Source organism: Marinobacter caseinilyticus (assembly GCF_011074955.1).
In the GTDB taxonomy this organism is placed as follows: Bacteria; Pseudomonadota; Gammaproteobacteria; order Pseudomonadales; family Oleiphilaceae; genus Marinobacter; species Marinobacter caseinilyticus.
The window spans coordinates 1-56,371 of record NZ_WUQJ01000028.1 but is presented as its reverse complement, the minus strand read 5'-3'; the positions used below and the strand labels follow the sequence as shown (position 1 = coordinate 56,371).

At 53.7% G+C, this 56,371-nt stretch carries 57 protein-coding genes and 1 tRNA gene (1 of these 58 cut by a window edge); 20 read left to right on the top strand and 38 right to left on the bottom strand.

Going from position 1 to position 56,371, the window contains the following annotated elements; all coding sequences use genetic code 11:
• From GRX64_RS13970 to gloB, 6 genes are all read right to left on the bottom strand, one after another.
• A protein-coding gene (locus GRX64_RS13970; RefSeq protein ID WP_166268298.1) for an ABC transporter ATP-binding protein crosses the window boundary here: on the bottom strand, positions 1-1,081 show its 5' portion. It extends 512 nt beyond the left edge of the window; 1,081 of the gene's 1,593 nt are visible here — the first part of the coding sequence; the start codon lies at positions 1,079-1,081; its stop codon lies off the left edge, out of view.
• A gap of 1 nt (position 1,082) precedes the next feature.
• On the bottom strand, positions 1,083-2,102 hold the full coding sequence (locus GRX64_RS13965) for an ABC transporter permease (protein WP_207308813.1): 1,020 nt from the start codon (positions 2,100-2,102) through the stop codon (positions 1,083-1,085).
• A 10-nt stretch (positions 2,103-2,112) separates the two neighbouring features.
• Positions 2,113-3,189: a microcin C ABC transporter permease YejB gene (locus tag GRX64_RS13960; protein ID WP_166268294.1), complete on the bottom strand. Its 1,077-nt coding sequence runs from the start codon at positions 3,187-3,189 to the stop codon at positions 2,113-2,115.
• Between the two features lie 52 nt (positions 3,190-3,241).
• On the bottom strand, positions 3,242-5,059 hold the full coding sequence (locus tag GRX64_RS13955; protein WP_427901663.1) for an extracellular solute-binding protein: 1,818 nt from the start codon (positions 5,057-5,059) through the stop codon (positions 3,242-3,244).
• A 44-nt stretch (positions 5,060-5,103) separates the two neighbouring features.
• A complete protein-coding gene (locus GRX64_RS13950) occupies positions 5,104-6,855 on the bottom strand; it encodes a LysM peptidoglycan-binding domain-containing protein (protein WP_166268292.1) in 1,752 nt (583 codons plus the stop codon).
• A 169-nt stretch (positions 6,856-7,024) separates the two neighbouring features.
• On the bottom strand, positions 7,025-7,819 hold the full coding sequence (gloB, locus tag GRX64_RS13945) for a hydroxyacylglutathione hydrolase (protein ID WP_166268290.1): 795 nt from the start codon (positions 7,817-7,819) through the stop codon (positions 7,025-7,027).
• 112 nt (positions 7,820-7,931) lie between these two features.
• On the opposite strand from gloB, the gene GRX64_RS13940 reads away from it, so the two are divergent.
• The 5 genes from GRX64_RS13940 to GRX64_RS13920 all read left to right on the top strand — a co-directional run bounded on the left by GRX64_RS13940 (position 7,932) and on the right by GRX64_RS13920 (position 12,302).
• A complete protein-coding gene (locus GRX64_RS13940) occupies positions 7,932-8,702 on the top strand; it encodes a class I SAM-dependent methyltransferase (protein ID WP_166268288.1) in 771 nt (256 codons plus the stop codon).
• Positions 8,703-8,743: 41 nt separating this feature from the next.
• A complete protein-coding gene (gene rnhA / locus GRX64_RS13935) occupies positions 8,744-9,193 on the top strand; it encodes a ribonuclease HI (protein ID WP_166268286.1) in 450 nt (149 codons plus the stop codon).
• Positions 9,194-9,205: 12 nt separating this feature from the next.
• The gene (dnaQ, locus tag GRX64_RS13930) at positions 9,206-9,922 is read left to right on the top strand and encodes a DNA polymerase III subunit epsilon (RefSeq protein WP_166268284.1); all 717 of its coding nucleotides are present in this window, start codon (positions 9,206-9,208) and stop codon (positions 9,920-9,922) included.
• Positions 9,923-10,242: 320 nt separating this feature from the next.
• Complete coding sequence (locus tag GRX64_RS13925; protein ID WP_166268282.1) at positions 10,243-11,952, top strand: FimL-related protein; 1,710 nt, start codon at positions 10,243-10,245, stop codon at positions 11,950-11,952.
• Positions 11,953-12,008: 56 nt separating this feature from the next.
• Positions 12,009-12,302 (top strand): hypothetical protein, encoded by a 294-nt coding sequence (locus GRX64_RS13920; RefSeq protein ID WP_166268280.1) that lies wholly within the window; start codon positions 12,009-12,011, stop codon positions 12,300-12,302.
• Positions 12,303-12,356: 54 nt separating this feature from the next.
• Here the strand turns inward: GRX64_RS13920 and GRX64_RS13915 are convergent, their stop codons facing one another.
• A complete protein-coding gene (locus GRX64_RS13915) occupies positions 12,357-12,671 on the bottom strand; it encodes an SCP2 sterol-binding domain-containing protein (protein ID WP_166268278.1) in 315 nt (104 codons plus the stop codon).
• A 289-nt stretch (positions 12,672-12,960) separates the two neighbouring features.
• Between GRX64_RS13915 and sohB the strand changes: the two genes are divergently transcribed.
• Entirely contained in the window at positions 12,961-14,037 is a 1,077-nt protein-coding gene (sohB, locus tag GRX64_RS13910; RefSeq protein WP_166268276.1) for a protease SohB, read from the top strand.
• Positions 14,038-14,058: 21 nt separating this feature from the next.
• Complete coding sequence (locus tag GRX64_RS13905; RefSeq protein ID WP_166268274.1) at positions 14,059-15,057, top strand: YhdH/YhfP family quinone oxidoreductase; 999 nt, start codon at positions 14,059-14,061, stop codon at positions 15,055-15,057.
• Between the two features lie 81 nt (positions 15,058-15,138).
• On the opposite strand, the gene GRX64_RS13900 is transcribed toward GRX64_RS13905, so the two are convergent.
• The 4 genes from GRX64_RS13900 to metH all read right to left on the bottom strand — a co-directional run bounded on the left by GRX64_RS13900 (position 15,139) and on the right by metH (position 21,644).
• Positions 15,139-15,642, bottom strand: a complete 504-nt coding sequence (locus GRX64_RS13900) for a DUF934 domain-containing protein (protein ID WP_166268272.1) — start codon at positions 15,640-15,642, stop codon at positions 15,139-15,141.
• Entirely contained in the window at positions 15,635-17,287 is a 1,653-nt protein-coding gene (locus GRX64_RS13895; protein ID WP_166268270.1) for a nitrite/sulfite reductase, read from the bottom strand. The genes GRX64_RS13900 and GRX64_RS13895 overlap by 8 nt, the downstream gene beginning before the upstream one ends.
• A gap of 393 nt (positions 17,288-17,680) precedes the next feature.
• On the bottom strand, positions 17,681-17,899 hold the full coding sequence (locus tag GRX64_RS13890; protein WP_166268268.1) for a DUF2970 domain-containing protein: 219 nt from the start codon (positions 17,897-17,899) through the stop codon (positions 17,681-17,683).
• A gap of 46 nt (positions 17,900-17,945) precedes the next feature.
• Complete coding sequence (gene metH / locus GRX64_RS13885) at positions 17,946-21,644, bottom strand: methionine synthase (protein WP_166268266.1); 3,699 nt, start codon at positions 21,642-21,644, stop codon at positions 17,946-17,948.
• 218 nt (positions 21,645-21,862) lie between these two features.
• On the opposite strand from metH, the gene nfuA reads away from it, so the two are divergent.
• The 3 genes from nfuA (at position 21,863) to GRX64_RS13870 (ending at position 24,357) form a co-directional block, all read left to right on the top strand.
• Positions 21,863-22,450, top strand: coding sequence for a Fe-S biogenesis protein NfuA (nfuA, locus tag GRX64_RS13880; RefSeq protein WP_166268264.1), 588 nt, complete (start codon positions 21,863-21,865; stop codon positions 22,448-22,450).
• A 332-nt stretch (positions 22,451-22,782) separates the two neighbouring features.
• Positions 22,783-23,985 (top strand): DUF445 domain-containing protein, encoded by a 1,203-nt coding sequence (locus tag GRX64_RS13875; protein ID WP_207308811.1) that lies wholly within the window; start codon positions 22,783-22,785, stop codon positions 23,983-23,985.
• A gap of 9 nt (positions 23,986-23,994) precedes the next feature.
• Positions 23,995-24,357 (top strand): hypothetical protein, encoded by a 363-nt coding sequence (locus tag GRX64_RS13870; RefSeq protein WP_166268262.1) that lies wholly within the window; start codon positions 23,995-23,997, stop codon positions 24,355-24,357.
• On the opposite strand, the gene GRX64_RS13865 is transcribed toward GRX64_RS13870, so the two are convergent.
• The 6 genes from GRX64_RS13865 to GRX64_RS13840 form a co-directional block, all read right to left on the bottom strand.
• Positions 24,322-25,404: a glycosyl transferase family protein gene (locus tag GRX64_RS13865; protein WP_166268260.1), complete on the bottom strand. Its 1,083-nt coding sequence runs from the start codon at positions 25,402-25,404 to the stop codon at positions 24,322-24,324. The genes GRX64_RS13870 and GRX64_RS13865 overlap by 36 nt on opposite strands.
• A gap of 38 nt (positions 25,405-25,442) precedes the next feature.
• Positions 25,443-25,760 (bottom strand): TusE/DsrC/DsvC family sulfur relay protein, encoded by a 318-nt coding sequence (locus GRX64_RS13860; protein ID WP_166268258.1) that lies wholly within the window; start codon positions 25,758-25,760, stop codon positions 25,443-25,445.
• 5 nt (positions 25,761-25,765) lie between these two features.
• Entirely contained in the window at positions 25,766-26,044 is a 279-nt protein-coding gene (gene tusB, locus GRX64_RS13855; RefSeq protein ID WP_166268256.1) for a sulfurtransferase complex subunit TusB, read from the bottom strand.
• A 19-nt stretch (positions 26,045-26,063) separates the two neighbouring features.
• Positions 26,064-26,411, bottom strand: a complete 348-nt coding sequence (locus GRX64_RS13850) for a DsrE family protein (RefSeq protein ID WP_166268254.1) — start codon at positions 26,409-26,411, stop codon at positions 26,064-26,066.
• A 4-nt stretch (positions 26,412-26,415) separates the two neighbouring features.
• On the bottom strand, positions 26,416-26,832 hold the full coding sequence (gene tusD, locus GRX64_RS13845) for a sulfurtransferase complex subunit TusD (protein ID WP_166268252.1): 417 nt from the start codon (positions 26,830-26,832) through the stop codon (positions 26,416-26,418).
• Positions 26,833-26,928: 96 nt separating this feature from the next.
• Complete coding sequence (locus tag GRX64_RS13840; RefSeq protein WP_166268250.1) at positions 26,929-27,651, bottom strand: Bax inhibitor-1/YccA family protein; 723 nt, start codon at positions 27,649-27,651, stop codon at positions 26,929-26,931.
• A gap of 215 nt (positions 27,652-27,866) precedes the next feature.
• Between GRX64_RS13840 and GRX64_RS13835 the strand changes: the two genes are divergently transcribed.
• Positions 27,867-27,957: transfer RNA gene (locus tag GRX64_RS13835), tRNA-Ser, on the top strand.
• A gap of 695 nt (positions 27,958-28,652) precedes the next feature.
• Positions 28,653-29,039: a Rap1a/Tai family immunity protein gene (locus GRX64_RS19795; RefSeq protein ID WP_427901662.1), complete on the top strand. Its 387-nt coding sequence runs from the start codon at positions 28,653-28,655 to the stop codon at positions 29,037-29,039.
• A 341-nt stretch (positions 29,040-29,380) separates the two neighbouring features.
• Here GRX64_RS19795 and GRX64_RS13830 read toward each other — a convergent pair whose 3' ends face one another.
• From GRX64_RS13830 to GRX64_RS13790, 9 genes are all read right to left on the bottom strand, one after another.
• Positions 29,381-30,661: a tyrosine-type recombinase/integrase gene (locus GRX64_RS13830; RefSeq protein ID WP_166268248.1), complete on the bottom strand. Its 1,281-nt coding sequence runs from the start codon at positions 30,659-30,661 to the stop codon at positions 29,381-29,383.
• Positions 30,662-31,023: 362 nt separating this feature from the next.
• The gene (locus tag GRX64_RS13825; RefSeq protein WP_166268246.1) at positions 31,024-31,755 is read right to left on the bottom strand and encodes a 5-oxoprolinase subunit PxpA; all 732 of its coding nucleotides are present in this window, start codon (positions 31,753-31,755) and stop codon (positions 31,024-31,026) included.
• A gap of 82 nt (positions 31,756-31,837) precedes the next feature.
• Positions 31,838-32,929, bottom strand: a complete 1,092-nt coding sequence (gene hemH / locus GRX64_RS13820; protein WP_166268244.1) for a ferrochelatase — start codon at positions 32,927-32,929, stop codon at positions 31,838-31,840.
• An 88-nt stretch (positions 32,930-33,017) separates the two neighbouring features.
• On the bottom strand, positions 33,018-34,799 hold the full coding sequence (locus GRX64_RS13815; RefSeq protein WP_166268242.1) for a SulP family inorganic anion transporter: 1,782 nt from the start codon (positions 34,797-34,799) through the stop codon (positions 33,018-33,020).
• A gap of 3 nt (positions 34,800-34,802) precedes the next feature.
• A complete protein-coding gene (locus tag GRX64_RS13810; protein WP_166268240.1) occupies positions 34,803-35,234 on the bottom strand; it encodes a protein tyrosine phosphatase family protein in 432 nt (143 codons plus the stop codon).
• A 28-nt stretch (positions 35,235-35,262) separates the two neighbouring features.
• Positions 35,263-36,132 carry an MBL fold metallo-hydrolase gene (locus GRX64_RS13805; protein WP_166268238.1) on the bottom strand — a complete coding sequence of 290 codons (870 nt, stop codon included), beginning with the start codon at positions 36,130-36,132 and terminating at the stop codon, positions 35,263-35,265.
• A gap of 10 nt (positions 36,133-36,142) precedes the next feature.
• Positions 36,143-36,568 (bottom strand): YeeE/YedE family protein, encoded by a 426-nt coding sequence (locus tag GRX64_RS13800; protein ID WP_166268236.1) that lies wholly within the window; start codon positions 36,566-36,568, stop codon positions 36,143-36,145.
• A 2-nt stretch (positions 36,569-36,570) separates the two neighbouring features.
• Positions 36,571-37,011: a YeeE/YedE family protein gene (locus tag GRX64_RS13795; protein WP_166268235.1), complete on the bottom strand. Its 441-nt coding sequence runs from the start codon at positions 37,009-37,011 to the stop codon at positions 36,571-36,573.
• On the bottom strand, positions 37,008-37,331 hold the full coding sequence (locus GRX64_RS13790) for an ArsR/SmtB family transcription factor (protein WP_166268233.1): 324 nt from the start codon (positions 37,329-37,331) through the stop codon (positions 37,008-37,010). Before GRX64_RS13790 ends, GRX64_RS13795 begins: the two co-directional genes overlap by 4 nt.
• A 439-nt stretch (positions 37,332-37,770) precedes the next feature.
• On the opposite strand from GRX64_RS13790, the gene GRX64_RS13785 reads away from it, so the two are divergent.
• A complete protein-coding gene (locus GRX64_RS13785) occupies positions 37,771-38,217 on the top strand; it encodes a phasin family protein (RefSeq protein WP_166268231.1) in 447 nt (148 codons plus the stop codon).
• Between the two features lie 6 nt (positions 38,218-38,223).
• Here the strand turns inward: GRX64_RS13785 and GRX64_RS13780 are convergent, their stop codons facing one another.
• From GRX64_RS13780 to GRX64_RS13735, 10 genes are all read right to left on the bottom strand, one after another.
• Positions 38,224-38,850 (bottom strand): TetR/AcrR family transcriptional regulator, encoded by a 627-nt coding sequence (locus GRX64_RS13780; protein WP_166268229.1) that lies wholly within the window; start codon positions 38,848-38,850, stop codon positions 38,224-38,226.
• A 25-nt stretch (positions 38,851-38,875) separates the two neighbouring features.
• Complete coding sequence (xthA, locus tag GRX64_RS13775) at positions 38,876-39,688, bottom strand: exodeoxyribonuclease III (RefSeq protein ID WP_166268227.1); 813 nt, start codon at positions 39,686-39,688, stop codon at positions 38,876-38,878.
• Positions 39,689-39,825: 137 nt separating this feature from the next.
• Positions 39,826-40,596: a hypothetical protein gene (locus tag GRX64_RS13770; RefSeq protein ID WP_166268225.1), complete on the bottom strand. Its 771-nt coding sequence runs from the start codon at positions 40,594-40,596 to the stop codon at positions 39,826-39,828.
• Complete coding sequence (locus tag GRX64_RS13765) at positions 40,593-41,117, bottom strand: DUF2878 domain-containing protein (RefSeq protein WP_166268223.1); 525 nt, start codon at positions 41,115-41,117, stop codon at positions 40,593-40,595. Before GRX64_RS13765 ends, GRX64_RS13770 begins: the two co-directional genes overlap by 4 nt.
• Complete coding sequence (locus GRX64_RS13760; protein ID WP_166268221.1) at positions 41,114-42,385, bottom strand: SAM-dependent methyltransferase; 1,272 nt, start codon at positions 42,383-42,385, stop codon at positions 41,114-41,116. Before GRX64_RS13760 ends, GRX64_RS13765 begins: the two co-directional genes overlap by 4 nt.
• Positions 42,373-43,257 carry a DUF1365 domain-containing protein gene (locus GRX64_RS13755; RefSeq protein WP_166268442.1) on the bottom strand — a complete coding sequence of 295 codons (885 nt, stop codon included), beginning with the start codon at positions 43,255-43,257 and terminating at the stop codon, positions 42,373-42,375. The genes GRX64_RS13760 and GRX64_RS13755 overlap by 13 nt, the downstream gene beginning before the upstream one ends.
• Positions 43,258-43,283: 26 nt before the next feature.
• Positions 43,284-44,549: an NAD(P)/FAD-dependent oxidoreductase gene (locus GRX64_RS13750; protein WP_166268219.1), complete on the bottom strand. Its 1,266-nt coding sequence runs from the start codon at positions 44,547-44,549 to the stop codon at positions 43,284-43,286.
• Complete coding sequence (locus tag GRX64_RS13745; protein WP_166268217.1) at positions 44,546-45,346, bottom strand: SDR family NAD(P)-dependent oxidoreductase; 801 nt, start codon at positions 45,344-45,346, stop codon at positions 44,546-44,548. Before GRX64_RS13745 ends, GRX64_RS13750 begins: the two co-directional genes overlap by 4 nt.
• On the bottom strand, positions 45,343-45,813 hold the full coding sequence (locus GRX64_RS13740; RefSeq protein ID WP_235937683.1) for a nuclear transport factor 2 family protein: 471 nt from the start codon (positions 45,811-45,813) through the stop codon (positions 45,343-45,345). Before GRX64_RS13740 ends, GRX64_RS13745 begins: the two co-directional genes overlap by 4 nt.
• Positions 45,813-46,766 carry an acyl-CoA desaturase gene (locus GRX64_RS13735; RefSeq protein ID WP_166268215.1) on the bottom strand — a complete coding sequence of 318 codons (954 nt, stop codon included), beginning with the start codon at positions 46,764-46,766 and terminating at the stop codon, positions 45,813-45,815. The genes GRX64_RS13740 and GRX64_RS13735 overlap by 1 nt, the downstream gene beginning before the upstream one ends.
• Positions 46,767-46,869: 103 nt before the next feature.
• On the opposite strand from GRX64_RS13735, the gene GRX64_RS13730 reads away from it, so the two are divergent.
• Positions 46,870-47,916 (top strand): NAD(P)/FAD-dependent oxidoreductase, encoded by a 1,047-nt coding sequence (locus tag GRX64_RS13730; RefSeq protein ID WP_166268213.1) that lies wholly within the window; start codon positions 46,870-46,872, stop codon positions 47,914-47,916.
• A 6-nt stretch (positions 47,917-47,922) separates the two neighbouring features.
• Here the strand turns inward: GRX64_RS13730 and GRX64_RS13725 are convergent, their stop codons facing one another.
• Positions 47,923-49,392: an HD domain-containing protein gene (locus GRX64_RS13725; RefSeq protein ID WP_166268211.1), complete on the bottom strand. Its 1,470-nt coding sequence runs from the start codon at positions 49,390-49,392 to the stop codon at positions 47,923-47,925.
• 135 nt (positions 49,393-49,527) lie between these two features.
• Here GRX64_RS13725 and GRX64_RS13720 point away from each other — a divergent pair, with 135 nt between their 5' ends.
• From GRX64_RS13720 to GRX64_RS13695, 6 genes are all read left to right on the top strand, one after another.
• Complete coding sequence (locus GRX64_RS13720; RefSeq protein WP_166268209.1) at positions 49,528-50,712, top strand: PP2C family protein-serine/threonine phosphatase; 1,185 nt, start codon at positions 49,528-49,530, stop codon at positions 50,710-50,712.
• Between the two features lie 11 nt (positions 50,713-50,723).
• Positions 50,724-51,215: an STAS domain-containing protein gene (locus GRX64_RS13715; protein ID WP_166268207.1), complete on the top strand. Its 492-nt coding sequence runs from the start codon at positions 50,724-50,726 to the stop codon at positions 51,213-51,215.
• 75 nt (positions 51,216-51,290) lie between these two features.
• Positions 51,291-52,361, top strand: coding sequence for an NAD(P)H-dependent glycerol-3-phosphate dehydrogenase (locus GRX64_RS13710; RefSeq protein WP_166268205.1), 1,071 nt, complete (start codon positions 51,291-51,293; stop codon positions 52,359-52,361).
• Positions 52,362-52,378: 17 nt separating this feature from the next.
• On the top strand, positions 52,379-52,828 hold the full coding sequence (locus GRX64_RS13705; protein WP_166268203.1) for a SixA phosphatase family protein: 450 nt from the start codon (positions 52,379-52,381) through the stop codon (positions 52,826-52,828).
• 212 nt (positions 52,829-53,040) lie between these two features.
• Positions 53,041-53,601: a DUF1285 domain-containing protein gene (locus GRX64_RS13700; protein WP_166268201.1), complete on the top strand. Its 561-nt coding sequence runs from the start codon at positions 53,041-53,043 to the stop codon at positions 53,599-53,601.
• 241 nt (positions 53,602-53,842) lie between these two features.
• The gene (locus GRX64_RS13695; RefSeq protein WP_166268199.1) at positions 53,843-54,304 is read left to right on the top strand and encodes an FKBP-type peptidyl-prolyl cis-trans isomerase; all 462 of its coding nucleotides are present in this window, start codon (positions 53,843-53,845) and stop codon (positions 54,302-54,304) included.
• A 96-nt stretch (positions 54,305-54,400) separates the two neighbouring features.
• On the opposite strand, the gene GRX64_RS13690 is transcribed toward GRX64_RS13695, so the two are convergent.
• Positions 54,401-56,053 (bottom strand): electron transfer flavoprotein-ubiquinone oxidoreductase, encoded by a 1,653-nt coding sequence (locus GRX64_RS13690; protein ID WP_166268197.1) that lies wholly within the window; start codon positions 56,051-56,053, stop codon positions 54,401-54,403.
• Between the last annotated feature and the right edge of the window lie 318 nt (positions 56,054-56,371).

Sequence of the window (56,371 nt, the reverse complement as noted above, 5' to 3'; positions counted from 1 at the left end):
GAACCATCCGTCGGAAGGGGCGAAATTGTTTTTGATTCAGGTTGTCGAGGGCGTGACCTTTAAACAGGATGCCCCCATCACTGTTCGTCAGTTTCAGCAAGGCATGACCAATGGTGGTTTTACCGCTACCGCTTTCGCCTACAATGCCCAGCGTCTGACCATGGCGTAGGGAGAAGCTGACGTTCTTAACCGCATGAAAGGATTCCAGGGTTTTACCGAACAAGGATTTGCGGGTCGCAAATCGGACATTGAGCTCTCTGACGGACAACAACTCAGCGGTCTGTTCGCGTGCCGGCGTTGGCGTCGCCGGCGGCTCGGCATCCAATAGCTTTTGGGTATACGGGTGTTGAGGCGACTGAAACAGCGTGTTCGTGTCGGCCGTCTCCACCAATTGCCCGTTCTCCATCACAATCACCCGGTCGGCGTATCGCCTGACAATCGATAAATCGTGGGTGATGAGCAAGATGGCCATGCCCATGGATTGCTGGAGATCTCGCAGCAGCTCCAGCACCTGTTTCTGGACGGTGACGTCCAGCGCCGTAGTGGGCTCGTCGGCGATCAGCAGATCGGGTTCGTTGGCCAAGGCCATGGCGATCATTACTCGCTGCTTCTGGCCGCCAGAGAGCTGGTGAGGGTAGCTGTCCAATCGTTGTTCTGCGTCGTCAATCCCAACCAACTCAAGCAACTCGATACATCGAACCTTCGCTTGTTGGGCGCGGAGCCCCTTGTGAAGCGCGAGAGTTTCCGAGATTTGCTTTTCAACCGTGTGCAAAGGATTGAGCGAGGTCATCGGTTCCTGAAAGATCATGCTGATTTGCTGTCCGCGAATCTGGCGCAAACGTTTAATGGGGGCCGTCAGCAGATTCTCGCCCTGATACAGCACCTGACCTGTGGGAAAACGCGCGTGACGTTCGTCGAGCAGGCGTAGGATCGACAGTGCTGTCACCGATTTACCGGAACCGCTTTCACCGACCAGGGCAAGGGTTTCACCGTGACCCAGTGAAAACGACAAATCGTTGACGACCGGGGCTCCGGAATCGAAGGCGATGGAGAGTTCCGAGATACTCAGTAGTTCGTTCATATCAGCTCTTCTTCGGATCAAACGCGTCACGCACAGCTTCGCCTACAAAAACCAGTAACGTCAGCATGATGGCCAGGGTAATAAACGCCGACATGCCCAGCCAGGGGGCGTGCAGGTTGTCTTTGCCCTGGGCAATAAGCTCGCCGAGTGAGGGCGATCCCGGGGGCAGACCAAAACCCAAAAAATCCAATGAGGTCAGTCCGGTAATGGCACCGGTCAGGATAAAGGGAACAAACGTCAGTGTGGCAACCATGGCGTTTGGCAAAATGTGTTTGAACATGATGAGTCGGTTGCTTAACCCGAGCGCCCTGGCGGCCTTCACATACTCAAAATTACGGGCCCGAAGGAATTCCGCTCTGACAACATCGACCAACCCCATCCAGCTGAACAGCAGCATGATGCCCAGGAGCCACCAGAAGTTGGGTTTTACAATACTGGAAAGAATGATCAGCAGGTATAACGCGGGCAGTCCCGACCAGATCTCGATGAACCGCTGGCCGAGAAGGTCTGTTTTGCCCCCGTAATAGCCCTGAATTGCCCCGGCGACAACCCCAACCAGGCAACTGAAGAAGGTCAGTGTCAGACCGAACACCACGGATATGCGAAAGCCGTAGACCAGGCGTGCAACCACATCCCGGCCCTGGCCATCGGTCCCGAGCCAATTGTCGGTAGAGGGTGGGGCAGGTGACGGTGTCTCAAGATCGTAATTGATTGTGTTGTAATAGAACCGGATCGGTGGCCATAAAATCCAGCCATTGTCTTCAATCTCGTCCCGTACGAAGGCATCGCGGTAGTCTGCCTCGGTTGGCAGGAACCCCCCAAAGGTCTCCTCGGGAATCTCCTGAACCAGCGGAAAGTAAAGCTCTCCCTGATAGGAAACCACCAGCGGCTTTTCGTTAGCCCAGAGTTCACCCAGCAGCGACAGCCCGAATAAGGCGAGAAATATCCAAAGCGACCAGTAGCCACGACGGTTGTTGCGGAAATTGGCGAGTCTGCGTCGCTGGATCGGCGTTAACTTCATGACGCTCATGTCAGTGCTCCCGGCTTTCAAAATCGATGCGGGGGTCCACCAACACGTAAGTGATGTCGCTGATCAGTTTTAACACCAATCCCATCAGGGTAAAAATGTATAACGTGCCGAATATCACCGGATAGTCACGGGTCAGAGCGGCTTCAAACCCAAGCAGCCCCAGTCCGTCGAGCGAAAAAATCACTTCAATCAACAACGATCCGGTGAAGAACAGTGAAACCAATACGCCGGGTAAGCTGGCGATGACAATCAGCATGGCGTTGCGAAACACGTGACGGTAAAGCACCTCGCGCTCCTCCAGGCCTTTTGCCCGGGCCGTTACCACATACTGTTTGCCGATCTCGTCCAGAAACGAGTTCTTGGTCAGCAGCGTCAGGGTTGCAAAGCCCCCGATCACGTTTGCCGACACAGGCAACACCAAGTGCCAGAAGTAGTCGGTGACCTGATCATACCAGGCCATGTCGTCAAAATTGGGTGACGTGAGACCGCGTAAAGGGAAGACATCAAAATAGCTGCCACCGGCAAACAGCACGATCAGGAGAATGGCAAAAAGGAAGCCCGGGATGGCGTAGCCCACCACAATGACTGAGCTGCTCCAAACATCAAACCGAGAACCGTCAGAAATGGCTTTGCGAATGCCCAGAGGTATCGAGACCAGATAGATGATCAGGGTCGACCACAAGCCCAGTGAAATCGAAACCGGCATTTTATCAATAATCAACTCGATGACACTTCTGTCGCGATAAAACGAGTCGCCAAAGTCGAACGTTGCGTAGTCACCGAGCATTTTGAAAAAACGCTCATAAGGCGGTTTGTCGAAGCCGTACATCACTTCCAGCTCTTTAAGCATGTCGTCGGGAATACCCCGACTGCCACGGCTATCCCCCGATGAGGAAACCTCGCTGCCACCCCCACCAGAGGCCCGGCTCAAGGCGCCGCCGCCGTGGCCCTCCATTTCTGCAATCAACTGCTCGATAGGGCCGCCGGGGGCGGCCTGCACGATCACGAAGTTGAGTAACATGATGCCGATCAGGGTCGGAATGATCAGCATTAAGCGTCGTAATATGTAGCCGCCCATGGGTCAAGCTTGCTCCGGAAAGAAACTACTCATGCGTTGATGCCAACTCCGATCAACTTTCGGCCCACCAATTGATGAGATCGACACCGTTCTTGGGCGTCTTCTTGGGGCGATGAAGCTTTTTCCAATAAGCGATTCGGTCGACATCCAGATGCCATTGAGGGACCACGTAGTAGCTGTGCAGCAGCATACGATCAAGGGCTCTCACCCGTTGCACCAATGAGGCTCGGTCCGGGGCCTGAATGATGAGGTCAATGAGGTCATCCACGACCGGATCACGGACGCCCATGTAGTTACGCGAACCCTTCGCAGAGGCGGTGTCCGAGTGCCAATATTCGCGCTGCTCGTTGCCTGGAGAGTCTGATTGGGGCAATACCTGCGTAATTACGTCGAAGTCAAAGCTGCGTACCCGCTGAATGTACTGGTTGGTATCCACCAGGCGAACATCGACATCAATACCCAGTTTTTCGAGGTTGCCCTTGAACGGCAATACCACGCGTTCAAACGCCTTCTGATGCAACAGCATTTCAAACGCCAGGGTTTGACCGGTTTCAGTATGGGTCATTTTGCCATCTTTGATGGCGTAACCGGCATCCCTGAGCAGTCCGATAGCTATCCTTAGATTGTCCCGCAAACTGCTGTCGCCGGTCGTCGAAGGTGGGCTGTAGGGTTCGGTGAAGACCGCCTCGGGCAGCTGGTCTCGATAACGCTCGAGAATGGCCAGTTCTTCGCCGCTGGGCAGGCCGCTGGAAGCCAGGTCGCTGTTTTCAAAGTAGCTGTCCGTCCGGCGATATTGGTTATAAAACAGATTGCGGTTGGCCCAATCGAAATCAAAGGCGTAGCTAATCGCCTTGCGGACCTGAGGGTCGCTGAATTTGTCTCTCCGGGTGTTGAATACGAACGCTTGCATGCCCACCGGACGCTCGTGCTTCAAGGCTTCGACTTTAATCATGCCGGAGGAAAATTTGTCGCCCTGGTAAGCGGTGGCCCAGTTTTTTGCGGACGACTCGAGCCGGAAATCGTAATTACCCGCTTTGAACGCTTCGAGCGCCACCGTATCGTCCGAGTAGTAGTCATAGCGAACGGCGTCAAAATTGAACAACCCTTTGCGAACACCCAGATCCGCTGCCCAGTAGTCTTGCACGCGCTTAAACGTCACCGAACGGCCGGCATCGACACCACCAATGGTGTAAGGCCCGCTGCCGACAGGTATGTCCAGCCCGCTCTCGTCAAACGCCCGGTCTTGCCAGTAATGCTTGGGCAGCACGGGCATTTGGCCGAGGATAAGCGGTAACTCCCGGTTTTGAGTGGCACCGAAGTCAAACCGTATGCGGTGCTTATTTTCTACCGTAACGTTGGATACTTCTGCGTAGTAATTCCGATAAAGGGGATGGCCCTCGGTGGTCAGCAGCTTAAAAGAGTAGGCCACATCTTCGGCGGTGATGGGTTCGCCATCCTGAAACCGTGCCTCGGGACGCAGATTGTAAATCACATAACTGCGATCTTCCGGGGTTTCCAGGGTCTCAGCGATCAAACCGTAAGCGCTGAACGGCTCATCATTCGATGGTACTAACAGCGTGTCGTAGACATAGGTGTTGATACCCGCTGCGGCTACTCCGCGGATGACAAACGGGTTGAAGGAGTCAAAGCCATTGGCTACCACCGCCATGCGCAGGGTGCCGCCTTTTGGCGCGTCCGGGTTCACGTAATCGAAATGACTGAAGCCTGCCTTGTAGTCCGGCTCACCGTGCATGGCGATGCCGTGCTTTGGCTCAGGGGCTTGAGTTTCTGCCAAAACGCCACCGCTGAAGCAAAGGGTGACACTGAGGCAGGTTGCAGTAAGGGTCGAGGGAATCCAGGTAAATGCCATGGGGCTCGCTTTTCTCTGTTGTAATGCCCCCGACCGCGGTCCGGTCAGGGGCTGTTTCGAATATCGACGTAGAGTACCAGACTTTGCCCCGGCTGAAGATAACGCGCCGTGTTGAGATCGTTCCATCCCGCGATGTCGCTCACATTTACGGAAAAGCGATTGGCGATGGCAGCCAATGAATCACCCTTGCGAACTCGGTAGCCAACCTTGCGGACCATGCCTTTATCCCGGCCATTGTTGGTCACAGTCGTGACCCCTGGGTCGGTCGACCAGATCACAAGTTTTTTACCGGGAAACAATGGGTCGCCCGGAGCCATACCATTCCATGACGCAAGTTGACGCACGCTGACGCCATTGTCGCGGGCAATGTCCCAAAATGTGTCGCCTGACTGAACCTTATGCTCAATTCGGGTGCCCTTGCCCTTGGATTGTTTCTTGGCGAGACGCTGCGACTGGCTCAAAACATAATTGGCAGTGCCTTCCCGTGCGGTCGGGATCAGCAGGCGCTGCCCAATCCGAATCAGGCTTCCCCTCATGTTGTTGACTTGTTGAATCACCGCTGGCGTGGTGCCGAATTTGTTGGCGATGCGGATAAGACTGTCGCCCGAGACAACCTTATAATTCTGCCACGCAACCCGCTTTTGGGGGTCAATGGCTGCGAGCCCGGTTTTGAATTGTGCGGCATTTGCGACCGGAACCAGAAGCCGATGGGGACCATCCGGCGACGTTGCCCAACGATTGTAAGACGGGTTGAGCAAGTAAATTTCATCAATATCGACACCGGCCAGTTCGGCGGCTTGCGCCAGATCAATCTGAGATGAGGTCTCGACAATCGCGAAGTAGGGCTTGTCTTCCAGAGTTGGCAATTCAAGGCCATAGGCTTTTGGGTCATCGAAAATCTTTGCCAAGGCAATAAGCTTGGGAACGTAAGCTTCTGTTTCTCTTGGCAAATCCAGTGACCAAAAATCGGTAGAACGATTAAGCCTGGTATTTTTTCGAATCGCCTTTGAGACGGTGCCGCCCCCGCTGTTATAGGAAGCGAGGGCAAGGGTAAAGTCGCCATCGAAGCGAGCCGCCAGGCGCTCAAGATAGCGCAGGGCAGCGTCAGTGGAGGCGACGACATCCCGACGCTGGTCATGCCACCAGCTCTGTTTAAGCCCGAAGTATTTGCCCGTTGAGGGAATGAACTGCCACATGCCTGCCGCCCGGCCATGGGAATAGGCAAAAGGGTCAAAGGCGCTTTCCACAATTGGCAGCAACGCCAGTTCGCCGGGCAGTCCCCGTGCTTCGACTTCATTGATAATGTGGTGAAGGTAGCGGCCGCCGCGGTTGAGCACCCGGTCAATGTAGCTGGGGTGACTGACGTACCAATTCAGTTGCTGTTGAACACGCTTGTCGGTGACGGAGTGGTCGAGGGCAAAAAGTCCCCGTAGTCGCTGCAACAGGTCTTGCTGTTCAGCGATTGCCGCTTCCTTGGTTATCGAGTCGGATTTTGAATCCAGCGTTTCACGGGCTTTTTTGGCTTCTTCCTTCAATTCAGGCTGAATCGCTTCATCCAGCTGAGTTTGATGTTCACCGTTGCTTTCAAGTCCTGCGGTCTTGGCTTCGACAGCGCGCTGCAGTTCGTCATCCCCTGCCGGGACAATGACTTTTTCGGATGCCAGTATGGCTTCTTCGGTCAGGTTGGCGTCTGCATTGGAGCTGGCCACGTCCCCCTTGGAGGTGCCATATCCAAGGGCCGCGCAGCCGCTGATCAGGCTGGCAAGGGAAAGGGCGGTGATACTTCGTACCGTCATGTTTGGGTTCCGACTGTCGAGCTGGCACAAGGCCAGCCCTGAAGAGGCTTTAGGGAATGCTTGGGCTCGGTCATTGAGCTGAAACATTCGCCTGCGATTTTATGAGATCGAATTTCAGGGGGTCAAGAACCTTGACGTTACGTCGATGACAGGTTGTGTTACCCCTCTTTTAAAAATGATCCTTCCCGTGACGGACGGCTGCAAAAATCGCGTTGTCACTATCGGACGGCAAATCGTGTTCGTTGGCATAGCGTTTGGCCGCCGCCACCAGCGCGGGATCATCCCATCGCAAAAACGGATTTAGTGACTTTTCCAGTGCCAGAGATGAGGGCACCGTTGGCGTATTTGCGTGTCTTAACGACTGGCAGCGCGCTTCAAAGTCGGCCAGGCCCTGATCGTCAGGCAGCCAGGACCGGGCGAATTTCAGGTTGGCTAACGTATACTCGTGGGCACAATAGACCTGAGTGGCATCGGGTAAGGTCCGCAGTGACGCAAGAGATCGCCGCATCTGTTCCGGAGAGCCTTCGAACAACCGACCACAGCCACAAATGAACAAGGTGTCACCACAGAACAGGACAGGGCCACCCTGAACGTCGGTTGCGGAGTAAAATGCGATGTGGTCCAGTGTGTGACCGGGCACCGCCATCACTTTAAACTCCAGATCCTGCCAGGCCACGGTGTCACCAGGGTGCACACTGTCTGTTGTGGCTTTGAACGGAGAGCCGGTGGGACCGACAATGCGAGCAGGGTGATGCCGCTGATGCAGCGTAGCAATACCGCCGGTATGGTCTGGATGGTGGTGAGTAACCAATATGGTATCAAGGCTTAAGTTGTGAGCTGTAAGATAGTCTGTTACCGGGTCGGCTTGGCCAGGATCAACAATCAGCGCTTTCCCGGTTGCGTCATCCGCCAGGCACCAGATGTAGTTATCATTAAACGCTGGAATCGGTGTGATGGTCAGCATAATACTCCGCGTGTGCGTGCTTGAGTGTCCCTGTTATCATAAAGCAATTAATCGCCAGCTCCCACTGCTTGCACGCTTGAGCTGGTTGGGCAAACTCCCGAGATGAACCGTGATGAGCAAACTGGATGAGCAGGGTTACGCCGAACGCCACGAGCGATTCGAAAACTGGTTTCAAACACCGCTCGGGCGCTCACTGCTGTCTGACCAACGCCGCTGCGTTGACGCTCACGTTGAGGGGCTGAGCGGAGCAAGGCAGCTTCATGTCGGCATCAGCCATCGTCTACCGTTGGCTGGCAGCAGCGATTTTGGCCACCGCATCGTGACGACCCCAAGATGGCAACCAGATCTGCCCGAGGGTGTTGCAGTCTGTGATCCCGATGAACTGCCGTTTCCGGCTTCATCAATGGACCTGGTCATTCTGCACCATAGTGCGGATTTTTCCGCGTACCCGCATCAGGTCATTCGCGAGGCCTCCAGGGTCGTTCGTGGGGGTGGTCAGATGCTGGTTCTGGGTTTCAATCCGCTGAGCCTCTGGGGGCTTCGAAAGCTTATCTTTCGGCATCGCTATGGCCCGTGGGGTGGGCGCTTCATGTTTCGGTCGCGAATGGAGGATTGGCTGAGTTTGCTGGATTTCCAAGTCGAGTCTGCGAGAAGCCATTTTTTTCGGCTACCGATACAAAATTTGCAGTTGAGCGATAAGCGCTCGCTGGTGGAGCGCTTGGGCGTTGATCGGTTTGTTCCGATCGGGGCTTATTACTGTATCCTTGCCACCAAACGCGTCTGCGCCCCAATTGTCAGGCGGCCTGCATGGCGACAGAAAAATGTGATTTCGTTGCCGTCTACCGGATCGCTCGGAATATCCCGTACTTACCGCTCACGCTAGGCGGCGCGGATAACCCAGATTCAGCTTTTCCTGGAGTAACTATGGTTGATAGTGTCGTGTTGTATACGGATGGCGCCTGTAAGGGTAACCCCGGGCCTGGCGGCTGGGGTGTTGTCTTGCGCTTTGGAGAGGCCTTGAAAACCCTTCACGGGGGAGAGAGGGACACCACCAATAACCGCATGGAGCTGATGGCCGCGATTCAGGGCCTGAAAGCGCTCAAGAGAGCCTGTAGCGTCGACCTCTATACGGATTCCCAATACGTGCGTAAGGGCATCACCGAGTGGATGAGCAACTGGAAAAAGAACGGCTGGAAAACGGCGGCAAAAAAGCCGGTAAAGAATGACGATCTTTGGCGGGCCCTGGATCAGGAGGTCGCTCGGCACAAGGTTACCTGGCACTGGGTTAAGGGCCACGCCGGTGTGCCGGATAACGAATTGGCGGATGAACTTGCGAATCGTGGCGTCGAAGAATTAATGGCAACAGCTAAGTAGGCAGGATTGACAATGAGACAGATCGTTTTGGACACGGAAACCACCGGCATTGACCCGAACCAGGGTCACCGCATTATCGAGATCGGCTGTGTCGAAGTGATTGAACGCCAGCTTACTGGTCGTCATTACCACGTCTATGTGAACCCTGAGCGTGAAATTGAAGCGGAAGCCTTGGCAGTCCATGGCATCAGCAACGAATTCCTGGCTGATAAGCCGTTGTTTCGTGATGTAGCTGAGGAGTTTTTCAATTTTATAGAGGGTGGCGAACTGGTCATTCATAATGCAGCGTTTGACGTTGGGTTTATGGACGCCGAATTCGCCCGGCTTAATTCGAAACGAGTCACCGCAGACCATTGTGGCGTGGTGGACACACTCGCCATTGCTCGAGCCAAGCACCCAGGTCAGAAAAACAACCTGGATGCACTGTGCAAACGATACGGAATCGACAACAGCAGTCGGGAGTTACACGGCGCTCTGCTGGACGCTGAGATTCTGGCGGATGTGTATTTGTTGATGACCGGGGGGCAAACCGCACTGTCCCTGGACGCGGGTAATGACGGTGAAGGGGGTATCGCGTCGATTCGGCGGTTGTCCGCAGAACGTAGACCCCTTAGGGTGGTTAAAGCTGAACCGGATGAAGTCAGTGCCCATGAGGTCATGCTGGACGTTATCGAAAAAGCCGGCGGAGAAGTACTTTGGCGCCGACTGGAAACCGACCCGGCTCATTAGTACAAAAATACCGTCACGGCGAATGCGAGATAGCGAATTGTGGTTCAGTTCCCGGTGTACGATTTGTTACATACGCGGTTTCTTGAGCTACTTGAGTTTTGTGTTATAAGTAATGGTTAGTTCACCAATTTTTTACCAAGCGTTGGTCCTCGAATAACGAACGATAATGGACCAAACGAGAATCGCTTTTTGCTACGGCGGCTCCCTTACCGGCCTGAAATCGTCCCAGGTGGTGCCGGAATAATGCGGACAGGGTCGCCAACTGATGTTGGGGCAGAGGAAGCGGTAATCTCCGCATTGATAACGGGAAGTGTCAATTTATGGTGCAATCGTCTTTAGCGACGAAATCGCAGTCGTTTGATTTGGTCAAAACGGAAATTGAACAAACGATCAGACAGGCGGAAAGTAGTCTTGAACGCTTCCAGGAGAACAGGGAAAGCGGGGAGGACCTTCAGAACTGCGTTGATTTTCTGAATCAGCTACGGGGTATTTTTATCCTCGTTGAACTCCGGGGCGGCATATTGCTGTGCCAGGAGGCCGTCGCAATGGCCAATGATGTGCCGGTTGGCGCCAATGACGACAAGAACATTCTGCTCACTACACTCAATGGAGCACTGTTCATCCTCCGGCGATACGTTGAATATTACCACCAGCAACGTGCGGACCATCCTGAACTGCTGTTGCCCATCATCAACGACCTCCGTGAAGCCCGGAAAGAAAAACCTTACCCTGAATCCTGTTTTTTCGATGTCAATGTCAAACATCGTGCAAATTTTTGTGCAAGCCTCACGCTCACGCCCATTGAAAGTGACGAGGCCAGTTATGAGGTTCATGCCCGGCGTATGCGTTTGATGTTTCAGGTTGGTTTGCTGGGTGTATTGCGGGAACGAAACGATACGGTAAACAAAAAACTGATCGGGCGCGCTGCCCGGGGTTTTGCCCGGCTGTGTAATGGCGCCTCCATGGGGCAAATGTGGTGTTTGCTGGCGATTGTCAGCGAAACCATGCTCGATCGGCAGATGACCTTTGGCAAGGCTCGAAAGCGGCTGTTGATGCGTATCGAAAAATACACCCGCGAAATTGTATACGTGGGTAAAGTGGCCACCGCCAAAGACGCACCCGATTCTCTGTTCAAAGACCTGATCTATATTCTTTACCGCAGCGGGTGCTCTAACCCCGAAGTCGTCGATATTCTGAATGCCTACAAACTGTCACCGGCGGAATACTCCGAATCCTTGCTGGAGGCCCATCGAAAGCGACTTTATGGTCCCGGTTCGGATGTGCTCAAGTCCCTCTCCGATGCCCTGCAGGAAGAGCTCAACCAGTTGAAGGATAAGCTCGATATCGTTGAGCGTGGTATTGAGCCTGATCTGGCAGAGCTGTCCACCATTGCAGATTCGCTGGAGCGTCTTGCCAATACGTTGTTGATGCTTGATCTCCAGCAACTGGCGCGACTGGCACGAGGTGAGGCGGATAAATTGCGGTTCTGGGAGTCAGAGAAACGATTGCCGGTCGACGATGAGCTTTATGCGCTGGCCGATGCGGTTCTGAGTATCGAAGAAGCAGCCATGCAGATGGTGACACGGGGCATCACCATAGAGACCGATTCACTTGCACAACCACGAGTAGCCAACCGCGAGCAATCCCTGTACCTGCGTGAGGCGATGATTGTGGTTGCAGATGAGGCTCGCAGTGCGCTGACCTTGGCCAAGCGCGCCATTACCGCCTTTATTGAATCCGATTACGACAAACTTCATCTCGCCAATCTGCCCGCTACGTTGCACAGCATTTGGGGTGGTTTCACGTTGCTGGACGACCCGAGTGCGGCGAACGTGCTGGCGCGCGTCGCAACGTCTATTCAGAACAAACTCCTGGATCAAAAGGAACCACCCTCTAACGCTGTGCTGGAGGCCTTGGCGGACGCACTGACATCGCTTGAGTATTACATCGAGAGTGTCGGCACGAGAGACGATCGCAATATGGATCTGCTTAGATTAGCCGAGTCCTCAATGAGTGACGTCGGCCTTTAACCGCAGGTTTGCCCGACTCTGATGGTGTGGTTGCCCTTCCGGCAGGAAGGTTGCATGTGACCACTGAGTTGGCATTTTTCCCGCAACCTTGCCGGCTGTCGGGCTGGAATAACTGGCAGAAAGCTATCACGGATTGGCCCGAAAGTACTGGCCGTATCGGTAGGCATGGCATGTTGCTGCTTGCAATTGGAGCAGATGGGCTCAACTTCAAAACAGGGCACGGGCCTGCCAGTTCGACCGTGAGGACCTGGCTCGCCCTCCGTACCAAAACCACCGCCGACAGGAACTATGCGACGGCGAAGGTTGCCACCACCACTGAATTTGCTCGTGTTTCCTGGCAAATACGATGAGCCAAAAAAAACCTCCGGGCCATAAGCGCGAAGGTTTTTGTACTGACTGGAGGATCAGCTGAGGGTGAACAGCTCGCCCAGCTTGGTTGCCAGCATCATATCGCCTTCGGCGCGAAGTTGGCCGGCCATAAATGCCTGCATGCCATCAGTTTCGCCAGAAACGATACCATGAAGTGTTTCAGCATTCATGATCAAAGTGACAGATGGGTCTGCGTGATCGCCTTCGCCCAGCTGGCACGCACCGTCGTTGATGACCAGATGGTAGTTGCTATCGTCTTCGATGTTGAACTGGAACACCAGGTCGAGACCAGAGGCCGCGTCAGCGTTGAAGTTCTGTTCTAGTTTTCCAAATACCTGAGCTACGGACATTGTTTTACCCTTTATAGATTTTATCGTGCACTGTGGCTGAGCCTGTCACGACGACCACACACCCCGTGAAATCGCGGATAGCGCCCTTATTCAGCGTCCAGGCTTGCCTGCTAAGCCACTCGACTTTAGGGGTAGGGCCAATCCGTGTCAAGCTTGATCGAACGCTTGTTTTAATTTCTTGCCGGCTGATTTCCGCTTCTCGGCAATTTTCCATGGGCCACCCCTTGTACGATGGCTTCCCTCGGTTACAATCAGTCGACTTTATGGATCTTCATGCTGGAGAAGCGAATTGGAATTTTTAACGGAATATGGGTTGTTTTTGGCCAAAACGGTCACCCTGGTGGTTGCTCTATTGATTGCAATAACGGCCATTATTTCGGCAGCACACAAAGATAAAGGCGGCGATGACAGTGACGGCGAGCTTCGTATCCGTCGCTTGAACGAGACTTACCGCAAGCTTAAGGACGCCATCCAGGCAAGAATGATGGATGAGCACGAGCGCAAGGCTTGGCAGAAACGGAAAAATAAGCAAGAGAAGGCAGAGCTTAAGGCCGAGAAAAAGAAACTCAAAAGCAAAAAGAGCGAGTCCGAAGTCGCCACTGAGACCCCATCTCGGGTGTTTGTCCTGGACTTCGATGGCGATATCAAAGCCAGCGACACCGACTCACTCAGAAAATCCATCACCGCCGTTCTGAGTGTTGCGGATGTTGACAAAGACGAGGTGGTGATTCGGCTTGAAAGTGGTGGCGGTCTGGTTCACAGCTATGGGCTTGCAGCCGCGCAGCTTGACCGGATTCGTACCAAGGGCATTAAGTTGACGGCGTGCGTGGACAAGGTTGCAGCCAGTGGTGGGTACATGATGGCCTGTGTGGCTGATCGCATTGTTGCGTCGCCGTTCGCCATTCTTGGTTCGATTGGTGTTGTTGCTCAATTGCCCAATTTCCACCGCCTGCTGAAGGATAATAAGGTGGACTTTGAGGTACTAACGGCCGGTGAACACAAGCGGACGTTGACGGTATTCGGAGAGAATACTGACAAGGGCCGGCAGAAATTTCTCGAAGACCTTGAGGATACCCATGGCCTGTTCAAAGACTACGTCAGCGAACGCAGGCCGAGCCTGGACATTGCCGCCGTAGCCAATGGGGATATCTGGTTTGGCCGCCGTGCGTTGGACGTAAAACTGATTGATGAGATTCGAACCTCAGACGAATATCTCATTGAGGCGTGTGATAGAGCAGAGGTAGTCTCAGTGGGATTCCGCCGTAAGCGCACCCTGCCAGAAAAACTTGGGTTGGCTGCCAGTGCGGCGTTGGAAAACACAGTGGTGCGACTATTGAGTGCGTTTCGCAACCAAAAAATCCAATGATTCGGGAACAGGGTGGTTATTATGACCAACTCAATCGACTATAACGCTTGGCGAGTCCATGAAAAGGACGGTAATTATGTTGGGGCGCTTGAGCGTTGCAACACGGATGACCTGCCTGACAATGAAGTATTGGTGAAGGTCTCGTATTCGTCACTCAATTACAAAGATGCATTGTCAGCCTCCGGTAACAAAGGGGTGACACGCAATTTTCCTCACACGCCCGGTATAGACGCTGCGGGCGAAGTGGTTGCCTCTGACATTGCTGATTTTGCAGCGGGCCAACCGGTTATTGTGACGGGCTATGACCTGGGCATGAACACGCCCGGTGGGTTCGGGGAGTACATTCGCGTGCCCGCAGCCTGGTGTATTCCGATGCCGCAAAACTGGCAGGCTCGCACTGCCATGATCTACGGCACTGCGGGTCTGACAGCGGGTTTATGTGTGGCCAAGCTACTGAAAATGGGCCTGAAACCGGAGCAGGGCAAGGTCGCTGTTACCGGAGCCAGTGGTGCGGTTGGCAGCATCGCAACGGAGTTGTTAGCAACGCTGGGATTTGATGTGGTCGCGATTAGTGGCAAAGCAGACCAGAGCGAAAGCCTGAAGGCATTGGGTGCCGCAGAGGTTGTTGGGCGTGATGCCCTGGCTGCTGAAAAAAAGCCCATGCTTAAGCCCGCCTATGCGGGTGCTGTCGATACCGTCGGTGGCGAGCCGCTGGCGGAACTGCTGAAGTATATCCAGCCGGGCGGCTCGGTGGCATGCTGCGGTTTAGTGGCAGGGCCCCAGCTACAGACGACAGTGTTACCATTTATTTTGAGAGGGGTGAACCTGTTAGGGATCGATTCGGTAGAGATTCCCTTGGCAGAAAAGCAGGCAGTGTGGGATAAGCTGAGTGGCCCATGGGCATGCAAACAGACTGAGAAGACTGCGCGGGAGATTGGACCGAAGGAACTGGATTCTGCGCTCAAAGCCTTTCTGAAAGGCGAGTCTTCAGGGCGGGTCGTGCTGGTTCACGGTGACTGACGAGGTGGCAGGAGAGCAGGGGATACGAACGTCAAGCGTTCTGCATCCCCTGTCTCAAATTGGATTGCTTTCAGAGAGTATTTATGACACCCGACGACGAAACAATGGCTCATTGGTATCGGTCGCTGCCTGGTAGGCCTGGCTGAAGAAGTTCAGGCAGTGTGCGGCCAGCTGGATGTCTTTGTCTGCACGAAGGGCGTAGCTGTCAAAACCACAACGCTTCATAAATTGAAGCTGGTCCAAAAGCACATCCCCAATCGCTCGCAACTCATTCTTGTAGCCATAACGCTCCCGCAGTAACCGCGCAGAGCTGTACCCTCGACCATCGGTAAATTTAGGGAAGTTCACCGCAATAATCGGCAGGTCATTAACGCTGTCTGCAAGAATGCCAGGTTCGTCATGGCTTTCCAGCCACACACCGACATCATCTCGCCCGGCGAACTGGTTTTTATTCGCATACCAGATATCCGCCGGAATAATCGCGGGCCCTGTCGGCAACTCAATCGTTTCGCCTTCTGCCGGGCGCTCGACCAGCGTCCATTGATCGGCTTTGATCTGGCCATCCTGAGTGATAACTTCAGGCATAAACGCGCTCCTTGAAGGGGGTGATGCCGATGCGACGATACGTATCCAGAAACGCCTCTTCATCGGTCCGGTTTTCGACAAAGACGTTGATGATCTTCTCGATAACGTTCGGCATGTGCTCACTGGCAAAGGAGGGGCCCAGAATTTTGCCAATGGAGGCGTCCCGCTGAGATGAGCCACCCAGGCTGACCTGGTAAAACTCCTCGCCTTTTTTATCAACACCCAACACCCCGATGTGGCCGACATGGTGATGGCCACAGGCATTCATGCAGCCAGAGATGTTCAGGTCGATGTCACCAAGATCATACACATAGTCCAGGTTGTCGAACTTACGTTGAATGGACTCAGCTATGGGGATCGACTTGGCATTGGCCAAGGCGCAATAGTCTCCACCGGGGCAGCAGATGATATCGGTCAGGGTGTTCAGGTTGGCCGTGGCAAAGCCCATGGGTTTAATGGCTTGCCATAACTCGTACAACTCATCCTGTCTTACGTCCGCCAACACCACGTTTTGCTGATGGGTGACGCGCGCTTCGCCAAAGCTGTAACGGTCAGCTACATTGGCAATGTGCTCCAGTTGCAGGTCACTGACGTCCCCAGGGGGTACGCCGGTTTTTTTCATCGTGAGCGTAACGATGGCATATCCCGGTTTCTTGTGGGCATCAGTGTTCCGAGTGACCCACTTATCGAATGCCTTGTGCTCGCTGCGAGCAGCGACCAAAGTCTCAGGATCATTGCTCAGCGCGGCATAGTCGGGTTCGGTAAAATAACTCTGGACACGCGCAATCGCGTCGGGGGTCAGGCGAGTAGGTGAGTCCTTGATGTGGGACCACTCTTCTTCCACTTTCTCGGCGAACCCTTCCGGGGTAAGAGCTTTCACCAGAATCTTGATTCGTGCCTTGTACTTGTTATCACGGCGACCATAGCGGTTGTAAACGCGCAATACCGCTTCAAGATAGGTCAGCAGATCCAATTCGGGTAAAAATTCCCGGATTACCGGACCTACCATAGGGGTACGTCCGAGACCACCGCCGACATGAACCCTGAACCCGAGTTCTCCCGCGTCGTTATGAACGATCTCGATCCCGATGTCATGGACCTGAACAGCGGCCCGGTCGGTCAATTCGGACGCATTAACCGCCACTTTGAATTTACGTGGTAAAAATGCAAATTCCGGGTGATAAGTGGACCACTGGCGAATGATTTCGCAGTAAGGTCTGGGATCGACAAGTTCATCGGACTGGGCGCCTGCAAATTGATCCGTAGTGGTGTTCCGGATGCAATTACCGCTGGTTTGGTTGGCGTGCATCTCCACTTCAGCCAGTTCCGCCAGGATATCCGGGACATCTTCGAGGGCAGGCCAATTCAGTTGAACATTCTGACGAGTGGTGAAATGCGCGTACCCCTTGTCGTAATCCCGGCTGACTTTTGCCAGCCGACGAAGCTGATCCGACCTCAACATGCCGTAAGGAACACAAATGCGAAGCATGGGTGCCAGCCGTTGCACATATAATCCATTCTGCAGTCGCAAAGGCAGAAATTCGTCTTCGGCCAGGTCCCCCGCGAGCGCGCGATCGGTCTGATGACGGAATTGCGCGACGCGCTCAGCGAGTATCTGCCGATCGTGTTCGTCGTATACGTACATAATGCGGGATCCTGATTTATAGGAATCGAATTGAATGATCAGTCTTTGAACCGGGGTCGCGAACGGGTTGGAGCCGCACGTTCGGCGCGATTTTTCGAAGACGATATCAGTTTCGACTTATGCTTAAAATGATTATTTATTAATATACTAATCACGTTTGGTACTTAAAAAACGCTAGAACTTTCCAAAGGGCTCAAATAGGCTATAGTCTGACGTTGAACCCATTTTACAATAAAAAGAGGATGCTCCAATGAGTAAAAGCACACGTACAGACAGTCAGGTCGATGCCATTGCCGCAGTTGCGCTGGTTGCACTGGCCGTTGCTCTTGCGGTGTTCTGGGTATCTGGCCAATAAAATCATATGTGTCAGCGAAAATAGCCCGCTAGACGGGCTTACTGACCGGCAAGTACCCATCTCACGATCATGATCAGCGTGACCACAAACCCTATGGTGAACAAGACGCCAACAATGATATACATCCAGGGACTTTGGCTTTGAAAGTCCTCTTCATGGCGTTTGCTTGACTGAACACCCAGTGCCCCTGCCATCACACTCTGCATCACTTTTAACAGGCCAGGGTGCTTTTTCTTCCCAGTTTTCTGGTCGCTCATCGTTTCAACTCCGAAATCCATTTATTACCGATCTGTCCGGCCCGGTTTACTCCGCCGGATCGTAGGCAAGGCTCGGCGCCAACCAGCGCTCAGCTTCCGCCACAGTCAAGCCCTTACGTTTGGCATAGTCTTCCACTTGGTCTTTGCCAATGCGACCGACTGCAAAGTACTTGGATTGAGGGTGCGCAAAATACCAGCCTGAAACGGCTGAAGCCGGGAACATGGCGAAATGTTCAGTCAGTTCAATGCCGGCATTTTCCGGTGCCTGCAGCAATTCAAACAGTGTTTCTTTCTCTGTGTGGTCCGGGCAGGCCGGGTAACCCGGTGCCGGCCGGATGCCTTTGTAGCGTTCACGGATGAGATCGTCACTGGCCAGGGCTTCATCGGGGTCATAACCCCAAAGCTCTTTGCGTACTCGCTCATGCAGGCGTTCCGCAAAGGCCTCTGCAAGCCGGTCTGCCAACGCTTGCACCATGATGGCGTTGTAGTCGTCATTGGCGTCTTTGAATTCGCGAACCAGCTCTTCCGAGCCGATGCCGGTTGTAACGGCAAAACCACCAATATAGTCACACTGTGCTGCGGATTCATGTTGCACGAAATCGGACAGCGCCATCATTGGCTTGCCTGGCGATTTTTCATCTTGCTGGCGAAGGTGGTGCAGGGTGGTGAGCTCTTCGCTTCGGCTCTCATCGGAATACACCACGATGTCGTCTCCGCGTCGGCTGGCCGGCCAGAAGCCAATGACGCCCCGCGCTGTTAATCGCTTCTCTTCAACAATGCGCTTGAGCAGTTGCTGGGCGTCGTCGAACAGACTTTTAGCTGCTTCGCCGCGCTTTGGATCGTCAAAGATTGCTGGATACTTGCCGGATATGTCCCAGGCAATAAAAAAGGGCGTCCAGTCGATGTAATCAATAAGTTCGTTCAGGTCGTAGTTATCAAAGTTACGCAACCCGAGGAAGGAAGGCTTTACTGGAGTGTGGCTGTCAAAATCAATCTCTGGCGCGCGACGCTGAGCTTCATCAAACGATACAAGCTTGACTCGGTCACCGCGGTTTTTGCGACGCTCACGCACATCTTCGTATTCGGTTCGGGCGGCCTCAACCAGAGTGGGTTTGGCCGTTTTGCTCAAGAGTTGAGATGCCACATTAACGCAACGGGACGCGTCCGACACATACAGGGCAATATCGTTCTTGTAATGCGGTTCAATCTTGACCGCAGTGTGGGCCTTCGAGGTTGTCGCGCCGCCAATCATGAGGGGAATCTGGAAGTCGAGCCGTTGCATCTCACGGGCTACGTGGACCATTTCATCGAGTGACGGCGTGATCAGGCCGCTTAAGCCAATAATGTCGACGTTTTCCTTGCGAGCGGCCTCCAGGATCTTTTCGCACGGCACCATAACGCCCAAATCGATGACTTCATAATTATTGCACTGCAGTACGACACCTACGATATTCTTGCCGATATCGTGCACGTCACCTTTAACAGTGGCCATCAGGATTTTGCCCTTGGCTTGCTGATCTTCCGATTTTTCAGCTTCTATAAAGGGGATCAGGTGGGCCACCGCCTGTTTCATTACCCGAGCACTTTTGACCACCTGGGGCAAAAACATCTTACCGTCACCGAACAGATCGCCGACCACATTCATCCCGTCCATTAACGGGCCTTCAATCACATGGATGGGGCGTTCCGCTCGCAGCCGACAGGCTTCCGTGTCTTCCAGGATGTAATTCGTGATGCCTTTGACCAGCGCATGCTCCAGGCGCTTTTCAACTGGCCACTCCCGCCAGGCCAGATCTTCTTCCTGCGTCTTGCCACCTTTGCCTTTGAAGCGTTCCGCAATTTCAAGTAAACGGTCGGTACCGTCCGCCCGGCGGTTGAGGACTACATCTTCTACAAGCGCCTTGAGCTCCGGTTCAATTTCATCGTAAATGACCAGCTGACCTGGATTAACGATGCCCATGTTCATGCCAGCTTTAATGGCGTGGTAAAGGAACACGGAGTGGATGGCTTCACGCACCACATCATTGCCGCGGAATGAGAACGACACATTGCTCACGCCCCCGGAAATAGAGGCATACGGAAGATTGTCGCGTATCCAGCGAGTGGCGTTAATAAAATCAACGGCGTAATTGTTATGCTCTTCGATGCCGGTGGCGATGGCAAAAATATTGGGGTCAAAGATTATATCGGCGGGATTAAAGCCAATGCCGACCAGTAAGTCGTAAGAGCGTTTACAGATTTGCGTCTTGCGCTCAAATGTATCGGCTTGCCCCTCTTCGTCAAAGGCCATAACCACTACGGCGGCGCCGTAACGCATACACGTTCTGGCTCGGGCCAGGAATTCATCCTCGCCTTCTTTCATGCTGATGGAATTGACTACGGCTTTGCCCTGGATACAGCGCAAGCCTGCCTCAATAACATCCCACTTGGAAGAGTCGACCATGATCGGCACCCGTGAGATATCGGGCTCCGAGGCAACCAGCTTCAAAAACGTGACCATCACGTCTTTGGAGTCCAGCATGCCTTCATCCATGTTGATATCGATGATCTGGGCGCCGTTTTCGACCTGGTCTCTGGCGACGCTCAGTGCTTCTTCGTACTGCTCTTCTTTGATCAGGCGAAGAAAGCGCTTCGAGCCGGTCACATTGGTGCGTTCGCCAACGTTGATAAACAGAGTGTTCTCATCTCCGGTGAATGGCTCAAGGCCAGCCAGGCGAAGCGCCTTAGGCCGTTCGGGGATCTGGCGAGGAGGGTATTTGGCAACCGCTTGGGCAATGGCTTCGATATGATCCGGTCGCGAACCACAACATCCACCGATGATGTTGAGGAAGCCGTCTCGTGCAAAACCTTCGACAATGTCTGCCATTTCTTCTGGCGTCTGATCGTATTCGCCAAACTCGTTGGGCAGGCCGGCGTTCGGGTGCGCACTGACATAGGCCTCAGCCTTGTTTGCCAGTTCTTCGACGTAAGGTCGCAGCGCATCGGCACCCAGCGCACAGTTGAGACCCACAGATAGCGGCTTTGCGTGAGCAATGGAGTTCCAGAATGCTTCCGTGGTCTGGCCAGACAGGGTCCGGCCGGAGGCGTCGGTGATGGTACCGGAGATCATTATCGGCAACGTGATGCCGCTGTCTTCAAAATACTGCTGAGTGGCGTAAATGGCCGCCTTGGCGTTCAGGGTGTCAAAAATCGTTTCGATCAGGATGAGATCGCTGCCACCTTCGACCAGGCCGCCCACGGCTTCGTAATAATTGTCGACCAGAGTCTGAAAGTCGACGTTGCGATAGCCTGGATTGTTTACATCCGGTGAGATAGAGGCTGTGCGCGAGGTCGGGCCAACCGCGCCGGCAACAAAACGAGGTTTGTCAGGGTTTTTGGCGGTAAATTCATCCGCAATTTTCCGCGCCAGTTGCGCGGATGCGACATTCAACTCTTTCGCAATGGATTCAAGCCCGTAATCGGCTTGAGACACCTGCGTCGAGTTGAAGGTGTTGGTCTCTATGATATCGGCGCCAGCGTCCAGGTAATCGGCATGGATGTTTCGCATCAGGGCCGGCTGGGTCAGGTTCAGGAGGTCGTTGTTGCCCTGAACTTCCCGATCGTATTCGGCAAATCGCTCGCCTCGGAATGCAGCTTCGTCCAGCTTCAGGTTCTGAATCATCGTGCCCATACCGCCATCCAGTATCAGGATACGGTCTTTCAGGGCTTGATAAAGTTGGGCGAGACGAGATTCGCGATCGGTCATAAAAGCAGCTTCCGGCATTCAAAATAGAGTCATCGGGGCGCGGGATAATAGCAAAAAAGCGTGTGTTCGTCCCGATTCATCATGACTTAGGTTAATCGTAAAATAGAACGTAATTAAAATACCAATACGCAGCAATAAAAGCTGACTAAATTACTAGGTCTTTTAAGTTTTGATCAACTCACTTAAAATGGCATTACATACTCCAACAGGTGGAAGACATGGCCCTGGTTACTGTGACTGATTCAGCGCGAGATTACCTTGCTCAACTTATCGAAAAACAAGATGTTGAAGGCATGGGGGTTCGCATCTTTGTGACCCAGCCTGGCACCAAGCACGCTGAAACCTGTCTCGCTTATTGTCCGGCCAATGAGATTGTTCCGACGGACGAACAGGTCGACCTGGAGCGGTTTACCTTGTACCTCGATCATAATTCCGTGCCCTTCCTTGAAGAGGCGTTTGTCGATTACTCCGAGGACAAAATGGGCGGTCAACTGACCATCAAGGCGCCCAATGCCAAGGTGCCCAAGATTGATGACGACGCTCCGCTGCCCGATCGTATCCGGTACATCCTCGCCTCGGAGATAAATCCGGGACTGGCATCCCACGGTGGCGAAGTATCGCTGGTAGAGGTAGTAGACGAGTCCGTGGCAGTCCTCAGGTTTGGGGGTGGCTGTCAGGGTTGCAGCGCCGTCAGCCTGACGTTGAAGCAGGGTGTTGAGTCCACGCTGAAAGAGCGAGTACCTGAAATTACCGCTGTGCGCGATGTGACCGATCATTCGGTGAAGGAAAACGCGTACTATCAGTAACCACTGAGTGAGCGAAACGCGACTGTCAGTCCGGCTCTTCCCAACGTGCTGCCTGCAGTCGCTCTTAGTTCCAGCGTACATTGAATCGCAGTCCGTCATGACACTCGCCAACCACATCGGGAGCGTTGGCTTCGGTTAGCCGGTTGCCGAGCGGGGGTACCACCTCGCCGGTTTTTCTGAGGCAACGGCGTCCTGGGTTTCGTGGCACCACGGCCAATGCCACATTTCGTCCATTCAAGCATCATCCGTTGTGTGAGGAATCCTCTGTAGCAGGTATGCTGCAGTGAGTTCCCGGTTTATACGTTTTATTTCTCTGTCCTGAGGTTCTGGTCTTGATCGACGTCGCGCTTTGGTCCGTGCCGTTAATGGCGGCAACCGTGGGTTGGGCGACCAACTGGCTTGCTATCCAGATGTCTTTCCATCCCGTCCACTTCGTCGGTTTTGGCGGCTGGCTGGGTTGGCAGGGAGTTATCCCCCGAAAAGCCGAAAAGATGGCTCATATCTGTATCGATCGCACAATGGCCCAATTTGGAGACCTGAATGCGGTTTACCACAAACTCCAGCCAAAACGCATCGTCGAGCAAGTAGTGTCCCAGGTGAACCCGCGCCTGGACGAATACATTGATGAAGTGATGTATGAGATTCAGCCTGTCCTTTGGGACAACTTGCCAACCTTTCTCCGGCGCAGGATCTATGATTGGGCCCGAGATCAGTTGCCCTCCCGGATTGAATCCCTGGTCGAGGATTTTGGCGACGACTTGTCGGACCTGGTGGACCTGAAGGCGCTGCTGAGCCGTGAGCTGGCGACCCACCCAGATCTGATGAACCGAATTTTCAAGGATGCCGGTCAGGTGGAACTGCGGTCGGTGATCAACAAGGGGGCGTGGATTGGCGGGCTACTTGGGGCTGGTGTCGCACCCCTGTGGCTGCAGTATTCTGAGGCGTGGGTGTTGCCGCTGGCCGGGTTTGGTATTGGATTTGTTACCAATTGGCTGGCCATCAACTTGATATTCCGGCCGCTGGCACCTAGACGATTTCTGTTTTGGCGCATACAAGGATTGTTTTTACGACGTCAACCCGAGATCAGCGCAGTCTGGGCACGTCTGGTGGCACAAGAGTTGATCACCGTGGAGAAAGTGGCCAATGCCATGATCAACGGCGAGCACGGGGACCGCACCCGTGCGATTATCCAGAAACATCTGAGACCCTTGCTTGATAACTCCGTGGTGATGAAGTTGACGGCGCAGGTAACCATCGGTGTAACCGGCTACAGCGATCTAAAAAAAGCAATCAATAACAAAGCCATTTCAGCGACTAATCATGTTTTTTGCGATCCGGCTTTCAATAAAGAGCGCGCACCGGTCGTTGCGGGTGTACTCTCTGAACAGATGCAAGCATTGGGGCCAGCCGAATTTCAGGACATTTTACGGCCGGCGTTTAAAGAGGAAGAATTCAAGCTTATGTTGGTGGGTGGGGTACTGGGCGCCCTGGCTGGCGCGGCCCAGCTTGGCCTCTTTACTTACTGGCCCCACTAAGGAGTGATTATGGCATTTTGGCAGACATTGCTCATACAACTGCTGGCCACCGCTCTAGTGGTAGCAATGGTGCTGGGCGGTTTCTTCCGGTGGGTGCTTAAGCCTTACCTTGATATCAAGGTAAAGGAACTTATGGATGCCGCCGAGCAGCTTGAGCCGCGGGTAACACAGGGTGTCAAAGCGGGTGTCCGCGAAAGCTTGCAAGAACTGCCGGAGCAGTCCGTGCGTGAACCGGCCCGCCAGTTCCTGCGATTTGGCTCGGGTCTGGTTGAAAACGGGCTCAGTAGTTTTCTGGGTGGGTCCGCAGACACCGAGCGGAAGACCACCAGCCACCCTTCATCCGACGCTCATCGCTCGACTGACCGGCGCTGAGTCAAACTGTTCCCGGTCGCGGTTGCTCCAGAGTTCCCTGGCAACCGTAAGGGCATGGTCCTGATCGGCCGCCTGGCCGGACTCATACAGTGCGAGCGCTGCCGTTGAAATCACGGCGGCTTCGCCATAACTATCGTCATGATTACCTTGCCAAACGCCCAACATCTGTTCAGGGCTCAGGGTGTCGGGTTTGACGTGGCGACGGTCAAACATCGCAGGCCAGGTTTCTTCCTCAACGACGCCATCCGTACCTTTTTGCCGTGCGCGGAATACCTTCAGTGCGTTATCCGGGTTGCGTTCGATTTCCCCGCCTTCACCACGGATAACCGCAATTCGCGAATAACCCAGCAGCAAGCCAGCTTGTTGGTGCAACCCCGCGTAGGGCGGATGAAATATGCCCTGAAGCACAACGCGCGCATTCAATGGATTAATCAGACGCGATAGCGAATGCACGGGTGATCGCAAGCCAAGAATAGGGCGCAGGTCAATCATTTCGGCCAATCGGGGGGCCACCACCGCCAGCGGCAGGTAACTCAGGTTGTTCTGACACAGCTGGCGCTCGACCTGCTGCCAGTTGGATGCCGGTGTCAGACCAAATGCAGCCATCACTTCCGTTAAATAGAGTCGTTCCGGTGTATGGCCTTCAGCACCATGAATAAACACCCTTAGCCCGTGCTGGGCCAGCAGCAGCATTGAGAACAAGAACCAGGGTGCGTGTCTGCGTTTACCGGCGTAGGACGACCAATCAATATCAGCCTTGAGGTATGCCGGCGCCTGAGCGCCGGCCCGCACCGCATCAACAAACCCGGCCAGCTCTTCCGGGGTTTCCTCCTTCACCCGCAATAGCATAAGGAAAGCGCCGAGCTGAACCGGTTCTACCGCACCCTCAAGTATCATAGTCATGGCATGACGAGCTTCGGCGCGGCTCAACGACCGGGAGCCGCGCTTACCTTTACCCAGTATGCGGACGTAGGGTGCGAACGGGTGCTCGCCGGATTTAGGTTCGGGAAGCTCGGCGGAAGGTTCGTTCATGGTGTCCACGGTCATTCAAAATGCCTCTCGAATAGAAAGTTGAAACTGTAGGGTCAAAGACAGTTGGTAGGGCGCGGTAACCCGGCAATGCGACACGCGGTTTTTGCTGGTGTCCCGGAAAACAACTGCATGAGATAGATGCTGTTGCCTTTCTCCTCCCCCAACTGCTCTTTAACGGCCTTAACAAACAGCCTGTTTGAGGGTGGCGATATTTCATGTTTTTTATAAAATGAGCGCAATAATCTAATGATTTCCCAGTGCTTTTCGGTCAATTCTACATCGCTTTCAGTGGCAATATCTTGTGCGATGGCGGGCGTCCACTCCGAGGCGTTTTCCAGAAACCCTTCGTTATTACGTTGCGGCGCGGTCATGGTGATCACCAGCTCATAATACGATGGGTTGTTTCGGTTAACGCAACCAGCGTTGCACTGTCTATTGTCTTGGCGCCGGAGGCGGCAACCGCATCCTGTAGCGCCCGGGCTTTCACGTCAGACTCCAGCGCATATGACTTGAGCGGCAAGGTCTCGTTGACACAGGCAAGGCCCAGCACCGCATTTTCAGTAAGGACCAGAACGTCATCAGCAGAAACGGCTGCCAGGCACGCCTCAAACCTTGGATGATCCGGAGATTTGTTTAATAGATGTAAGGTGTACACACCAAATATCCCGCCATGGTTAAAGTGAAATCACATGATCGTATTGCCGGTATAACTCTGGTCTGACCTCAACCAACGACGCGGCAGGCAATAATTGATCCAAAGTGAGCCGATAGTCGGAGGCGGCCTGCTGATCGGCTAACAAATCAGACACACCAAATATGGGTGCGGCCGCAAGATTGCGTTCGCCCGACTTCTGCCCGATATCTTCGGGTAGCTGACCATGACGCAACCAGTTAATGCCGGCACCCCGAAACAGCAATGCCACTGGTTTATCAAAAGCCGCGAGAGAGAACGCCATATCCAGTGACTCCCTGCCAGACCAATCACCGTAGGGCGCGCGATCAATAACAATCAACACATTCATTCGGTCACTCCGCTGGCAGAAAATACAGAACGCGCGATGAGGTTGCGACACTTTCTACCCAATCGCCCAGCCCTGCAATTTCAAAGGGGTCGGCCAGGTTACTGGCAGTGCGCTGGTATCGCTTTTTTTCGCTTTCATTCAGGATGCCCCGACGCAGCGCAGAGGCAATACAGACGGTTGCTGGGGTGCGAGTATCACACAGAAAATCACACCAGGTTTCGGTCCAGTTCACTTCATCGCTGGGTGCTGTAACCAGTGACGAGGCCAGGTAAACACCGTCGCCATACAGAAACACCCGGTCGAGCTTGTGTCCCGCCGCGGTAGCGGCTTTGGCAAAAGCCAATGCAGTCTGGGGCGCCTGACTACTATATGGCGCTCCGGATATGACCAGTGTGTAGGAGAGTGGTGATGTCTGGGTCATGGCAACTCAAACCTTGTAAGAAAAATCTTGTGTCATTGTAACCCAGAAACAAAAAACCCCGGTATGCACCGGGGTTTCTGGGTCTCACGCCGGCAATCAGTCGTCGCCGCTGAAAGCGCCAAGCAGATGGAGCAGGCTTACAAACAGGTTATAGATGCTCAGGTATAACCCGGTGGTGGCCAGGATGTAATTGGTTTCGCCACCGTTTATGATCCGGCTGGTGTCATAAAGGATGAAGCCGGACATCAGCAGCACAATTGCCGCACTGATCGCCAGACTGAAGCCACTGACGGCCACGCCGAACATGCCTGCCACCACAGAGCCGATGGCGGCGATCACAACCACCATCAAACCTGCGAACAGCATGCCACCCATGAAGCTGAAGTCCTTACGGGTGGTCAGTACATAGCCTGACAGCGACAGGAATACCAGAGCCGTACCGCCTAGCGCCTGCATCACTACAGCGCCGCCGTTTGGCATCGCGAGGTAATGGGACATTATGGGGCCAAGTGACAAGCCCAGCAGGCCTGTAAAGGCAAAAACCACCGCGATACCGGCGGAACTGTTAGCGGTTCTGGGCAGAACCAGCCAGACCAGTGCCAAGGCACCCAGGCTGCAGCCCAAGCTGGCCCCGCGGCCCAGGCCGACGGACATTGATACGCCCGCCATCACGGCGCTGAACAGCAGCGTGAGCGCGAGTAGCGAGTAGGTGTTGCGCAAAACCCGCGTGGCGTCAGCACTGATGCCCGCACCTTGCGAGGTTTGTGTGGACGAATACGCTGCCTGGCCTTGGCGGACGCTAAAACGTTTGTCTTCCATCATCATCTCCGGTTGTAACAACACTGAGGATATAAATTTATACCCCTATAGTAATGTCGATTATGGAACTTTCAATCATTTATGACCAAAAGTCATTCCGAAAGGTTCATTTAATTCGATAAATTTTCAGACAAAGCCCCCAGGCGTTGACAGCGCAAGTCATTCCGGTATCATGCGAACCGCTGTCGCAATGACGGCAGGACGATGTGGAAAACGGTGGGTTGGCAGAGTGGCTTAATGCAGCGGTCTTGAAAACCGCCGACGGTTAATAGCCGTCCCGGGGTTCGAATCCCTGACCCACCGCCATTTTCCAACGTGAATTGAAGTCGTAGTTAACGTCTCGCCTTGCAAACGCTTGCCTCTTGTTACTCTCGCTGTCTGTTCCACCCCAGGTTTGGTCTATCCTTAACAATGATGGTATTTTTTATACAGCTTACGTAAGAAGCTGGTGGCGTTATGGATTGTCTCTCCGACGTTAGCTCTGCCACTCAGGCAGGGGCGCACCCTGTGAAAACCTTATCGCAACTCTCCTGTCAGTTTCAGCGCCCGGTCTCGCCAATAGCAGTTACCCATGTCCCTTTGATCAGGGAGTTAAGGGTCCCGCAGTAGATATCAGGGGAGTATGCGTCAGTGGTGTTTTGATAAGCGGCTTTGATCGACGTATTCGAAGCGCGTTCGGCACCGCAGTAGAAACAACTGAAATCCGCTCTGTTGCTGTCTTGGTAATAGACTAAACGACCGATCAGCATCCAGGTTTTCAGAAAGTGTGGAGGCCAACCGCGGCGAAGCAGGATGACATGAGTGCAACGCGCCGGTTTGCTGGCAGTGTTATTTAAAGCGGATTGCTGCCCAGCATTGGGGCGGGAGCTCGTGCAACCCCGTTAACGCTGGGCACGCAATAACCACCCAAACCCCATTAACAGAACGTGTTGCTCTTCTTGGCAGTGCCCGCAGTAAAGAGATGTAAAACTCCCACAAATAACATTCAGGAGAGGTGGGTAATGAAAAGGAATTTTATGGCAATTCTTATGATCTCTATTATGGCTGTCCCAGTCATAGCGTCCGCAAGCGATGCGGAGCTCTTGCTTGATGCGTGCAAACTGGCTACGGGAGACATTAATGGGACGAAAGAGAACCTGGTTGAAGCCGCTGTAGATGTAGGATTTTGCTTTGGCTATATAAGAGGCCTCTCAGACTATTCAACCGGGACGGAGTCAATGACCTCTGAGGAAATCAAACCGTTTCAGTCTTGCAGACCCAGGGGCGTTAATAATAAGCAACTGGCACGGATTGTGGTGAATTTTTTAGAGAGAAATCCTCAACACCTTCATCGTGAGATGACCATGCTGGTGTCAGTCGCTTTGCAAGAGGTGTATCCCTGTCGATAGTCGAGCGCATCAGTCTCACTGACCTCGAGAATGCAATCACATGACAGGGATGGCTAACGCTCAACAGGCAAGTCATTGGAGTGGTCACCGAGGGAATGCATAAGGTGAGGATAGTCTCGGTTACCGGAGTCACTCTCAATTTGAGTGTCCTGATCCAGAGCTCAAACCGAAAGCGGCCGTTGGAACGCTCATCAATAGCAAACGCTGGGATGCCCAGTGTCGGGTGATTTACTGAGGATGTTGAGACGGTCAACAGAAACGCACTCGCTTTCTCGGTGACGCTGGACCCTGTTGGCCGTTCCCGCAATCATGATCCGCATGCTCCTTTTACTCTGTACTGTCTATACAGAATCTGCCATCAAAAAGGCCCCGGCGGTTTTTGACGGATTGCCATCATAGCAATGCCGTTCCCAGTCAATCATGAGCAACCTGCATTCGTCGATCCGTTCAGACCCGGCGCGCTGAACATCGCTGGTTACGTGCGCCAGGGCCAGTTCTGAAACCTCATCTGCGTAGGTTGTGAATTCGCGTGCCCATTCTTTGAAGGTACATCGGAAGCCCTGCGCCGTAACCGAATGATTCATCCGTACCAGCAGCGCAATCAGAAAGTTGCTTGAAGGGATTTCTCCGTTGGGGTCAGGAAACACCATTGCCCCAGGTGGGCCTTGCCCGATACTGGTTAATAGGGCAACGGCTGCATCAGTCAATGGTACACAGTGGGGTTTGCCGGATTCCATACGATCCGCAGGAACAGTCCAGACCTTGTGCGCAAAGTCGATTTCTTGCCATGTAATACCGGGCTTACCGTTTCGCTTATCACCAATGACTTCCATGGTGCGGCTGGCGGTTAATATCAGAAACTCCAAAGCACGGGCAGCAGTGTCGGTGCGTTTCTGAAGGTTCTCCATAAACCCAGGTATGTCATTGGCGGGCATGGCGGAGGGGAGGATCGTTATTCCGATGCTTTCAGGCGACGGGTACATTTCATCCAATTGGCGTTGCCACCCGGTGTGGCTCGTACCGGAACGCACACCTTGGGTAGCGCACCACTCGAGTATGTTTTCTATTTCTTCCCTGACACGGTTGGCTGCGTCGGTTTTCGTTTCCCATATTGGGTCCAGCCCCAACTTGATGTGTGGGAGATCAATCTGAGAGACCGGGAGGGCTCCCAAGTGGGGGATTGCATACGTAGTGAGGCTGACTTGCCATTGCTGCGCTTGACGGGGAGACAGGAATTTTTTTGAATTGCTCTTGATATAGCCGCGCATTGCGTCAGCAAAGGTCACTGAGCCCAACCTGTTGGCGGTATGAGCGCGTCTGGCCGCCTTCCGCTCTTCAAGCGGATCCATACCGGCGTCGATTTTTCGGCGTGTTTGCCTGGCCTTGCGACGAGCCTGAGCCAGAGTAACATCGGGAAAAGCACCCAATCCGATGTTTCGGCGTTTCCCGGCCATGGTGGTTCGGAGTATCCAGGATTTTGCGCCGGTAGGGGTGACCTGCAACAGCAGCCCTGAAATACCACCGACGGGATGCAGGGCGTTGTATGGCTTGCCGCCTTTGCTCACAGAATGGGTCAGGCGTCTAACTTCCGTGGCGTTCAGTTCGCGGACCTTCTTTGGCATGTTTTCGTCTCGTGAAAAAGTTGGAACCTCAGGGCAGAATTCTAGATTTGTTTTTTCTACCTTACTTTCTACCTACTTTCCTACGTTACTACCTACCTATCAAAAATGTAATTTTAAAGATTACAGGAAACGGTTTCAGTCGCCAAATAAAAGGGCTCTTACTGTTGAGGCAATAGGCAATAGGCAATAGGCAATCGGTATATGGTGGGTTAAGGAGGTGTTATTCAACATCTGGGCATCATCGGAGATCGAATGGCCACGCGTATTTGGCGCCTGGTTATCACAAGCACCTGACAATGGGGGGTAAAATAAGGGTGGTGATGCAGGAGGAAACCGTTAAAGGCAGGCTGGTAGCGAAACTGTTAGGCAGAGAGCGCCTGTCGGATACCTTTAACAGCCTCCAGTGCCGCTTCATTGTCACCATGCACACAGAGGCTGTCAGCCGGGAGCTCCAGCCATTCACCGTTTATGCTGTTGACGCCGCCCAGTTGAGCAAAATTCAGCGCCTGGGCTATAACCGCCTTTGGGTCGCTAAGAACAGCGCCAGCCACTGACCTGGGTACCAACCGCCCTCGGTCGTCATAGGCTCGGTCCGCGAAGGCTTCCATTAACAATGGCAGTTCCCGGCTGAGAGCCAGGGCCTGGTGGGCTTTGTAATCACGGGTAACGGGCAGCATTAGCGGCAGACCGGGCTGATACTGGACAACGGCGTCCATAACCGCTTCGAGAATTTCCGAATGACGCATCATGTCGTTGTTGAGCGCACCGTGAGGTTTAACGTAGCTCAGTTGTGTTCCGTGAGCCTGACAGATGGCGGCCAAGGCTCCGAGTTGATACCAGATCAATGCGTGGATTTGGGTGGCGGAGTGAGGAATGGACCGACGGCCAAAACCCTGGATATCATGATACGAGGGATGCGCCCCGATCATGACATCATGCTGCAGGGCCAACCCGACGGTTCGCACCATAATGTCCGGATCGGAGGCGTGAAAGCCGCAGGCAATGTTGGCCATATCAATCAACGGCATCACTTTGTCGTCCTGGCCCATCGTCCAGACTCCATGACTTTCGCCAAGATCGCAGTTCAGTTTCATGACTTGACCCACCCCATGAGCTGCAGTTTCTTCTGTTTTCAGTCTATCAATTGCAGCGCGGGAATACAGTCAATGCTTGCTGTCAGGCCTGGGCTCCGATTTGACGGGCTTGCGCCGCGCGCTTACGCAGTACCTCCGGGTCATTGGTTGGCACTGCCCAACCCTGAAGATTCTGTTCGATCAGGGCAACCAGAGCGTCAATATGACCCGGCGTGGCATTCATGGCCGGTATGTAATTAAACGCTTTGCCGCCGGCCGCCATGAAATAACCACGATTTTCCTCATCGATTTCTTCAATGGTTTCGAGGCAATCCGACGAAAACCCTGGGCAGAACACGTCTATTGATGTAACGCCGCTGGCCGGCAAAGATTTCAGCGTTTCATCGGTGTATGGCTTGAGCCATTCTTCTCGACCAAATCGTGACTGGAAGGTGGTTTGGTACTGGTCAGCGCTTAGGCCAAGCCGTTCGGCCAGCAGTCTTGACGTTTTGTGGCATTCGCAGTGATAAGGATCGCCGCGCAAGAGGTATTTTTTGGGCACGCCATGAAAGGACAGAATCAGTTTGTCCTGACGGCCATGTTCGCGCCAATAGTCTTCAATGTGGCGGGCCATCGCTTCAATGTAGGGGGGGAAATCCGGGTAGTGGCTGATAAACCGGAAGTCGGGCAGCCAGCGCCGGGTGGCGAAGTCCTGCGCGATCGCATCAAACGTTGATGCGGATGTGGAGCCGGAATACTGGGGATAGAGTGGCAATACCAATAACCGGCGAACCCCCTGGCTTTGCAGTTCATTCAACACACTGGTCACGGAAGGGTTGCCGTATCGCATGGCAAACGCCACTACGACATTGTTGCCGTATTTGCTTTGCAGCTGTTTACGAATCGCTTCGCACTGATTTGCGGTATGGGTCAGCAGCGGCGAGCCACTGGACTCCCACACCTTGCTGTAGGCGGCTGCTGAGCGGGAGGGGCGAATCCGCAAGATCACGCCATGAAGAATCAGCCACCAGATCAGCCGGGGAACTTCCACCACCCTCGGGTCCGCCAGGAACTCGCCGAGGTAGCGCCGGAGCGCCGACGGGGTCGGCGCGTCTGGCGTTCCGAGGTTGGTGACCAGAATGCCGAGTTTTTCGGGCTGATCGTGACGGAATTTGTCTTCACCTTTGTAGCGCATAAACAGCTGTCGCCTAACTTGAAAAGTGTATGGAAAATGGCTTTGCCACCGTTACCGGCCTTGTATACGAGCGTGAACCTCGGTGGGATTAAACATTTTGTCCGGGTGTCGAAGACGTTTGCATCTGTTGTTTGTCGTCTGGCTGGGGGGGCCTGGACCGGTCCTTCAGTTTGCACCACGCATGGTAGGTGCTCATAAAAACCTCTCCGCTCAGGGCATTGAGAAACCTGCTTTTTTCCAGTTTGTCCATGACCGGGCCCTTGACCTCAGAAAGGTGCAGGCGCACGCCGGAGTCACGAAGACGACCGTTAATTGCCTCCAGGGTTTCGAGCGCGGAGGCGTCAATATAATTGACGGCCGGACACATTAATACGAAATCCCGCAACTGTGGCTGTTCAACTATCAGCGTGTAAACCCGGTCTTCCAAATACCGCGCATTCGCAAAATAGAGGCTTTCATCCACCCGCAGGATCATGACATACGGGCTGGTCTCGGTTTCATAGCGCTGGATGTTCCGGAAGTGTTCAGTGCCGGCGATTCGGCCGACCAGTGCACTGTGGGGCCGGCTGGTGCGCCAAAGGTACAGCATCAGCGACAATGTGACGCCGGTCAGTATGCCGGTCGTGACGCCCAGAAACAGCGTGATGATCAGGGTGGCAACCAACGCAGCCCCATCGTGGCGGGAGTATTCCCATGTCTCCCTGATCGCTCGTAGGTCCACCAGCGTTAGCACCGCAATAATGATGGTGGCCGCCAACACGGCGTTGGGAAGGTAATAGAAAACCGAGGAGAAGAATAACGTGATGACGCCAATGAAAACGCCGGTCATGGCACCGGCCGCGGGCGTTTTTGCATCGGCGTCATAGTTGATGATTGAGCGCGAAAACCCCCCGGCAACGGCAAAGCCTCCGGACAGGGCAGAGGCAATATTGGCGGCGCCCAGCCCTAATAATTCCTGGTCCGGGCGAATGCGCTCATTGCGCCGCGCCGCCAATTTGTGGGCCAGGGAAACCGATTCCACAAACGTAACGATACTGATCAGCAGGGCAGGTAACAGCAACTGCTCGATCAGCGCCAGAGAGCCGCCGGGCACGCCAAAAGCGGGCAATCCCCTTGGCACGTTGCCTACAATAGACACACCGTGTTGATCGAGTGACAGCGTTGCGACAATGGCCGTTGCGATCACAACGGCGATCAAGGGCCCCGCCCTGACGACAATGCCTGTTACCCGACCATCGAAACTGAGGCGAGACAGCCCCGCTGCCAGGTAGTGGCGAACGCCGTATAGAAAAACCAGGGCTGGCAGGCCAATCATCAGAGTCGGACCGTGGGTTTCCGTGATGGTTCGCCATAAACCGAGCCCCAGTGCCATCAGGTTGTCGCCCGAGATCCTGACGCCCAATACATGCTGAAGCTGACTTGTTGCGATTAATAGGCCAGACGCGGTGATGAACCCGGAGATGACTGGATGACTGATGAAATTAGACAGAAAACCAAGCCGCAACAACCCCATGGCGAACAGAATAACGCCGGAAAGCAATGCCAGGGTAATGGAGGCGCTGATGTAGCCGGCCGATCCCGCTTGGGCTACTTCGCCCACAGCGGCTGCACTCATCAGTGAAATGAGGGCAACAGGACCGATCGCAAGAGTATTGCCGGTACCAAACAGAGTGTAAGCAATGGCCGGCAAAATGCTGGCATAAAGCCCGGCTTGTGGCGGCAGTCCAGCCAGCAGCGCGAATGCAAGCGACTGCGGGATTACCATTGCAGTAACAATAATCGCAGCGACGGCGTCGCTTGCAAACAGGCGCCGATTATAGCGGCCTAACCAGCCGATTAGCGGGAAATAGCCACGAAGGCGCCGGGCCATGAACTATTTCGCTTTTGCGGCTTGTTCAGCCAGCCTGGGTCGTAGCGGGGCGAGGTCGTAGCCGGCCTCCCGGGCTCGGTTGATCAGCGGATCGGCGGGAATAAACCGGGCGTTACTCAGGGCCCAGAGTACGGTGCAGCGCAACCCGGACCGACAAAATGCCAGTATCGGCTTGTCGGCGTTCTCGAGCATGGGGACGAAGTCGTCCACATCGCTGTCGAGAATGTTGCCGGACTGCACCGGTAAATACACCCAGCTCAGACCGTGCTCTTTGGCTGCCGCCTCTATATCGGCCATGGCTGGCTGACCCATTTCTTCTCTGTCCGGCCGATTGGCGACCAAGGTTTTGAAGCCAAGACTCGCGGCTGTGCCTACGTCGTCGACCGTGATTTGCGCCGATACTGAAAGGTTGTCGTCGAGCTTCTTAATGTTCATTGTCGTACGTCTCCAGGCGTTCTTGGTTCTAAAATAAATTCAGGGGTATTTTCAGGTAGCGTTGGCCGTTGTCCTCAGGGGGTGGCAAATGGCCGGCACGCATATTGACCTGCACAGAGGGCAAGAGGAGGTTCGGCATTTTCAGTGTGGCGTCGCGCTCAGTCCGCATTCTGACAAACTCTTCTTCGCTTACGCCCTGGTGTATGTGCACATTGAACTGGCGTTGATCTGCGATGGTGGTCTCGTACTGAAAATGCTCACGGTCCGGTGTCCCATAATCATGGCAAAGGAACACTCGGGTGGTGGGCGGCAAGGCCATCAGCTTCTGGATCGAACGGTACAGCGCCCGGGCATCGCCCCCTGGAAAGTCGCAGCGGGCGGTGCCGTAATCCGGCATGAACAGAGTATCACCGACAAACGCCGCATCACCAATAAGGTACGTCAGACAGGCCGGTGTATGGCCGGGCGTATGCATGACGCGACAAATCAAGTGGCCAATATTCAACATACTGCCATCCGTGAACAGCCGGTCAAACTGGCGTCCATCCCGGGCAAACTCCGAGCCTACATTAAACACCTTCCCGAACGTTTCCTGAACGATACGAATATTAGCGCCTATGCCTGTTTTACCGCCAAGCCGGGAATGGAGATACGGTGCTGCCGATAAATGATCCGCATGGACATGGGTTTCCAATATCCATTCAACCGTCAGTGCTTCCTGGCGGATATAGTCGATGAGGGTGTCAGCCAGTTCGGTGCCGGTTTTGCCGGATGCCGCATCATAATTGAGCACCGAATCGATCACGGCGCAAGACTTGGACTCCGGGTCTCTGACCACGTAGCTGTAGGTATTGGTGTCTTTATCAAAAAAAGCAATGACGATGGGGTCTATGGACATTTTTTCCTCCTCAGCCCCGGATTCGGGATCGTTCGATGAACTCAAACAGTGCCATACCCGCGACCATGGCGATAAAAAATATGAAGGCCTTGGATTCGCCCGCGCCCAGCGCCACCAGGCTCGGGCCGGGGCAAAACCCCGCCAGCCCCCAGCCAACGCCGAATAACAGGCTGCCAACGATAAGACGTTTATCAATCGAGCGACTGGCCGGCAGCTTGATGTCGTTGCCCAACAACGATTTAGTGCGTTTTGCCGCCATGGAAAAGGCCACCATGCCGACAGCAATGGCACCGATCATAACCAGTGCCAGTGAGGGGTCCCATGGCCCCGCAATATCCAGGAAACCAAGTACTTTGGCAGGGTTCGCCATGCCAGACAGCAATAAACCGACACCAAAAACCAATCCGACCAGCAACGCTGTAATGGCATTTTTCATGATTAATTCCCTCCCAGCAGATGCCGCACCAGGAAAACTGTCAGAAATCCTGCCAACATAAAACTCACTGTAGCGACCAGAGAGCGTGGCGATAACCGTGATAAGCCACACACACCATGACCACTGGTGCAACCGGAGCCATAGCGAGTACCGATACCGACCAGCAGACCCGCAATGATAATCACCGGCGCCCCGGCTTCGATCTCAATCGCAGGTAGGGTATTGAACGCCAGCCAGACCACAGGCGCACCGATTAAGCCGGCTAGAAACATCAGCCGCCAGACCACGTCCGATTTATGAGGGTTAAAGAGCCCGCCAAGAATGCCACTGATACCTGCAATCCGACCGCTTAGCAGGATAAAGGCAGCGGCTGACAATCCGATCAAAACTCCGCCAATAAGCGAGGCCCAGGGGGTAAACGCAGACCAGTCGATGGAAATCATTGGTTTTCTCCGGAGTTACAGAACATGACATAAAGCTGTTGCAGCATGGTTAATACATTGGGGTCGGAAATCCGGTAAAACACACTCTTGCCGACTTTTCTTGGCGCGATCAAACCATCGCGACGAAGCACCCCCAGGTGTTGTGACAGTGACGGTTGCTGTATGTCCGTTAATTTTTCCAGCTCACTGACGCCGAGTTCACCCTGGCTTAATTGGCACAACAGCAGCAGCCGGCCCTGATGTGACAGCGATTTCAGGAACTGGCTGGCACGTTCGGCGGAGGCCTGCATTTGTAAGTAATCGATCTCGTTAGGGGTCATCGCGTCAACAATTGTTATTTAAGTATAACGTATATTAATAGGGGGCACGGCAAGAGGCAAGAGGCACAGTGGCTAATATGAGCCCGTTGGCCAAGGACTGTGGTATCGGAGTTGCGGGCAAAAAAAGCCCGGCACTGATGGCCGGGCAGAGGCGTGCGAGTAGTATCCATGAAAGACTTCCAGACAAACCGGCGTCAGCAGGGACACCGGTATTTCAAGTATTGACTATATTTTAAACACTTCAAGTTTTTGATCCTTCACTTTCATCACTTTTTTTCATATTGGCGTCGTGTTTATAGCGGTGGGCAAACCTGGTACTGGTCTCCTCCAAGCAACAGCGCGCAAAGCACTGAAATCCAGTGGCTCCTGTAATACAATAAACATTATATACAGGCGTTGGTTCCGAACGCTTGTCCGTCAGTTTAATAGAGGTGCATTTATGTCAGACCAGAACGACAAAAAGCCGGAACAAGATGTTCAATTGGCTGGTAAAATCAAGGATTCCGCTCGCCAGATTTGGCTTGCGGGTCTGGGTGCGTATACCAAGGCCGAGGAAGATGCTGGTCGGTTTTTTGAGCGTCTGGTCCATGAAGGGGAAGAACTCGAAAACAAGACCCGCGGTGTGGTGGGCAAACACGTCAAATCCGTTGAGACACGGGTTGAAGATGTAAGGGATCGGGCGACTGGGACCTGGGACAAGCTCGAGAGCCTTTTCGACGAACGGGTGTCAGGTGCACTCCGCCGTTTAGGCATTCATCGCCGTGAGGAAATTCAGGCACTGGAGGATCGCATTGCCGTTCTGGAGAGCGAACTCAAACGTTTGCAGGGGAGTGCGACTAAAAAAGCGACACCGCCCAAAAGCCGGGCCAAGACGTCTAAAGGCTAGTCCCCGCTAAAGGTAATCCTCGCTCATGGCTTGCACCTGCTGACGCTCCTCGTCCCGCATATACGGCGCCAGCAGCTGCATCATCTGAAACACGCCACGCCCTGGGTCTACTGAGTCCCGATCGTCCAGGTGTGAAAGGCTATCAAAACTAACCCAGTAGCAGAGTGTCAGCGTCAACTGCTCACACAGCGCATCGAGTTCGCGGGCGGACAGAATCATGATGTCCTGGTTTTGAAGGCTGTTGCAAATGATCCGAAAAGCCCGCTCTTTTTTCTTCAATAGCTTTCGAAAACGCCCTTGCAGGGTCTCATACCGCGATAACACGTTGACCAGATCCTGATAAAGAAAGCGATAGCGTGCGACCGCTTCAAATAGCAAGTGCAGAAAGAACGCCTGCTGGTCGAGACTGATTTCAGCGTCTTCAGGTACGTTTAATAAATCGATTAACTCGGCCTCGTAACCTTCAAACAACTCGCCAACGATGTCGCCTTTACTTTTAAAGTGGTAATAAAGATTACCTGGGCTGATATCGAGCTCGTCGGATATCAGCAGCGTCGTTACGTTGGGTTCACCCACCGAGTTGAACAGGGCGAGAGAGGTTGTGAGAATACGGTCGCGGGTTTTAACTTTCATGGACGCATCCTGCGTGGCCGTGACTTCAAAGGTCGAACTCTGTCCAGATAGGGCAATGATCGGACGGGCGCTCCATGGCCCGGATTTCATAGGAAATTCCTGCCGCAGTGGCTTTCGGTAATAGAGCATCGCTGGCCATGATCAGATCAATGCGTAAGCCGCGCCTGGGTTCCCGCTCAAAGCCCCGGCTTCGATAGTCAAACCAGCTGAATGTGCAGGCTTCATCCGGGTGGAGGCTTCGGAACACATCGGTCAGGCCCCGACTTTCTACTTGCGCAAGCCATTCACGTTCTTCCGGAAGGAAGCTGCATTTACCGGTTCTAAGCCAACGTTTGGCGTTGTCTGCACCGATGCCAATATCCTTGTCGGTTGGCGAGATATTCATGTCGCCCATCACAACGATATTTGAGTTCTGCGCCTGAAGCTGGTCAATGTAGGTCATCAGATCGGCATAAAATTTTTGTTTGGCCGGAAACTTCACCGGGTGATCACGGTTCTCGCCCTGGGGAAAATAGCCATTAATAATGGTTAGCCGTTGTCCGTTGACCGTAAAATGACCGGTTATCAGTCGCTTCTGGGCGTCATCGTCATCCCAGGGAAAGCCTTTTTGAGTCGAGTCTGGCGCCAGTTTGGATAGGAGCGCGACACCGTAATGGGTTTTCTGGCCATGAAATTGTACGCGGTATCCCATTTGCTCAATTGCCTCAACGGGAAAATCCGCATCGGGCACTTTTGTCTCTTGCAAACCAATAAAATCAGGCCGGTAAGTTTTAACAACGGCTTCTAATTGATGGAGGCGGGTACGAATGCTATTGACGTTAAAGGAGACAAACATCATGGGTGCGAACTCGGACTGTTTTTGGTAATTAGCAGAAAAGTCTATCACAATTTTGTGCTGACCTATGGCGTTGCCTCACAGCTAGACACTTGCGCAGCGGATGACATGAAACAGGTTGGCTGAAATTTAGGCTGACATTAAGGTTGATCGATATCAGGAACCAGGGCGCACGTTGGCGGCTGGCCGTGGTGGTAACGAATGTGTGCGATGTAGTTGGCATCCTGATTTTTGCGGATATTAGTCAGACCAATGTAATCGGTCAGGTAGCCTTCTGCGTTATACCCCAGCAAAATCGGATCAACCAGCAGACCCATAATCACGCCGCTGGGCCTGATCTCAAGGGCGACGTCGCTGCGGATCCGGGGATCGTCCACGCTGGCCAGCGTAAAGCCGTAGTGCTCGCCTCTTGTTGGCGCCAGGAAACGAAAGTCGATGTCCCTGCCTTTCCGTAGGCCAGACCAATGTTCCCGGACAAGGTTATCGAACCCGGCATCCGCGACGACATTGTCGTCGACGTTCACCCGAAATTGTTTGAGGTCTTTACCATTGCTTAACCACTCGATACTCAACTGAGAGTTATCAAGGTTGGTAATGGTCATGCGTTCGTCAAACATTGGTTGTTCAAATTCCACGCTGGGCATCAAGTCTGAGCGCTGATAGTCCAAGGTCTTATGGGCAAACACCTCTCCGGATCCGGGTGTTCTGTAGTCAATTTGATGTCGGATGGGGTGCCATCCGTCGCGGCCACATTCACCCTCGACCCGGTGGTGCTCCTCATAAAGCAATGTGCTCCTATCGTCCGCGTTGTAGGCCTTACCGACAAACATCCAATTGGAAGCTGCCGTTGCCTGGCTTAGGCCTGTGGCTAGTAGCAGTCCTGCCCACAGTACTTTGTGACCCGCTGTCATGGCGTCAGGCTCCGGAAAAATCGTTGTTGAATGTGAAGCAACAAAGGAAACACCACGAACCATCCCAGCGCCAGGGCCAACAAAGACACCGTCAGGTCAGGCAACGTCACAGCTCCAAGCCGGCTCGCGCTCCAGTAAGCGAACGGACCCGCAATCGGTGCGAGCACATAGGGCAGCCAGACCCGCTGTTTAACCCAGGACAATGAGTGGGCGAGGGTGGTCATAAAGACTGCCCACACACCGACGATCCATACCGGTGTCCAAACCACAGCGGCACCGGACGTGTCCGTCATCACGCCTGTCCGAAACCAAAGTCCGTCCAACAGCGCACCGACGGCCGTGCCCAGTACAATAAATTGAAACTCCTGCCGGGGCCGCTGACTGACTAGCACCAGGTGAACGCCGACAAGGCAGAACGCGGTCGCTGCGGTCAGCATGCCCGGATACAAGACACACACCAGCCAGCCGATCTGAAACAGGACAAAGTTGAGCACATTACGGACGCTGCTGGACTGAATCATAGGCTCAGGATGTTCCTGCGTTTGTTGCCAGGTTTGGCCAGCAACAGTTGCGATACGCCAATGGCACGTTCACTGAAGCCGGCTTCGCAGTATGCGAAGTAAAAGTGCCAAAGGCGCTGGAAGGCCTGATCGTAGCCAATAGACTGAATATGGTCACGGTTCGTCATAAAGCGCGCACACCAGTCGTGCAGGGTGCGGGCGTAATGAAATCCGAGGTCTTCTGCGTGCGTCAGCACCAGGTTGCTCTGGGTCCTCACTGAATCGAGGATGGCACCAAACGACGGAATAAAACTTCCAGGGAAAATAAACCGCTGAATAAAATCAACGTTCTTTAACGCTCGCTGATACCGTTGCTCTGGCATGTTGATCGCTTGAATCAGCGCCAAACCGTCGGGTTTGAGCAGGGTGTTGATCTGTCCCAGGTAACTGTCCAAAAATTGGGGACCAACGGCCTCAATCATCTCGATGGACACCAATTTGTCGAAAGTTCCGGTCAAGTCACGATAGTCATCAAACAGCAAGGTAATGCGATCCGACAGCCCGGCTTCGTCAACCTTTGCCTTGGCCCATTGCCATTGTTCGTTGGAAATGGTGGTTGTCGTGACGTGACAGCCATAGTGTTTTGCCGCGTGTATGGCAAAGCCACCCCAGCCAGTGCCAATCTCGATGACACGGTCACCCGGGTGCAAATCGAGTTTTTTGCAAATCGTATCCAGTTTGTGAACCGCGGCCTGATCGAGGGAGGCCTGATCATCCGGGTAGATCGCAGAAGAATACATCATGGTGGGGTCGAGGAAACTCTCGAACAGATCATTGCCAAGGTCGTAGTGAGCTTCAATATTCTTGCGTGACCCGGCCGGTGTGTTTCGGTTAAGCCAGTGCAGCCCGCGCAAGGTGGGCTTGGTTATCCAGCTGTAGCGATCCTCAAAGGCGTTCATTCGGTCAACATTGCGGGTAAAAAAGCGCAACAACGCCACCAGATCCGGCGAACTCCAGTCGCCGGTGACGAACGCTTCGGCTGCGCCAACACTGCCGCCCGTTAACAGGTCGCGCCAGGTGCTGCTGTCATGCACGTGAAGTTCTGCCGCGGGGAAATCTGAGTTGCCATCACCAAAGATCTGATCATCAAGACCCGACTCCCGGATGGTCAGCACGCCATCCCTGAGCTCGCCAAGTTGTTGACAGACCAGTTTACGGGCCCATCGGTCAGTCATCGACGAGGATGTGCTAACCGTTTTGGCCTCAAGAGATGCGTTCATGTTCTCCATGAGCTTACCTTTGTTGCATTGTTGTTTGGTTGTTGAACCTCGTCCACTCGCTCGCCGTGATCCGAAGACCCGAGTCGATAACTGGGGTCACGATGGTCAAGTTTGTCCGGGTGGGTCTGGAATTCAGCCCCTTTTAGTTTCAGGCGTAGGGCATGCCAGTAAATTCCCACCACCACCTTGAAGGATTCCAGGGGAAACTGGCGCAGGCTTCTATGGAGAGATTTACGAGTCAGGGGCACTCTTTGGACTTCCAGGGTTGCATCGAAAATCTTCTGGTCATTTTTCAGCACGTTCATGTGGATGCGTAATTCGTTGTCCCGGAAAGCAAACAGCCATCGGTAATGCTGATCCATCGGGTTGTATGGTGAGACATGAAACCGTTTCTGAAAGCTGAAAGACTGTGTGTGCCAGCCAGACTTTGTCTCGCGGCCTTCACCGCTCTCCAGACAATACAAGTGGCGCTCGTGCCATGGGGTGTTGGTGATCTGGGCGGCAATAACCCTGGGTACCGCGCCTTCTTGAGGGTTGTCCCCAGGCGCATAGCAAAAATAAAAGCTCACCGGGTTAAACACGTACCCGAGGTATCGTGGGTGGGTAATTAACTCTATGTCGCCATCCGGGCGCCAACCGGTGGCTTGTTCAACCTGATCACAGACTGCGTCCTTCAGGCTGGTGGCCTCAGGTTTGAAGTAGTCACGGCGGCACAGTGACAGCCAGTTGAAGCGTTCCAGCGAAAACCAGCGGCTGAGCTTTGGGACGTCGGTCCATTCTTTAAGGTTCAGCGCCAGCATGCCGGTACGGTAGAGAAATTCGTGAGACACCGGCGTCAGGCGCCGATGCCTGACGGTGCCCTCCAGCCATTGACTGGTCAGCGGAGGGGGCTGCCTGCGTTCCATTGCTACAACTCCACCCCGAAGGCTTCTGTAACGCGAAGGGCACTTTTAACCCCGTCCTCATGGAAGCCGTTAAACCAGTACGCACCGCAGAAATGGCTCCGGTTTTTGCCCCCGATTTCGTCGTAGCGACCCTGAGCTGCAACGGCCTCCAGGCTGAACACCGGGTGAGAGTATTGGTACTGCTCGATGATCTTGGCAGGGTCGATGTCGTGGCTACGGTTAAGTGTCACGCAAAACGTCTCTGAGGCTTTGTGGAAATTCTGCAAGATGTTCATGTTGTAGGTGACCGAAACCGGCTCGGTGCTGTGGGCCGGAATGAAGTAGTTCCAGGCGGCCCAGGCACGTTTTTGATCTGGTAACAGCGAATCGTCGGTGTGCAATGCCACGTCGTTGTTTTGATACGGAATGGCACCCAGAACCTCTTGTTCCGCGTCTGTCGCGTCGTCCAGCATGGTCAGGGCCTGATCGCTGTGGCAGGCAAAGATGACCTGATCAAACGTTTGCTCTTTGTCATTCGCCGTCAGCACGACACGGTCGTCGAAACGCCGCACCCTGGTTACGGGGCTGTTCAAATGCGTGACGGGCGCCAATGTTTCCATCATGCGGTCAACGTAACGGGCGGAGCCGCCGGAAATAACTCGCCAGGTCGGGCGGTCGTCCACCGAAAGCATGCCATGGTTATTGAAGAACTGCAGGAAGAACCGGATAGGAAACTGTTCCAGGACCAGTTCCGGCGCCGACCAGATAGCGGCACCCATAGGCACCACATAATAGTTTCTGAAATACCGGGAGTAACCGTTTCGATTGAGATAATCACCCAGGGTTTCGGAATCGTTGATTGCACCAGACGCCAGATCCTGTTTGGACTCTTGATTGAACCGAAGGATCTCGCGAATCATTTTAAGGAATGGCAGGTTAAGTAGGTTACGACGCTGTGCGAACAAAGTGTTCAAGTTAGTGCCGTTGTATTCGAGCCCGGTAGTGTCGCAATCCACACTGAAGCTCATGTCGCTGACTTCCGAGGCGACACCGAGCCGATCCATCAGTTTGATAAAATTCGGGTACGTCCAGTCATTGAACACTATGAATCCGGTATTGACTGGCAAAATCCGGCCGTCAGACTCAACGGGCCTGGTATTGGTATGACCGCCGGGGTAGTTGCCGGCTTCAAAAATTTCGACGTCGTGCTTCTGGGCTAGCAACCAGGCGGTGGTTAAACCGGATACCCCGGCTCCCACAATGGCAATGCGCTGGCGTTGGTCACTCATTCATGATGTTCCTGCTGCTGATGTTGTTTTCGTGTCATGCTGGCGGCCATGCGGTCGATCAAGCTCTGGGGCAGGGCACCGATAACCTTTAGGGTCCAGGTGAAGCGTTTTGGAAACTGGATTTCGGAGCGGCCCTTGTTCAGCCCGTCCACAATCCGGTTCGCTGCATCGCCTGAGCTGATCAGAAAGGGCATCTCGAAGTCGTTTTGGTCAGTCAAAGGCGTTTTCACGAAGCCGGGCGACACCACCGAGACGGCGATGCCTTCGGCCGCCAGGTCGGCCCTCAACGATTGGGCAAAGTAGGTTAATGCTGCTTTGGAGGCGCCGTACCCTTCTGCCCGACCAAACGGAAACCACCACGCGGACGAACTGACAATGACCAGCCGCGCGGAGAGGCCTTGTTTGCGTGCAGCCCTGAGAGATGGCAGTACCGCCTCGACACAGCGAGCGGTTCCGATCACATTGGTAATGATGTTGTGTTCAATGACCTCACTGCGAAACTCGGCAATGTCCAGGTATTCACACGTACCTGCGTTTAAAATTGCCATTTGGACTGGCTGATGGGCGACTAAGGTCCCGCCTATTGTTGCCACATCTTCCTTATTCAACGTGTCCCCGGCAGCGAGTGTGACCCGGTCGGGGGCCAAGGCCGCCAAAGTCTCAAGCGGGGCTTTACGGCGCCCGGTTGCGATCAGGTGATGACCGTCGGCGATGAGCCGTTCCGCAACCGCGTAGCCGATGCCAGAGGTGGCGCCGGTCAGCCAGATGGTCATCGGCGCAGGGCGATGATGACTCATGCTGCGTGCTTCCTTAACCAACGTACCGCTGTCCCCAGCACCGGCAGGTTTTCATACAATAACTGGCCAGCGTCAAAGTAATCACGATGCGCCACAATCAGACCATCGGAAAACACCAGTCGGGAAATACCATCAACCTTGATCAGTTCGCCTTTACGAATCCGTTTGTGGCGTAATTTCATAACCCACGGCAAACAGACGTCCTTGCCTTCACCGATTGCATCACCAAATTCAAACTGGCAGCTAATGACGTTTAAGTAGGCACCTGTAAAGTATTCCCGCAGTCCCGTCAGGTCAGTAACAGTCGTAAACGGGTCAGTAAAGACGATGTCTCCATGATAGACCTCATCCAATGCACCAAGGTGTCCGCTGGACATCTGGTTAAACAGGACGCGAAAACGTTCCATGGTGGTGTTTTCAAGTGCTGGCATACCCTGGATCGAAGGGGGGATCTGTTGTTGTACCATTAGCGTTTCCTCTGAACGTTGTCCAGGTGACGGGTTTCTTCCTGAATATGCTTCGGCAGCGGGTTCAGATCATGGACGACGCCAACTTTCTCCAGCATCCAAAGCAGATAATAAGTCATGTCAATTTCGTACCACCGAAACCCCTGACGTGCCGACTGAGGCCAGCGGTGATGATTATTGTGCCAGCCCTCGCCCAGAGTGATCAGTGCGAGCCAGCCGTTATTGCGGCTATCATCGCTGGTTTCAAACCGGCGCTTGCCCCAGACATGAGCCAATGAGTTAATGGACACGGTAGCGTGGAACAGGGCAACGGTTGAGACGAAGAATCCCCAAACCACCAGCTGGAATCCATTGGTGCCGAGCTGGGGCATCCAGGCTGCCAACCCTTCACCAAGCAGGTAGATCACCAGCACTGTCAGAGCCGGCACGAGTGCGTCGAATCGGTTGATAAACCGCAATTCGGGAAACTTCAGCCAATCGCGAACCCGACGCTCATCCATGGCAAAGCCGGCATCGCAAGTGAACCAGCCGACGTGGGACCACCAAAAACCGTCCTGGTGAGGGGAGTGCAGGTCTTCCGGGTCATCGGAATGCTGGTGATGGTGCCGATGGTGAGCCGCCCACCACAAAGGTCCACGCTGGGCGGCACTGGCGCCCAGAAGAGCAAACATAAACTGCCAGAAGCGGTTTGTTTTGAACGTCTTATGAGCAAAATAGCGATGATAAAAACCGGTAATTGCAAACATTCTGAGGAAAAAAAACGACACTGCAAAAGCGATCGCAAACGGGGTTGTTCCTGCCACGAAAACAAGCAGACAGGCCAGATGCAAGGCTATGAATGGTAGTACCCTGATAACATTGAAGTCTCGTGATTCGGTGTCTAAGTGATCTGATTGTGCGCTTGAATCGAACCACCTTTGGATGTTCGTTAGCCAGTTTTGCACTCGGGTCATACCCTGCTTACCCTTTTTCGAAAATTGGTGAGGCCCAGTATTCAATTGCCTTTTGCCTGTCGGATTTACGTTAACCACCCTATGTCTGGATGCACTCTATAAAATGTTTAATGATCCTGAAGATAAACGCCATATACGCCGGATTGCCGTCATTGGTTCAGGGATAGCTGGCCTTACTGTGGCGCATCGACTCCAGGCGTTGAACCTTGAGGTCACTGTGTTCGAGAAAAGCCGCGGGCCGGGTGGCCGCCTGGCCGCCAAAAGACTGCCCACTCAGGGAGATCACAGCGGGTCGGCCGATATAGGGGCGCAGTATTTTACCATTCGAAACCCCGATTTTCGGCATTTCCTTGATAAACATGCCGGAACAGACACCTATCAGGAGTGGCCTGCAACACTGAGGTATCAGTGCCAGGATGGTTGTTGGGAGGGCTTCAGGCCAGCGACCCGCTATGTAGGCTCACCGAGAATGACCGCGATAACGAGAGCTTTGTCGACGAACCTGAATATCCGGTATGAGACCCGAATCGGGTCAATGGCATGTACCGATAATGGCGAGTGGCAGCTCATGGACACTGAGGGGCAGCACCAGGGTCTGTTCGATGCGATCATCGTCACCGCGCCGCCGGCGCAAGCTCGTGATTTCCTTGAGGCCAGCGGCATGGCCTCACACGCGCTCGAACTCCAACCGCACATTGAAAAGATGCAGGCCTGCTGGACCGTGGTCGTTCACTTTAAAGACTCGTTGGGGCTCGACTACCAGGGCATGCAGCCCTACAGCGACATCCTTCAGTGGGCTGCGAATAACAGTAGCAAGCCAGGTCGGCAGGACAACGGCGAATGGTGGGTTTTGCACGGCAAGCCCGATTGGTCCGATGTCAACCAGAACGCATCTTCCACGGCGGTAACCGACAGTCTTTTGAACGCATTCCAGTTGGCAACGGGGTGTCTGCAGCCTCCTGAAACGACGCTGGCTCACCGTTGGCTGTACGCTAAATCCAGTTCACCCACTGGCCCCGGTCATTTGTGGTTTGCGGAATCGCAGGTGGGCGTCATTGGTGACTGGCTTCACGGCGGTCGGGTGGAAGGCGCGTTTGAGAGCGCGGAAAGCTTCTTGCAGCAATGGCGGGCAAGCGACCATGTCGGCTAGCGGTCTTTAGCTCAAGTTTCTGAGCCGTTCCGGCCGATGGTAGAAATGGGTAATAGTGCCGTCCCCGAATTTGCTGAAAAAGGCACTGACGTCGGTGATTTTCCTAAGCTCCCGCGTCCGGTGAACCGGATCGCGCAGCAGCACCTTGATGCCGTTGAAGTTGTCCTGAATGTTGGAAAAACGGGCCCGCATCGAACAGGTCACCACGTCGCTTGGCTGAAGATTGAGCTCGTGCGCGAGCAGGGCGCAGTGCACATCAATGCCGTCCGGTGACAGGTCTTCGCGAGTGTCGAGATGGTCCAGTTTAATCCGGTCGACAATGCACTTTGAATAGCTTTGGGGCTGCTTTCGGGCCAGGCGTCGAAACGCTTCCCAGAAAAAATTATCAGTCAATTCAGCAAAATAGCGCATATCACTGAGGCAGGTATCAACCCACTCGAAGGTCTCAGGTTCATTGAGTACTTCGTTGATGGCCTCACGCAGTAGCCAGTCGAAGCCCAGGGCCGTTTTGTGGGCATAGACCTTGCGGTACATCTGATGGCGGCTGTAGACGAAATCCTCCAGTGCCCCGAGTCCTTTTTGCGTGATCGCCAGCCCCAACCAGGGCTGCTGCACATTCCAGCCAAACCTCAGGTTACTCAGCAGGTGGTCCAGGTTAAAGCCGCCAATGGTTACCGAAGAGTGGAACCCGTCCCGAAGCATGTAGTCGGCACGGTCTGCATCAATCTCCCCAGAGACCACGGACGACAGCAAGTCCATCACCAACCCGGGGGTGGAGGCCGCGTTTAAGGCGCCGGACTCCGCGTCGGGGCCCGCGATAAATGCCCAAAAGGTTCGTGCGTGGCGACAAAAGGCCTCACTGGGTGTGACATCCGTGGTTTCCATGATGCCCAGAATGTCTTCCGCGTTAAGCCCTGCCTCTTCCAGGTCGATGGCTTTTAACACATCGTACGCAACCCGGACGGAATAATGTTCGTGTTCAAGCTCAGCGGGACGTTGCTTGTAAAACCGGTGGTAATCCACGCCGTGCCACAGGTCATCAAATCGCCCTGGTCGGGCCATAAGGCCATGAATTCTCCGGGCTTGCGTGAATTGATGTGAAAAGCTGGAGTGGCCGCTGTCATGGAGTAGGCAGGCCAACCGGATGGTCTTGGCCAGATAGTCAATGGCGTCAAGCTGACTGAGATTGAGATCTGTGCGATCGCTGAGTTGGCGTTCCCGAAGGTAGGCATCAATCATGGCGCGAAACATCCTGCCACCCACATGCATAACGCCGATGCTATGGAGGAAGCGGGAGTGAGTGGCGCCAGGGAAAACCAGGCTTAGAATGTCATTCTGGCAAATATTTCTGAGGCGTTGAAACAGCGGGTGATCAATGACCTGGATTTCGTGGTGATAGAGTGGGATACCGCCGTGTACGGGGTCCATGATCAGCTTGTCGTAGGCACCTAGCAGGTCGTTGACTGCACTCCGCATGGTAAAACATCTCCGAAAACGTCAGTAAAACATGAATCTTACCTTGTTATATCACACCGTCGTGCCAGAATAGCCTTAAAGCAACGTGAAAACGCCGTTTTTATCGTTTACTGCTGGTAGTTTAGGGTGATCTCCATGGTTTCGCGCACTGAGCGCATACTGATTATCGACCCCGATGAAAAAGCCAGAGCCGATCTCGATCGTCATCTGGAGGCTAAGGGGTTTTATGTGAGTGGATACCCGGACCTGTCGGCAGCCAGGTCGCTGTTCGAGGAATACCCGCCGGACGCCATCTTTATCGATATGGCGCCCGCCGCCATCACCGAACTCAGCGACCGGCTGGAAGCTCACAACACCTACATTCCATTGATCGCCTATTCCGATGTCCGTGACGCCAAAGAGGTAGTGGCAGCGCTACGGGCCGGCGCCTCCGATTTCGTGCTTAAACCCTGCAATGATAAAGCGTCGCTCGACGATGTGTTGGCGAAATTATTCGACCGGGTGAGAGTTAGCCGACTCAATCAGCTGTATCGCCAGGAGCTGGAAGAGGCCAACATGGATTTGCGTGAAGGCATCTCGGAACTCCGGGCCGACCAGCGAGCGGGCCGTAAAGTCCAGCTCAAGATGTTACCGGATCATGATCATCAGATTGGCGGCTTTGAAATTGATCATCTGATCAAGCCATCTCTGTATTTGAGTGGCGACTTCCTTGATTATTTTCGTATCGATGAAGACAAAATTCTGGTCTACATTGCCGATGTTTCCGGGCATGGGGCAAGTTCAGCTTTCGTAACCGTTCTGCTTAAAAACCTCACCAATCGACTCCAACGCAATTTTCGCCGAGGCTCCAGTGACGATATTCTGTATCCGGATCGGTTCCTTGAACGCATCAACTCAGAACTGCTTGATACAGGTCTCGGTAAACACGTAACAGTATTTGTCGGCATTATTTCAGAATCCGCGCATACTCTTCGATATGCAGTGGGCGCTCATTTCCCCATGCCAATTATTTGGTTTGAAGGCCAGGCACCGGTATTTCTAGAAGGCAGTGGCCTGCCAGTTGGCCTGTTTGAAGATCCCCACTGGGAGGTTTATGAAACACCGCTTGATAAACCGTTTCGGCTTATTTTGTTTTCCGACGGTATTTTGGAAGTCATCGACAAGAAAACATTAGACGAAAAGGAGGGTAGGCTACTTGAACTCGTATCGGGAGGTCGTCACACTATCGCCTCTTTGAGTGATGCTCTGAACCTCGATGAGATCACGGAGTTGCCGGATGATATTGCTATCGTGTCGGTAACAGATGTTGTGTCGAAATAGTGGCAATTAAAATGGCAGGCTACAAAATACTGCAGGCTGAAAAACAGGGCATTTATGTTCTGAAGTTTATTGGAGAGATCCGGCTGAACTTATGTTCAACGCTGGACAGTCTGGTTGAGTCAATTACTCAGGATCCGATTTTCAAAACAGTCGTTATCGACCTGACTGAAACGGATATTATTGATAGCACCACCCTTGGCCTGCTTGCCAAAATTGCCATGGCGGCTGAGAAACGAAGTCATTTTCTCCCCACGCTTATTTCCACCAATCCCGACGTGACGAGAATTATTACGTCCATGGGGTTCGACAAAATTTTTATTATTGTCAAAGAGCCTGCTTCCCGTATTGAAGAGCTTGAAGAAATCCCTGTATTGCGAGCTAGTGAGCAGCAAGTACGAGATAAGGTATTGGATGCCCATCGCGTTCTAATGGGGCTGAATAGCCGGAACAGGGAAGAATTCAAGAATCTCGTGCGTGCCCTCGAATGTGAAGAGCCCGGCTAACCTGGGACCGGAAATCGCACTACACTCTTAGTTTATGTCTAGCAGATGCCCGAATGACACCTGAACGGAATAACTATGCCTGAAGAACAAGGAACTCCCCCGAGCAAGGCAAAGAAGGCCAAACAGCATCATGTTGCGGTCCTTGGCGGCGGCAGCTTTGGTACCGCCATGGCAAAAGTTCTGGCCGAGAATGGCCATGCGGTCCATTTCTGGATGCGTGACCCTGAGCAAGTGCGAGAAATTACGGAACACCACTGCAACACGCGTTATATGCCGAACGTTGAGCTGAAAGGCGATATAAGGCCTACCACCGATTTTTCCGAGGCCGTAGCCAAGGCGGAAATCGTTTTTGTCGCCATCCCCAGCAAAGCATTTCGGAACGTGATCCGGCAGCATGTTCAGGACTTTTCCTCGGGCCAGATTGTTGTCAGCCTGACAAAAGGCATTGAGCAGCAAGGCTTCAAGTTAATGAGCGAGATTCTTCAGGAAGAACTTCCAAGGGCTCGGATCGGTGTTCTCAGTGGCCCCAACCTGGCCAGCGAAATAGCCAATCGTGATCTGACCGCGACAGTGATTGCAGCCAAAGACCCTGAAGTTCGCCGAAGAGTTCAGGAATTACTGAGTTGTAAATATTTCCGTGTTTACGCCAACGTGGATATGTACGGTGTTGAACTGGCGGGGGCTTTGAAAAACATTTACGCCATTGTCTCCGGCCTGGCCTCAGCGCTGGAGCTCGGTGAGAACGCCCAGGCGATGCTGATGACCCGCAGCCTGGCCGAAATGAGTCGATTTGCGGTCAGTCTTGGCGCTAATCCGATGACCTTTATGGGGTTAGCCGGGGTCGGCGATCTGGTGGTGACCTGTACATCCTCGAAAAGCCGTAATTTTCGGGTCGGTTATGCTGTTGGAAAAGGCGCCAGGCTGGACGATGCCGTCGCCGAGTTAGGGCAAGTGGCGGAAGGTATTTATACGTTGCTGCTGGTTAAAGAAAAGGCTGAAGATATCGGTATCTATATGCCGTTGGTCAGAGGGCTTTACGATATTCTGTATTGCGACGCATCAATAAAGGCTGTTATCAATGGGTTGATGATGGCGGTGCAAAATTCAGATGTAGAGTTCATTCTGCCCCGAATACTCACTCAATAGCGTTTTACGGAGGCGCTGTGCATTTGTTAATTATGCGGCACGGTGAGGCCGGCTGGCACAGCCTGGACCAGCAACGAGCGCTGACCGATGCCGGCCGCCTGGCGTCGGCGTCTGTTGCTAAAAAAATCGCCGCATCGCCTTGGCGGCCCGATAGCATCTGGTGCAGCCCTTTAATCCGGGCAAAACAAACGGCGGCGATCGTGTCTGAAGTACTGAATTGCCCGGTTGAAGAGCAATCCTTCATTACTCCTGATGATGACCCCGGTGAATGCCTGAACCACCTCTTGGATGTTCACTGCCACAATCTGATGCTGATCTCTCATATGCCCCTTGTCGGGGCGCTATCGACTTTACTGGTCGATGGACACCGGCGCGGTATCCCGTTTATGACGAGTCAGGCTGTCTTGTTGGATATGCCCATCGCCGGGCCCGGTTGCGCAGATCTGCGCGATCAATTTTTGCCGTGAGTGAGTGACCGTCCGGTTTGCCGGGTCAGACTGAAAACAAGGTGATTGGTGGAGTTTTGGTTGTTGGCCGCCCGTTTTTGACGAACAGAGTTGACGAACAGAGTTAACAGGCAGAGGCCCAACCCTGGTTTGAGCTGCAGGATGAACTCGCGGCGGGCAAACACCGTATCTTGAGTACTCGAAACGCCCGTTAATGTTGGGAGATCAATCTTATGAGCAAAGACCCCAGTGCCATTGAAGCCCAGCTTGAAGCGACAAAATCCGGTCAAAAAGGTCCGCCACCGATCGAGCAATGGCACCCCGAACTCTCGGGTGACATTGATATACGGATTGCCCGCAATGGCGGTTGGTATTACAAAGGCGATCTAATGAAGAGGCAGGCGTTGGTGCGTCTGTTTTCAACGATTCTTCGCAGGGAATCAGACGGTGAGTACTACCTGGTAACCCCGGTGGAAAAGTGGCGAATTCAGGTTGAAGATACACCGCTGCTTGCTCATACCCTGACCGTTGAGGGTGAGGGCCAGAACCAGAACCTGAATCTGACCACCAACGTCGATGAACCATTGTTAATTGGCCAAGAACACCCGTTAACCGTCGAGACCTACCCGGATTCAGACGAACCCAGACCCTTGGTCGCTGTGCGTCATGGTCTCCAGGCGCGTCTGGTGACGGCGGCATTCTACGACCTGGCCAGATACGTCGTTGATAGGGAGGCGGGCTCATCTGATGAGCTTGGTGTCTGGAGTGACGGTGTTTTCTTTAAAATGCACTGACAGAGTGCTTTAAAAAGGCGAGGGGGCTTGAATTCCCGGGGCGCGCCCTCATCCTTACGGTAGAAAACGCAGTATGGCATTTGTTAGACTGCTCTTTCTTAGGTTAAAGAGTTGCAAGAGTCCGATTCTCTTATTATTGAGGCCTGGTGGTCGTTAGTCCCTCTGTGCAGTCCGGCTGTTCAGGTTTGCTTTCGATTACCCATTAAATTCATACAGTCATTGAGACACGCAAGGAGATCACATGGCCCAGCCTCGTGTAGTCACCATCCATTACACACTCACCAACGATGAGGGAGAGCAGCTCGACTCCTCCCGTGGTGAAGGTCGCGAGCCGCTGACCTATTTGGAAGGTGCTCAGAACATTATCGGTGGACTTGAAAGTGCACTGAATGAAAAAGCCGCCGGCGACGCGCTGAAAGTCGATATCGAGCCAGCTGATGGTTACGGTGAAGTGAACGAAGAACTGGTCCAGCCAGTTCCTCTTTCAGCCTTTGAAGGCGTAGAAACCATTGAGCCAGGAATGCAGTTCCAGGCGCAGACTCCGGGCGGCCCACAAGTCGTTCGAGTTGTTGAAGTCGGTGAAGAAACCGTCACAATCGACGCCAACCACCCGTTAGCAGGTCAAACCCTGCATTTTGACGTGGAAGTTGTTGAAACTCGCGAAGCGAGCGAAGAAGAAGCAGAGCACGGCCACGTTCACTAAGAACGTATGCTGGCTTTGAAAGGCGGCCTCCACTGGAGGCCGTTTTTTTGGCCATAAAAAAACGGCTCCGAAGAGCCGTTTCCATTTTCGCCCCGATTACATGTTCGGGTAGTTCGGGCCACCACCGCCTTCCGGCGTTACCCAGGTGATGTTCTGGGCGGGGTCTTTGATGTCACAGGTTTTACAGTGAACGCAGTTTTGTGCGTTGATCTGAAAACGCTTACCGCTGCCATCGTCCTTCTCAACCACTTCGTAGACGCCCGCGGGGCAATAGCGTTGCGCGGGTTCGTCGTACTTGGGCAGATTTTCCTCAATCGGAATGTCCGGGTTGGTCAGTTTAAGATGAACCGGCTGATCTTCCTCGTGGTTGGTGTTTGAAATAAACACCGAGGTAAGCCGATCGAAGGTGATTTTGTTATCCGGTTTTGGATACGTAATCTTCTTCGCTTCAGCGGCTGGCTTGAGGGTGGCGTAGTCGGGCACGGTGTCGTGGAAGGTAAACGGCAAGCTCCCGCGCAGAATATTCTGCTCGAAGAATGCGATACCACCGCCGACAATGTTGCCGAACTTGTGCATAGCGGGCCCAAAGTTTCGCTCAGCATACAGCTCTTTATAGAGCCAGCTTTCCTTGAAGCGGTCGGCAAAGCTGGTGATCTCCTCGCCGGACTTGCCTTCCTTCAATGCTTCAAAGACCGCCTCAGCGCCCAGCAGACCCGATTTCATGGCGGTGTGTGAGCCTTTGATCTTGGAGCTGTTCAAGGTGCCCGCATCACAACCCAGAATCAGGCCGCCGGGGAAACTCATCTTCGGTAGCGAGTTATAACCCCCTTTGGAAAGTGCGCGTGCCCCGTATGACACTCGTTTGCCGCCTTCCAGGTGTTTTTTGATTTCCGGATGGGTTTTCAGGCGCTGGAATTCTTCAAACGGGCTCATGTGTGGGTTGCTGTAAGAAAGATCAGCAATCAAGCCCACGTATACCTGACCATTTTCAAGATGATATAGGAACGAGCCACCGGTGGATCCGGTATCCGACAGCGGCCAGCCAGTCGTGTGAACGACCAGTCCGGGCTCGTGTTTGGCCGGATCAATGTCCCACAACTCTTTGATGCCAATCCCATAATGTTGAGGATCTTTGCCTTCATCGAGATTGAAGTCACGGATTAGCTGCTTGCCCAGGTGGCCTCGGCAGCCTTCACTGAACAAGGTGTACTTGGCACGCAATTCCATGCCGGGCATATAACCATCTTTTTCGCTACCGTCACGGGCAACGCCCATGTCGCCGGTAATAATGCCTTTGACCTGGCCGTCTTCGATGATGGTCTCAGCGGCAGCAAAGCCGGGATATACCTCTACACCCAAGGCTTCCGCTTGTTCAGCGAGCCAGCGGCACAGGTTGCCGAGGCTGATGATGTAGTTGCCGTGGTTGTGCATGTTCTTGGGAACGAACGCGCCCGGAACCTTGGTGGCGGACTCCTGACCACGCAAAACAAAAATATCGTCGCGCGTTACGGGTGTGTTCAGGGGCGCACCCTTTTCCTTCCAGTCGGGAAACAGCTCATTCAAGGCAGTTGGTTCAAATACCGTACCGGCCAGTATGTGTGCGCCAATTTCCGACCCTTTTTCAACGACGCAAACAGTTTTTTCTTCGCCGGCTTCCTGAGCCATCTGCATGATACGACAGGCAGCTGAAAGGCCTGCGGGGCCTCCGCCGACGATTAGAACATCAAATTCCATCGATTCGCGTTCCACGTTGGTCTCCTCAAACTTCGCTGTGGATATAAGGATTACGACGCTCAGTGCCTCAGTTTACAGACCCAGGCTGCATTGGCCGGAGAGCAACTTAATTAACGGCGCTGAATAATCCTGTTCTCTCTTTTAATAGGCCAGCCGTGTTCGACTGTCTTCATTTTAAAACCGATATAATACCGGACTTGGAGCTTTGAAACGAATATTAGCCCCTGAATCCTCTGACCTTATGGGTCTTAAGGATAGCTTACTCAAAGATTCAAACAAACGTTTGTTTGAAATTTACTCGCTACTTTGGCATTGTTAGTAGATATCGGGGCA

What these genes read in the sequence shown, in the direction of transcription:
- GRX64_RS13965 (WP_207308813.1), bottom strand. Translation starts at nt 2,102, where the DNA reads ATGAAGTTAACGCCGATCCAGCGACGCAGACTCGCCAATTTCCGCAAC.
- GRX64_RS13960 (WP_166268294.1), bottom strand. Translation starts at nt 3,189, where the DNA reads ATGGGCGGCTACATATTACGACGCTTAATGCTGATCATTCCGACCCTG.
- GRX64_RS13955 (WP_427901663.1), bottom strand. Translation starts at nt 5,059, where the DNA reads ATGGCATTTACCTGGATTCCCTCGACCCTTACTGCAACCTGCCTCAGT.
- GRX64_RS13950 (WP_166268292.1), bottom strand. Translation starts at nt 6,855, where the DNA reads ATGACGGTACGAAGTATCACCGCCCTTTCCCTTGCCAGCCTGATCAGC.
- gloB (WP_166268290.1), bottom strand. Translation starts at nt 7,819, where the DNA reads ATGCTGACCATCACACCGATTCCAGCGTTTAATGATAACTACATCTGG.
- GRX64_RS13940 (WP_166268288.1), top strand. Translation starts at nt 7,932, where the DNA reads ATGAGCAAACTGGATGAGCAGGGTTACGCCGAACGCCACGAGCGATTC.
- rnhA (WP_166268286.1), top strand. Translation starts at nt 8,744, where the DNA reads ATGGTTGATAGTGTCGTGTTGTATACGGATGGCGCCTGTAAGGGTAAC.
- dnaQ (WP_166268284.1), top strand. Translation starts at nt 9,206, where the DNA reads ATGAGACAGATCGTTTTGGACACGGAAACCACCGGCATTGACCCGAAC.
- GRX64_RS13925 (WP_166268282.1), top strand. Translation starts at nt 10,243, where the DNA reads ATGGTGCAATCGTCTTTAGCGACGAAATCGCAGTCGTTTGATTTGGTC.
- GRX64_RS13915 (WP_166268278.1), bottom strand. Translation starts at nt 12,671, where the DNA reads ATGTCCGTAGCTCAGGTATTTGGAAAACTAGAACAGAACTTCAACGCT.
- GRX64_RS13905 (WP_166268274.1), top strand. Translation starts at nt 14,059, where the DNA reads ATGACCAACTCAATCGACTATAACGCTTGGCGAGTCCATGAAAAGGAC.
- GRX64_RS13900 (WP_166268272.1), bottom strand. Translation starts at nt 15,642, where the DNA reads ATGCCTGAAGTTATCACTCAGGATGGCCAGATCAAAGCCGATCAATGG.
- GRX64_RS13895 (WP_166268270.1), bottom strand. Translation starts at nt 17,287, where the DNA reads ATGTACGTATACGACGAACACGATCGGCAGATACTCGCTGAGCGCGTC.
- GRX64_RS13890 (WP_166268268.1), bottom strand. Translation starts at nt 17,899, where the DNA reads ATGAGCGACCAGAAAACTGGGAAGAAAAAGCACCCTGGCCTGTTAAAA.
- metH (WP_166268266.1), bottom strand. Translation starts at nt 21,644, where the DNA reads ATGACCGATCGCGAATCTCGTCTCGCCCAACTTTATCAAGCCCTGAAA.
- nfuA (WP_166268264.1), top strand. Translation starts at nt 21,863, where the DNA reads ATGGCCCTGGTTACTGTGACTGATTCAGCGCGAGATTACCTTGCTCAA.
- GRX64_RS13870 (WP_166268262.1), top strand. Translation starts at nt 23,995, where the DNA reads ATGGCATTTTGGCAGACATTGCTCATACAACTGCTGGCCACCGCTCTA.
- GRX64_RS13865 (WP_166268260.1), bottom strand. Translation starts at nt 25,404, where the DNA reads ATGACCGTGGACACCATGAACGAACCTTCCGCCGAGCTTCCCGAACCT.
- GRX64_RS13860 (WP_166268258.1), bottom strand. Translation starts at nt 25,760, where the DNA reads ATGACCGCGCCGCAACGTAATAACGAAGGGTTTCTGGAAAACGCCTCG.
- GRX64_RS13850 (WP_166268254.1), bottom strand. Translation starts at nt 26,411, where the DNA reads ATGAATGTGTTGATTGTTATTGATCGCGCGCCCTACGGTGATTGGTCT.
- tusD (WP_166268252.1), bottom strand. Translation starts at nt 26,832, where the DNA reads ATGACCCAGACATCACCACTCTCCTACACACTGGTCATATCCGGAGCG.
- GRX64_RS13840 (WP_166268250.1), bottom strand. Translation starts at nt 27,651, where the DNA reads ATGGAAGACAAACGTTTTAGCGTCCGCCAAGGCCAGGCAGCGTATTCG.
- GRX64_RS19795 (WP_427901662.1), top strand. Translation starts at nt 28,653, where the DNA reads ATGAAAAGGAATTTTATGGCAATTCTTATGATCTCTATTATGGCTGTC.
- GRX64_RS13830 (WP_166268248.1), bottom strand. Translation starts at nt 30,661, where the DNA reads ATGCCAAAGAAGGTCCGCGAACTGAACGCCACGGAAGTTAGACGCCTG.
- GRX64_RS13825 (WP_166268246.1), bottom strand. Translation starts at nt 31,755, where the DNA reads ATGAAACTGAACTGCGATCTTGGCGAAAGTCATGGAGTCTGGACGATG.
- hemH (WP_166268244.1), bottom strand. Translation starts at nt 32,929, where the DNA reads ATGCGCTACAAAGGTGAAGACAAATTCCGTCACGATCAGCCCGAAAAA.
- GRX64_RS13815 (WP_166268242.1), bottom strand. Translation starts at nt 34,799, where the DNA reads ATGGCCCGGCGCCTTCGTGGCTATTTCCCGCTAATCGGCTGGTTAGGC.
- GRX64_RS13810 (WP_166268240.1), bottom strand. Translation starts at nt 35,234, where the DNA reads ATGAACATTAAGAAGCTCGACGACAACCTTTCAGTATCGGCGCAAATC.
- GRX64_RS13805 (WP_166268238.1), bottom strand. Translation starts at nt 36,132, where the DNA reads ATGTCCATAGACCCCATCGTCATTGCTTTTTTTGATAAAGACACCAAT.
- GRX64_RS13800 (WP_166268236.1), bottom strand. Translation starts at nt 36,568, where the DNA reads ATGAAAAATGCCATTACAGCGTTGCTGGTCGGATTGGTTTTTGGTGTC.
- GRX64_RS13795 (WP_166268235.1), bottom strand. Translation starts at nt 37,011, where the DNA reads ATGATTTCCATCGACTGGTCTGCGTTTACCCCCTGGGCCTCGCTTATT.
- GRX64_RS13790 (WP_166268233.1), bottom strand. Translation starts at nt 37,331, where the DNA reads ATGACCCCTAACGAGATCGATTACTTACAAATGCAGGCCTCCGCCGAA.
- GRX64_RS13785 (WP_166268231.1), top strand. Translation starts at nt 37,771, where the DNA reads ATGTCAGACCAGAACGACAAAAAGCCGGAACAAGATGTTCAATTGGCT.
- GRX64_RS13780 (WP_166268229.1), bottom strand. Translation starts at nt 38,850, where the DNA reads ATGAAAGTTAAAACCCGCGACCGTATTCTCACAACCTCTCTCGCCCTG.
- xthA (WP_166268227.1), bottom strand. Translation starts at nt 39,688, where the DNA reads ATGATGTTTGTCTCCTTTAACGTCAATAGCATTCGTACCCGCCTCCAT.
- GRX64_RS13770 (WP_166268225.1), bottom strand. Translation starts at nt 40,596, where the DNA reads ATGACAGCGGGTCACAAAGTACTGTGGGCAGGACTGCTACTAGCCACA.
- GRX64_RS13765 (WP_166268223.1), bottom strand. Translation starts at nt 41,117, where the DNA reads ATGATTCAGTCCAGCAGCGTCCGTAATGTGCTCAACTTTGTCCTGTTT.
- GRX64_RS13760 (WP_166268221.1), bottom strand. Translation starts at nt 42,385, where the DNA reads ATGGAGAACATGAACGCATCTCTTGAGGCCAAAACGGTTAGCACATCC.
- GRX64_RS13750 (WP_166268219.1), bottom strand. Translation starts at nt 44,549, where the DNA reads ATGAGTGACCAACGCCAGCGCATTGCCATTGTGGGAGCCGGGGTATCC.
- GRX64_RS13745 (WP_166268217.1), bottom strand. Translation starts at nt 45,346, where the DNA reads ATGAGTCATCATCGCCCTGCGCCGATGACCATCTGGCTGACCGGCGCC.
- GRX64_RS13740 (WP_235937683.1), bottom strand. Translation starts at nt 45,813, where the DNA reads ATGGTACAACAACAGATCCCCCCTTCGATCCAGGGTATGCCAGCACTT.
- GRX64_RS13735 (WP_166268215.1), bottom strand. Translation starts at nt 46,766, where the DNA reads ATGACCCGAGTGCAAAACTGGCTAACGAACATCCAAAGGTGGTTCGAT.
- GRX64_RS13730 (WP_166268213.1), top strand. Translation starts at nt 46,870, where the DNA reads ATGTTTAATGATCCTGAAGATAAACGCCATATACGCCGGATTGCCGTC.
- GRX64_RS13725 (WP_166268211.1), bottom strand. Translation starts at nt 49,392, where the DNA reads ATGCGGAGTGCAGTCAACGACCTGCTAGGTGCCTACGACAAGCTGATC.
- GRX64_RS13720 (WP_166268209.1), top strand. Translation starts at nt 49,528, where the DNA reads ATGGTTTCGCGCACTGAGCGCATACTGATTATCGACCCCGATGAAAAA.
- GRX64_RS13715 (WP_166268207.1), top strand. Translation starts at nt 50,724, where the DNA reads ATGGCAGGCTACAAAATACTGCAGGCTGAAAAACAGGGCATTTATGTT.
- GRX64_RS13710 (WP_166268205.1), top strand. Translation starts at nt 51,291, where the DNA reads ATGCCTGAAGAACAAGGAACTCCCCCGAGCAAGGCAAAGAAGGCCAAA.
- GRX64_RS13700 (WP_166268201.1), top strand. Translation starts at nt 53,041, where the DNA reads ATGAGCAAAGACCCCAGTGCCATTGAAGCCCAGCTTGAAGCGACAAAA.
- GRX64_RS13695 (WP_166268199.1), top strand. Translation starts at nt 53,843, where the DNA reads ATGGCCCAGCCTCGTGTAGTCACCATCCATTACACACTCACCAACGAT.